At 58.5% G+C, this 56,590-nt stretch carries 54 protein-coding genes and 1 pseudogene (2 of these 55 cut by a window edge); 31 read left to right on the top strand and 24 right to left on the bottom strand.

Annotated features, from left to right (window positions below):
• The 12 genes and pseudogenes from ACG74X_RS12870 to trpS all read right to left on the bottom strand — a co-directional run.
• Positions 1-188, bottom strand: partial view of a TIGR02186 family protein gene (locus tag ACG74X_RS12870; protein WP_411235295.1) — the beginning only. Its footprint begins 571 nt before the window's first position; 188 of the gene's 759 nt are visible here — the first part of the coding sequence; its start codon is at positions 186-188; its stop codon lies off the left edge, out of view.
• Entirely contained in the window at positions 188-1,102 is a 915-nt protein-coding gene (locus ACG74X_RS12865) for a sulfite exporter TauE/SafE family protein (RefSeq protein ID WP_411235294.1), read from the bottom strand. Before ACG74X_RS12865 ends, ACG74X_RS12870 begins: the two co-directional genes overlap by 1 nt.
• 155 nt (positions 1,103-1,257) lie before the next feature.
• Complete coding sequence (locus tag ACG74X_RS12860; RefSeq protein WP_411235293.1) at positions 1,258-2,223, bottom strand: ABC transporter permease; 966 nt, start codon at positions 2,221-2,223, stop codon at positions 1,258-1,260.
• Complete coding sequence (locus tag ACG74X_RS12855) at positions 2,223-3,314, bottom strand: ABC transporter permease (protein WP_411235292.1); 1,092 nt, start codon at positions 3,312-3,314, stop codon at positions 2,223-2,225. The genes ACG74X_RS12860 and ACG74X_RS12855 overlap by 1 nt, the downstream gene beginning before the upstream one ends.
• Before the next feature lie 349 nt (positions 3,315-3,663).
• Positions 3,664-5,214: pseudogene (locus tag ACG74X_RS12850) on the bottom strand (ABC transporter ATP-binding protein); the annotation flags it as partial.
• A 92-nt stretch (positions 5,215-5,306) separates the two neighbouring features.
• A complete protein-coding gene (locus ACG74X_RS12845; RefSeq protein WP_411235291.1) occupies positions 5,307-6,311 on the bottom strand; it encodes a BMP family lipoprotein in 1,005 nt (334 codons plus the stop codon).
• 150 nt (positions 6,312-6,461) lie between these two features.
• Positions 6,462-6,875 (bottom strand): GNAT family N-acetyltransferase, encoded by a 414-nt coding sequence (locus ACG74X_RS12840; RefSeq protein WP_411235289.1) that lies wholly within the window; start codon positions 6,873-6,875, stop codon positions 6,462-6,464.
• Positions 6,872-7,447: a tRNA (adenosine(37)-N6)-threonylcarbamoyltransferase complex dimerization subunit type 1 TsaB gene (gene tsaB, locus ACG74X_RS12835; RefSeq protein WP_411235287.1), complete on the bottom strand. Its 576-nt coding sequence runs from the start codon at positions 7,445-7,447 to the stop codon at positions 6,872-6,874. Before tsaB ends, ACG74X_RS12840 begins: the two co-directional genes overlap by 4 nt.
• Positions 7,437-8,000 (bottom strand): NifU family protein, encoded by a 564-nt coding sequence (locus tag ACG74X_RS12830; RefSeq protein WP_411235285.1) that lies wholly within the window; start codon positions 7,998-8,000, stop codon positions 7,437-7,439. The genes tsaB and ACG74X_RS12830 overlap by 11 nt, the downstream gene beginning before the upstream one ends.
• 196 nt (positions 8,001-8,196) lie before the next feature.
• Positions 8,197-8,652 carry a universal stress protein gene (locus ACG74X_RS12825; protein ID WP_411235283.1) on the bottom strand — a complete coding sequence of 152 codons (456 nt, stop codon included), beginning with the start codon at positions 8,650-8,652 and terminating at the stop codon, positions 8,197-8,199.
• A 189-nt stretch (positions 8,653-8,841) separates the two neighbouring features.
• On the bottom strand, positions 8,842-9,702 hold the full coding sequence (locus ACG74X_RS12820; protein WP_411235282.1) for a branched-chain amino acid aminotransferase: 861 nt from the start codon (positions 9,700-9,702) through the stop codon (positions 8,842-8,844).
• A 187-nt stretch (positions 9,703-9,889) separates the two neighbouring features.
• A complete protein-coding gene (gene trpS / locus ACG74X_RS12815; protein ID WP_411235281.1) occupies positions 9,890-10,924 on the bottom strand; it encodes a tryptophan--tRNA ligase in 1,035 nt (344 codons plus the stop codon).
• A 78-nt stretch (positions 10,925-11,002) separates the two neighbouring features.
• Here trpS and ACG74X_RS12810 point away from each other — a divergent pair, with 78 nt between their 5' ends.
• A complete protein-coding gene (locus ACG74X_RS12810; protein WP_411235279.1) occupies positions 11,003-11,692 on the top strand; it encodes a rhomboid family intramembrane serine protease in 690 nt (229 codons plus the stop codon).
• Here ACG74X_RS12810 and murJ read toward each other — a convergent pair.
• Complete coding sequence (gene murJ / locus ACG74X_RS12805; RefSeq protein ID WP_411235277.1) at positions 11,689-13,236, bottom strand: murein biosynthesis integral membrane protein MurJ; 1,548 nt, start codon at positions 13,234-13,236, stop codon at positions 11,689-11,691. The two genes, ACG74X_RS12810 and murJ, sit on opposite strands and share 4 nt — an antisense overlap.
• 277 nt (positions 13,237-13,513) lie before the next feature.
• Here murJ and ACG74X_RS12800 point away from each other — a divergent pair, with 277 nt between their 5' ends.
• Positions 13,514-13,831, top strand: coding sequence for a type II toxin-antitoxin system Phd/YefM family antitoxin (locus ACG74X_RS12800; protein WP_411235276.1), 318 nt, complete (start codon positions 13,514-13,516; stop codon positions 13,829-13,831).
• Positions 13,832-13,842: 11 nt separating this feature from the next.
• Here ACG74X_RS12800 and ACG74X_RS12795 read toward each other — a convergent pair whose 3' ends face one another.
• Genes ACG74X_RS12795 through ACG74X_RS12785 form a run of 3 tightly spaced genes read right to left on the bottom strand, consistent with a single transcriptional unit; the run spans position 13,843 to position 19,705 of the window.
• A complete protein-coding gene (locus ACG74X_RS12795) occupies positions 13,843-15,732 on the bottom strand; it encodes a DUF4214 domain-containing protein (RefSeq protein WP_411235274.1) in 1,890 nt (629 codons plus the stop codon).
• 27 nt (positions 15,733-15,759) lie between these two features.
• A complete protein-coding gene (locus tag ACG74X_RS12790) occupies positions 15,760-18,567 on the bottom strand; it encodes a [protein-PII] uridylyltransferase (protein WP_411235272.1) in 2,808 nt (935 codons plus the stop codon).
• Positions 18,527-19,705, bottom strand: a complete 1,179-nt coding sequence (locus ACG74X_RS12785) for a penicillin-binding protein activator (RefSeq protein WP_411235270.1) — start codon at positions 19,703-19,705, stop codon at positions 18,527-18,529. The genes ACG74X_RS12790 and ACG74X_RS12785 overlap by 41 nt, the downstream gene beginning before the upstream one ends.
• An 87-nt stretch (positions 19,706-19,792) precedes the next feature.
• Between ACG74X_RS12785 and rsmI the strand changes: the two genes are divergently transcribed.
• The 3 genes from rsmI to gshB all read left to right on the top strand — a co-directional run bounded on the left by rsmI (position 19,793) and on the right by gshB (position 22,075).
• On the top strand, positions 19,793-20,650 hold the full coding sequence (gene rsmI / locus ACG74X_RS12780) for a 16S rRNA (cytidine(1402)-2'-O)-methyltransferase (RefSeq protein WP_411235268.1): 858 nt from the start codon (positions 19,793-19,795) through the stop codon (positions 20,648-20,650).
• Between the two features lie 38 nt (positions 20,651-20,688).
• Positions 20,689-21,075: a YraN family protein gene (locus ACG74X_RS12775; RefSeq protein WP_411235267.1), complete on the top strand. Its 387-nt coding sequence runs from the start codon at positions 20,689-20,691 to the stop codon at positions 21,073-21,075.
• A gap of 64 nt (positions 21,076-21,139) precedes the next feature.
• A complete protein-coding gene (gshB, locus tag ACG74X_RS12770; protein ID WP_411235266.1) occupies positions 21,140-22,075 on the top strand; it encodes a glutathione synthase in 936 nt (311 codons plus the stop codon).
• A gap of 16 nt (positions 22,076-22,091) precedes the next feature.
• Here the strand turns inward: gshB and ACG74X_RS12765 are convergent, their stop codons facing one another.
• Positions 22,092-23,600 (bottom strand): YifB family Mg chelatase-like AAA ATPase, encoded by a 1,509-nt coding sequence (locus ACG74X_RS12765; protein WP_411235628.1) that lies wholly within the window; start codon positions 23,598-23,600, stop codon positions 22,092-22,094.
• 133 nt (positions 23,601-23,733) lie between these two features.
• On the opposite strand from ACG74X_RS12765, the gene ACG74X_RS12760 reads away from it, so the two are divergent.
• From ACG74X_RS12760 to ACG74X_RS12730, 7 genes are all read left to right on the top strand, one after another.
• The gene (locus ACG74X_RS12760) at positions 23,734-24,099 is read left to right on the top strand and encodes a YbaN family protein (RefSeq protein WP_411235264.1); all 366 of its coding nucleotides are present in this window, start codon (positions 23,734-23,736) and stop codon (positions 24,097-24,099) included.
• A 203-nt stretch (positions 24,100-24,302) separates the two neighbouring features.
• Positions 24,303-25,181, top strand: coding sequence for an RNA polymerase factor sigma-32 (locus ACG74X_RS12755; RefSeq protein WP_411235263.1), 879 nt, complete (start codon positions 24,303-24,305; stop codon positions 25,179-25,181).
• Positions 25,178-25,960, top strand: a complete 783-nt coding sequence (locus tag ACG74X_RS12750) for a ChaN family lipoprotein (protein WP_411235261.1) — start codon at positions 25,178-25,180, stop codon at positions 25,958-25,960. The genes ACG74X_RS12755 and ACG74X_RS12750 overlap by 4 nt, the downstream gene beginning before the upstream one ends.
• Positions 25,961-26,019: 59 nt before the next feature.
• Complete coding sequence (gene coaBC / locus ACG74X_RS12745) at positions 26,020-27,213, top strand: bifunctional phosphopantothenoylcysteine decarboxylase/phosphopantothenate--cysteine ligase CoaBC (RefSeq protein WP_411235259.1); 1,194 nt, start codon at positions 26,020-26,022, stop codon at positions 27,211-27,213.
• Between the two features lie 65 nt (positions 27,214-27,278).
• Positions 27,279-27,722 (top strand): dUTP diphosphatase, encoded by a 444-nt coding sequence (dut, locus tag ACG74X_RS12740; RefSeq protein WP_411235626.1) that lies wholly within the window; start codon positions 27,279-27,281, stop codon positions 27,720-27,722.
• Positions 27,719-28,801, top strand: a complete 1,083-nt coding sequence (locus ACG74X_RS12735; protein ID WP_411235258.1) for a HesA/MoeB/ThiF family protein — start codon at positions 27,719-27,721, stop codon at positions 28,799-28,801. The genes dut and ACG74X_RS12735 overlap by 4 nt, the downstream gene beginning before the upstream one ends.
• Positions 28,798-30,810 (top strand): M3 family metallopeptidase, encoded by a 2,013-nt coding sequence (locus ACG74X_RS12730; protein ID WP_411235257.1) that lies wholly within the window; start codon positions 28,798-28,800, stop codon positions 30,808-30,810. Before ACG74X_RS12735 ends, ACG74X_RS12730 begins: the two co-directional genes overlap by 4 nt.
• Before the next feature lie 25 nt (positions 30,811-30,835).
• Here ACG74X_RS12730 and ACG74X_RS12725 read toward each other — a convergent pair whose 3' ends face one another.
• The gene (locus ACG74X_RS12725; protein WP_411235256.1) at positions 30,836-31,171 is read right to left on the bottom strand and encodes an ArsR/SmtB family transcription factor; all 336 of its coding nucleotides are present in this window, start codon (positions 31,169-31,171) and stop codon (positions 30,836-30,838) included.
• A gap of 200 nt (positions 31,172-31,371) precedes the next feature.
• Between ACG74X_RS12725 and ACG74X_RS12720 the strand changes: the two genes are divergently transcribed.
• The 5 genes from ACG74X_RS12720 to ACG74X_RS12700 all read left to right on the top strand — a co-directional run bounded on the left by ACG74X_RS12720 (position 31,372) and on the right by ACG74X_RS12700 (position 33,974).
• Positions 31,372-31,740 carry an AtpZ/AtpI family protein gene (locus ACG74X_RS12720; protein WP_411235254.1) on the top strand — a complete coding sequence of 123 codons (369 nt, stop codon included), beginning with the start codon at positions 31,372-31,374 and terminating at the stop codon, positions 31,738-31,740.
• On the top strand, positions 31,733-32,482 hold the full coding sequence (locus ACG74X_RS12715) for a F0F1 ATP synthase subunit A (RefSeq protein ID WP_411235253.1): 750 nt from the start codon (positions 31,733-31,735) through the stop codon (positions 32,480-32,482). Before ACG74X_RS12720 ends, ACG74X_RS12715 begins: the two co-directional genes overlap by 8 nt.
• Before the next feature lie 68 nt (positions 32,483-32,550).
• On the top strand, positions 32,551-32,775 hold the full coding sequence (locus tag ACG74X_RS12710) for a F0F1 ATP synthase subunit C (protein WP_072775827.1): 225 nt from the start codon (positions 32,551-32,553) through the stop codon (positions 32,773-32,775).
• A gap of 84 nt (positions 32,776-32,859) precedes the next feature.
• Positions 32,860-33,405 carry a F0F1 ATP synthase subunit B' gene (locus ACG74X_RS12705; protein ID WP_411235251.1) on the top strand — a complete coding sequence of 182 codons (546 nt, stop codon included), beginning with the start codon at positions 32,860-32,862 and terminating at the stop codon, positions 33,403-33,405.
• A gap of 5 nt (positions 33,406-33,410) precedes the next feature.
• A complete protein-coding gene (locus ACG74X_RS12700) occupies positions 33,411-33,974 on the top strand; it encodes a F0F1 ATP synthase subunit B (RefSeq protein ID WP_411235250.1) in 564 nt (187 codons plus the stop codon).
• Positions 33,975-34,087: 113 nt separating this feature from the next.
• On the opposite strand, the gene ACG74X_RS12695 is transcribed toward ACG74X_RS12700, so the two are convergent.
• The 3 genes from ACG74X_RS12695 to ACG74X_RS12685 all read right to left on the bottom strand — a co-directional run bounded on the left by ACG74X_RS12695 (position 34,088) and on the right by ACG74X_RS12685 (position 37,291).
• Entirely contained in the window at positions 34,088-34,753 is a 666-nt protein-coding gene (locus tag ACG74X_RS12695) for a YggS family pyridoxal phosphate-dependent enzyme (protein WP_411235249.1), read from the bottom strand.
• Positions 34,744-36,213, bottom strand: coding sequence for a tetratricopeptide repeat-containing sulfotransferase family protein (locus ACG74X_RS12690; RefSeq protein ID WP_411235248.1), 1,470 nt, complete (start codon positions 36,211-36,213; stop codon positions 34,744-34,746). The genes ACG74X_RS12695 and ACG74X_RS12690 overlap by 10 nt, the downstream gene beginning before the upstream one ends.
• A 94-nt stretch (positions 36,214-36,307) precedes the next feature.
• Positions 36,308-37,291 carry a porin gene (locus ACG74X_RS12685; RefSeq protein WP_411235247.1) on the bottom strand — a complete coding sequence of 328 codons (984 nt, stop codon included), beginning with the start codon at positions 37,289-37,291 and terminating at the stop codon, positions 36,308-36,310.
• Between the two features lie 281 nt (positions 37,292-37,572).
• Between ACG74X_RS12685 and ACG74X_RS12680 the strand changes: the two genes are divergently transcribed.
• Positions 37,573-38,076, top strand: coding sequence for a DUF3576 domain-containing protein (locus ACG74X_RS12680; protein ID WP_411235245.1), 504 nt, complete (start codon positions 37,573-37,575; stop codon positions 38,074-38,076).
• Between the two features lie 58 nt (positions 38,077-38,134).
• On the opposite strand, the gene ACG74X_RS12675 is transcribed toward ACG74X_RS12680, so the two are convergent.
• Entirely contained in the window at positions 38,135-39,397 is a 1,263-nt protein-coding gene (locus ACG74X_RS12675; protein ID WP_411235625.1) for a glycosyltransferase family 4 protein, read from the bottom strand.
• Between the two features lie 166 nt (positions 39,398-39,563).
• Here ACG74X_RS12675 and leuS point away from each other — a divergent pair, with 166 nt between their 5' ends.
• From leuS to ACG74X_RS12655, 4 genes are all read left to right on the top strand, one after another.
• Positions 39,564-42,146: a leucine--tRNA ligase gene (gene leuS, locus ACG74X_RS12670; RefSeq protein WP_411235244.1), complete on the top strand. Its 2,583-nt coding sequence runs from the start codon at positions 39,564-39,566 to the stop codon at positions 42,144-42,146.
• Positions 42,133-42,627 carry an LPS assembly lipoprotein LptE gene (lptE, locus tag ACG74X_RS12665; RefSeq protein ID WP_411235243.1) on the top strand — a complete coding sequence of 165 codons (495 nt, stop codon included), beginning with the start codon at positions 42,133-42,135 and terminating at the stop codon, positions 42,625-42,627. Before leuS ends, lptE begins: the two co-directional genes overlap by 14 nt.
• Positions 42,624-43,649, top strand: coding sequence for a DNA polymerase III subunit delta (gene holA, locus ACG74X_RS12660; protein ID WP_411235242.1), 1,026 nt, complete (start codon positions 42,624-42,626; stop codon positions 43,647-43,649). Before lptE ends, holA begins: the two co-directional genes overlap by 4 nt.
• An 80-nt stretch (positions 43,650-43,729) precedes the next feature.
• Complete coding sequence (locus ACG74X_RS12655; protein WP_411235240.1) at positions 43,730-44,080, top strand: PRC-barrel domain-containing protein; 351 nt, start codon at positions 43,730-43,732, stop codon at positions 44,078-44,080.
• Positions 44,081-44,086: 6 nt separating this feature from the next.
• On the opposite strand, the gene ACG74X_RS12650 is transcribed toward ACG74X_RS12655, so the two are convergent.
• Together ACG74X_RS12650 and ACG74X_RS12645 are read right to left on the bottom strand one after the other, a co-directional pair.
• Positions 44,087-44,788: a response regulator transcription factor gene (locus ACG74X_RS12650; RefSeq protein ID WP_411235239.1), complete on the bottom strand. Its 702-nt coding sequence runs from the start codon at positions 44,786-44,788 to the stop codon at positions 44,087-44,089.
• Positions 44,785-46,683, bottom strand: coding sequence for a PAS-domain containing protein (locus tag ACG74X_RS12645; RefSeq protein WP_411235238.1), 1,899 nt, complete (start codon positions 46,681-46,683; stop codon positions 44,785-44,787). Before ACG74X_RS12645 ends, ACG74X_RS12650 begins: the two co-directional genes overlap by 4 nt.
• A 245-nt stretch (positions 46,684-46,928) precedes the next feature.
• On the opposite strand from ACG74X_RS12645, the gene ACG74X_RS12640 reads away from it, so the two are divergent.
• From ACG74X_RS12640 to ACG74X_RS12600, 9 genes are all read left to right on the top strand, one after another.
• Entirely contained in the window at positions 46,929-48,893 is a 1,965-nt protein-coding gene (locus ACG74X_RS12640; RefSeq protein WP_411235624.1) for an AMP-binding protein, read from the top strand.
• Positions 48,894-49,005: 112 nt separating this feature from the next.
• A complete protein-coding gene (locus ACG74X_RS12635) occupies positions 49,006-49,818 on the top strand; it encodes an ABC transporter ATP-binding protein (protein WP_411235237.1) in 813 nt (270 codons plus the stop codon).
• Positions 49,819-49,828: 10 nt separating this feature from the next.
• The gene (locus ACG74X_RS12630) at positions 49,829-50,782 is read left to right on the top strand and encodes a branched-chain amino acid ABC transporter permease (RefSeq protein ID WP_411235236.1); all 954 of its coding nucleotides are present in this window, start codon (positions 49,829-49,831) and stop codon (positions 50,780-50,782) included.
• Between the two features lie 79 nt (positions 50,783-50,861).
• The gene (locus ACG74X_RS12625) at positions 50,862-51,101 is read left to right on the top strand and encodes a hypothetical protein (RefSeq protein WP_411235235.1); all 240 of its coding nucleotides are present in this window, start codon (positions 50,862-50,864) and stop codon (positions 51,099-51,101) included.
• On the top strand, positions 51,101-52,330 hold the full coding sequence (locus ACG74X_RS12620; protein WP_411235234.1) for a branched-chain amino acid ABC transporter permease: 1,230 nt from the start codon (positions 51,101-51,103) through the stop codon (positions 52,328-52,330). The genes ACG74X_RS12625 and ACG74X_RS12620 overlap by 1 nt, the downstream gene beginning before the upstream one ends.
• A 63-nt stretch (positions 52,331-52,393) precedes the next feature.
• On the top strand, positions 52,394-53,692 hold the full coding sequence (locus tag ACG74X_RS12615) for an ABC transporter substrate-binding protein (protein ID WP_411235233.1): 1,299 nt from the start codon (positions 52,394-52,396) through the stop codon (positions 53,690-53,692).
• Between the two features lie 72 nt (positions 53,693-53,764).
• Complete coding sequence (locus tag ACG74X_RS12610; RefSeq protein ID WP_411235231.1) at positions 53,765-54,589, top strand: ABC transporter ATP-binding protein; 825 nt, start codon at positions 53,765-53,767, stop codon at positions 54,587-54,589.
• Positions 54,590-54,734: 145 nt separating this feature from the next.
• Entirely contained in the window at positions 54,735-55,934 is a 1,200-nt protein-coding gene (locus tag ACG74X_RS12605; protein WP_411235230.1) for a phenylacetate--CoA ligase family protein, read from the top strand.
• Positions 55,935-56,050: 116 nt separating this feature from the next.
• Positions 56,051-56,590 carry the beginning of a peptidoglycan-binding protein gene (locus tag ACG74X_RS12600; RefSeq protein ID WP_411235229.1) on the top strand. 1,122 nt of this gene lie beyond the right edge of the window, so only the first 540 of its 1,662 coding nucleotides appear in the window; the start codon lies at positions 56,051-56,053; its stop codon lies beyond the right edge, outside the window.

Here is a 56,590-nt window from a genome sequence, read left to right as displayed (position 1 = left end):
GTGACAATAACCTGCAGCGGTTCGTCGGTGGGGATCGGTTCCTCGCGTTTGATCGCGCCGTAGAGGATGATCTCTGATCCATCGAAATTGGTGGAGATGGCGACCTCGTCCTGACTGAGGCCGAGAATGACCTCTTCGGCTTTTAATGGGGCCGCAAGCAGGGACAGGATCAGGAGCAACCAGCGCATCAGTGGCTTCCCGCAACGCCGATAGAGAAAAGCTCGGACGGTTGGATGAGCAGGTCGAGCGCGAGTTTGCCGCAGACCGCAAGCACCATGAGAGCAAGCAGGATGCGCAATTGTTCGGCTTTGAGCTTGGCCCCGAGGACGGTGCCGAATTGCGCGCCAACGACGCCGCCGATCAGCAACAGAACCGCCAGCACCATATCGACGGTGTAGTTTGTGGTGGCGTGCAGCAAGGTGGTGAAGCCGGTGACGAAGATGATCTGGAACAGCGACGTGCCGACCACAACCTTGGTGGGCATGCCCAGCAGGTAGATCATTGCAGGCACCATGATGAAGCCGCCGCCGACACCCATAATCGCGGCAAGAATGCCGACAAGAACACCGACGATCAGCGGTGGAATAACCGAGATATAAAGCCCCGATGTGCGAAAACGCATCTTGAAGGGCAGGCCGTGAATCCAGTTGTGTTTCTTGCGCGCGGGCGGTTTGCCAGACTTGGTCTTGCGGATCGCATTCAGGCTTTCGACAAACATCAAGCTGCCGATGATGCCCAGAAACAGCACGTAGCATAGCTTGACCAGCAGATCGACCTGACCGAGGCTTTTGAGATAGTTGAAAACCCCGACCCCCAGAGCGGCCCCGACAAGGCCGCCGATCAGCAGAACGGTGCCCATTTTCAGATCGACGGTTTTGCGCCTGAGATGAGCCAGCACGCCCGAGAAGGACGACGCGACGATCTGGTTCGCTTCGGTGGCGACGGCCACGGCGGGGGGAATCCCGATGAAGAACAGCAGCGGTGTCATCAAAAAGCCGCCGCCAACCCCGAACATGCCCGACAACACACCAACAGCGCCGCCCAGTCCCAACAGGAGGAAGGCGTTGACGGAGACCTCGGCAATGGGGAGGTAGATCATCATATTTGTCCTTAGCCCCAACTCTGGCCCCGTTTCAAGGTGTGCGGTGCCGCAGATGCAAAAAGCCTGTCTGTTTCCGGGTGATCCGGTTCAGTTTCTGACGGGCACGGCAACGCGGGGGCTTTTGCCCCCGGCTGATATTCGAAAAAATGCGGTCTTTAGCGCTCTTTCACGTAAGGCTCTCCACCGGCGCGGGGAGGAATGGCCTTGCCGACAAAACCCGCCAGGATCACGACGGTCAGGATGTATGGCAGCGCATCCATGAACTGAACCGGCACGGTGAACGCGCCCAGATCAATGTTTTGATACCGCAGCGCAACGGCCTGCAAGAGACCGAACAGCAGGCAGGCGTAGAGGGCATACCAGGGTCGCCATTTCGCAAAGATCAGGGCGGCAAGTGCGATAAAGCCCCGACCCGCTGTCATGTCTTTGACAAACCCCGCTTGCAAGGCTGTCGCCAGATAGGCCCCGGCGAGTCCGCAGAGCACGCCGCAGATGCCAACGGCGATAAAGCGCAAGCCGATGACCGAAATGCCAGCCGTGTCCACCGCTTCGGGTGCTTCGCCCACAGCACGCAGGCGCAGGCCAAAGCGGGTGCGGTAGAGCAACCACCATGTCAGTGGGACCATGGCGAAGGCAAGGTATACAAGGATCGAGTGTCCCGAGATCAGCTCTGCGTAGATCGGACCCAGGATCGGCACCACGGCCAACGCGTCTGCACCGGGCAGGATGATCGGTTCAAATCGTCCGCTGCCGATCAGTGAGGGCGTGCGTCCGCCCTGGCTGAACCAGTCTTGCGCGATAAGCACGGTCAGACCGGCTGCGAGAAAGTTGATTGCGACGCCGGAAATAAGCTGGTTGCCGCGAAACGTGATCGAGGCAAGCCCATGCACCAGGCTAAGCGCCATAGAGGCCAGAATACCGGCCCCAAGACCCATCCAGACATCGCCGGTGATGGAGGCGATTGCGGCTGAAAAGAAGGCCGCCGCCAGCATTTTGCCTTCGAGACCGATGTCAAAAATCCCGGCACGTTCGGAAAACAGACCCGCGAGGCACGCCAGCAGGAGCGGGGTGGCCAGCCGGATGGTGCTGTCGAGCACTTGCAGAAGTGTCATGAAATCCATCAGTTGCTCCTCCGCCGGGCAAGGAACAGCTTTTCAAGCGGCATGCGCACCATGTTGTCCAGCGCGCCGGTAAAGAGGATGACCAGCGCCTGAATAACCACGATCAACTCGCGCGGGATGTTTGTCCAAAGGGCAAGTTCCGCACCGCCCTGATAGAGAAATCCGAAAAGCAGCGCCGCCAGAAGAACGCCGAGCGGATGGGAACGACCCATCAGGGCGACGGCAATTCCGATAAAACCCGCCCCTTCGGTGGCGTTCATGACAAGGCGTTCCGCCTCTCCCATCGTGGTGTTGAGCGCCATCATCCCGGCCAATCCGCCCGAGATGAGCATCGCCACGACGGTGATTTTTACCGGGCTGATGCCGGCATATTTGGCGGCTGACTCAGAATGACCAAAGGCGCGGAGTTCATATCCGAGCTTGGTGCGCCAGATCAGAAGCCACACAACAAGACACATAAACAGCGCCAGGAAAAAGGTGACATTGGCGGGCGCGCCTCTGAACATCGGGTCTGCCGCGGTTGAGAACATGTCCTGAAAGGTGGGCAGATGCGTAGGTTCTGGGAATTTGGCGGTGGCCGGGTCCATTGCGCCCTGCGGGCGCAGGATGTTGACCAGCACATAATTCAGCAATGCGGCGGCGATGAAGTTGAACATGATCGTGGTGATCACGATATGGCTGCCGCGCTTGGCTTGCAGATACGCTGGGATCAGCGCCCAAAGCGCGCCGAACAGGGCCGCGGACACAGTTGCGCCAACCAGCGCCACATACCAGTTGGGCCAGGGGATATAGAGACAGGCCAGCGCCACACCCAAGCCGCCGATCATGGCCTGACCCTCTCCGCCGATGTTGAACAGGCGCGCGTGGAAAGCGACGGCAACGGCAAGGCCGGTGAAGATGAAGTTGGTCGCGTAATAGAGCGTATAGCCCCAGCCGGAGGACCGCATCAGCGCGCCGTCGACCATCAGCTTGAACGCCGCGATCGGGTCTTCGCCGATGCCAATGATGACAAGCGCGGACAGGATGGCCGCCAGCAGCAAAGAGATCAGGGGCACAAGGACCGCATCGGCCCAGGCAGGCATCTTATCCATCTTTGTCGGTCTCCTGAGGGTCTTTCCTGGCAGGCGCACCCGTTGTGATGGCAGCGCCGCCTTGCGGGATCGTGGCGCTAAAGCCGCCGATGCTCATGTTTTCATCGGGGCCTGTTTCGATGCTGACGGGTTTGACGCCGGTGTCGATATTGATCGTGGGCGGGGCCTCTTCCGGTGCGGTGCTGACGTCATTTTTGACAGCCTCGGTCGGGTCGGTGGCGGGTGGTTCCGGCGCGACCTGTGCTGTGTCGTCGGCAGGCGTTTCACCGTTCTGCGATGTGTCGGTTTCGGGCGCTGTTGCGTCACCAACGGCTGTATCGGGGGCCGACTCCGGGGAAAGCTGGGACGTATCGGTGATGCCCGCCATCAAAAGGCCCAGCTCTTTCTCGTTGGTCTCGGACGGCAGGCGTTCACCCATGATCTGACCGTCGAACATCACCGCGATGCGGTCCGACAGGGCAAAGATTTCGTCAAGTTCAACAGATACCAACAGAATGGCCTTGCCCTCTTCGCGCAGGCGAATGATTTGCTGGTGGATGAACTCGATCGCGCCGATATCGACGCCGCGCGTCGGTTGCCCGATCAGCAGGATGTCGGGGTTGCGTTCAATTTCGCGGGCCAGAACGATCTTTTGCTGGTTGCCGCCGGAAAAGTTGCGCGCGGCCAGCTTTGGATTGGGGGGCCGCACGTCAAAGCGGTCCATCTTGGCGGCGGCTTCGGCCCGGATGGCGGCGTTGTTCATCATCGGTCCACTGGTGTCGCGGTGATAGCCGAAAACGGTGTTTTCCCACGCGGTATACGGCATGATCAGCCCTTCGCGGTGGCGGTCTTCGGGGACATGCCCGATGCCATGCGCGCGGCGCGACTGGCCGTCAGCATGTGCGCCGCTCAGGGCGATTTCCGCGCCTTTGACGCGCACGGTGCCAGTGCCATCGGCATAGCCGCCCAGCACTTCGAGCAATTCGGATTGACCATTGCCCGCCACCCCCGCGATGCCCAGAATTTCACCAGCGTGGACGGCCAGCGAAATGCCCTTGAGCCGCTCTACGCCTTTGTCGTCGGTGAGCCGCAGGTCATCGATTTCCAGAACGGGCGCACCTGGCTTGGCGTCGCCCTTATCGACCTGAAGCAGCACTTTACGACCCACCATCATTTCCGCCAGCCGTTCCGGGCTGGTTTCAGAGGTTTTGACCGTCGCCGTCATCTCGCCACGCCGCATCACCGACACAGTGTCGGTGGCATCCATGATTTCGCGCAGTTTGTGGGTGATCAGGATGATCGTTTTTCCTTCAGAGCGCAGATTGTCGAGAATGCGAAACAGGTGATCCGCCTCGGCCGGGGTCAAAACGCCGGTTGGTTCGTCAAGGATCAGAATGTCGGCCTGACGGTACAGCGCCTTGAGGATTTCGACACGCTGCTGGTGACCGACGCTGAGGTTTTCGATCAGCGCGTCGGGATCGACATTGAGTTCATATTCCTCGGCCAGTTGTTTGAGCACGCCGCGCGCCTTGTTCAGCGACGGGCGGAGCAGGGGGCCGTCTTCGGCCCCAAGGATGACGTTTTCAAGCACGGTAAAGTTCTGCACCAGCTTGAAATGCTGGAAGACCATACCGATGCCCGCCTTGATTGCGGCCTGACTGTCGGGGATTTCGGTTTTTTGGCCATTGATGAAAATGTCACCGCTGTCGGCTTTGTAAAAGCCGTAGAGGATCGACATCAGGGTCGATTTGCCGGCACCGTTTTCGCCGATAATGCCATGGATCGTGCCGGGTTTGACGCTGATCGAGATGTTCTTGTTGGCCTGAACAGGACCGAAGGCCTTGGAAATGCCTTTGAGTTCGATGGCCGGTATGACCGGTGTCAGGTCAATCGCGGGTTCGGGCGCAACATCGGTGGTCATGGACTATCCCTGTCATCCTGTTCGGGTCTTGTGCCCGATATACGTCAGAGCGGCCGTTGCCCGCCGCTCCTTTTCTTTATGCTGCTGCCGGATCAGAAATTGATCACGGGGCAGCTGTCGTTGGCGTAATAGCTCACGACGTCGATGTCACCGTTGATGATTTTCTGACGTGCGTCTTCGACCGCTGCCATCATCTCGTCCGTTACAAGAGACGCGTTGTTTTCATCCATCGCAACACCAACGCCGTTATCTTCAAGGCCCAGAACGACGCTTCCGCCCGTTTCAAGATCGGTTCCGACCAACATTGCGTTATAGACGGCAACATCGACCCGCTTGAGCATGGAGGTCAGCACCTTGCCCGGATGCAAATGGTTTTGATTGCTGTCGACACCGATTGACAGGATGTTTTCGTCTGCAGCTGTTTGCAAAACGCCAACACCCGTTCCACCGGCGGCCGCATAGATGACATCCGCGCCCTGACTGATCTGCGCCTTGGCAAGTTCAGAGCCTTTCACCGGATCATTCCACGCCGCTGGTGTTGTGCCGGTCATGTTGGCGATCACGGTGATGTCGGGATCGACCGCTTTAACACCCTGCGCATAGCCGCACCCGAAATGGCGGATCAACGGCACGTCCATGCCGCCGATAAAGCCGACAGTGTTACTTTCGGTGGCCATCGCAGCCATCATCCCCACAAGAAAAGAGCCCTGATGTTCCTGAAACGCGATCATCTGAACGTTTTCGGGGATCTCGGGCAGGAATCCGTCGATATTGACGAATTTCGTGTCCGGATAGTCGGGCGCAACCTCTTCGATCGAAGAGGCGATGGCGAAGCCGGTTGTCACGATCGGATTGGCCCCGGATTCGGCAAAGCGGCGCAACGCCTGTTCGCGCTGGGCTTCTGACTGAATTTCGATTTCCAGATACGAGCCACCGGTTTCCTCGGCCCAGCGCTCGGCACCATTGAACGCGGCTTCGTTGAAGGATTTGTCGAACTTTCCGCCCAGATCATAGATCAGCGCAGGTTCCGCTGTGGCAATGCCGGCGGTCAGAGCCAGCGCGGCGGCGGCACCGTAAAGTTTCGTCATAAGGGTCATTTTGCAGCTCCCGGGTGTTGGACTGCGACGGCTTGATTGCGTCGCTTGACTAGATCATGTGACCAGATGCAGTTAACGGTCACGCAGACAGAAGGGTCAACCGCTTTTTGCCTATATGCCTTGTGACGTTGGCGCATCTTTGGCCATCGGTCAGGCGACGGGGCGCGACAGCAGCAAGGCGTCGTCTTTCGTGCCATCCCGCAGCGTATAGTAAGCTTTGCGCAGACCGACCTGAGCGAATCCCCGAGCGGCATAAAACGCGCGGGCGGCATCGTTTGATGTGGCGACCTCAAGGAAAATCCGATCACAGCCAGATCGCGCCGCCAGATTAAGAGCGTCGGACAAAAGCGCTGTCGCGATCCCGGATCGTTGGGCATCTGGGTCGACCGCAAACGCCAGAATTTCAGCATCGCCCGCCAGAACCTGCACCAGGACAGCCCCGTTTGGACGTGCGATCAGTGTGACGTGAGGGGACGCACAGGTTTGTGCGATATCGGCGTCCGACCATGGCCGCATGTCCACGTAAGCCCGATCCATGATGCGGGCGAAAGTGGCGGGTGTCATGGCAGGATCACCGGAGCCGTATCACGCGATGGCGCGGCGTCGGCGGGTTTTATGTAAAGCGGTTTGGGGCGCGCGAATGCTGTTGCGTCTGCGGCGGCGGCGCAGCGTGCGATGGCGATGATCAGGCTGTCTTGGCTTTCGGCAAATACGGGATCACGCACATCCGCGACTGCGCATAGGTCCGGGGTTTCGCCCGGTCGCTGCACATACAGCATGTCGCGTGGGGCAGGGACCGCCGCCGTTGCCTGCGGGTGCATGGCGTGGATGGCGTCAAGAGAAGAGACGCCGATTGCGGGAATACCTAACCCCAACGCAAGACCGCGGGCTGTCGACACAGAGATGCGAATGCCGGTGAAATTGCCCGGGCCGATCCCGACGCCGATACGTGTCAGGTCGGACCAGGATTTATCATGCTGTGACAGGATGTCTTCGAGCATCGGCACCAGACGTTCCGCCTGACCTTTGGCGGTGGGCTCTACCGTGCAGTGCAGGATGTCTGTGTCAGACAGCAAAGCGGCTGCGCAATGCGCAGCCGATGTGTCAAACGCCAGAACAAGGTCGTCAGACGGCAACCGGGCGCACCTCGGTCACTTCGGGAATGTAGTGGCGCAGCAGGTTCTCGATTCCCATCTTGAGCGTCAGGGTCGAGGATGGGCATCCTGCGCAGGCTCCCTGCATGTGCAGATAGACCACGCCACGGTCAAAGCCGTGGAAGGTGATGTCGCCACCATCCTGCGCCACTGCGGGGCGCACGCGGCTGTCAAGCAACTCTTTGATCTGGCCCACAATCTCGCCATCTTCGCCGGTATGTTCCGCATGGCCGGACGGGGCTTGCGCATCGCCGGACATGACCGGATCGCCGGACTGGAAATGCTCCATGATCGCGCCCAGGATTGACGGTTTCATGTGGTCCCAATCTTGCGCGTCCTCTTTGGTGACGGTCACAAAGTCATGCCCAAAGAACACGCCTTTGACGCCCTCTATCCCGAACAGGCGAGACGCAAGAGGTGACGCCGACGCGCCTTCGGAGGACGGGAAATCAGCGGTGCCCATCTCAAGCACGGTCTGACCCGGCAGAAACTTGAGCGTCGCCGGATTTGGCGTGGATTCAGTTTGGATAAACATGGAGCACCTCCTGATGAGCAATATATATGCGGTGCCAAGACGCCAGCGTCAAGGTTTAGAACGGTTCTAATTTTGGCGCGCGGTGTCTTTGAGGCAGGCACGCATACACCGCGCAGCGCTGCGATCGTGGTTTGGACCGTTGGCCCGGACACAGGGGCCCGTCATACTTCGCAGTTTATGCCATCCGTTGCTTCACTCAGGTGATGGCTTCCAACCGCTCCTTGGACAATTCGCCGGGCACAATGGTGATCGGGATCGGCAAGCTTCCTGCGTTTTTGGTCAGTTGGGTGACAAGCGGGCCGGGGCCTTTTTTGTCGGTGTTTGCACCCAGAACCAGCACGCCGATTTCGGGGTCTTCCTGCACCTGTGCGATGATTTCCTTAACCGCCTCGCCCTCTCGAATGATGAGTTCGGGATCGACGCTTTGTTTGTCGCGCATCCATTTGGCGAAGACTTCGAAATGCGCGTGTATACGTTCGCGGGCTTCTTCGCGCATCACCTCTCCGACGCCGATCCAGTGATTGAATTCATCGGACGGAATAATCGACAGAATGGCCACGCCCCCTCCGGTATGGGATGCCCGCATTGCGGCAAACCGCATGGCGTTCAGGCATTCTCGGCTGTCGTCCAGCACCACTAGAAACTTACGCATCAAATCGTCTCCCTGGCGCGGATCATGACGTAGGATCAGACCCCGCGCAATAGTGGTTGCGGTGTTGGTCCGGCGGTCGAAAAGAGGCGATTGCCGCAAGAAACGAGCCCATATCGGACCGTGAACCAAAGACAGACACGGGTGTCACGTTGCCCATCCTGACGCGAGCGGGCGCAAAAGAACCGGCGGTCATGCAGATTTGGCCCAGTCCCAATACATGTCGCGGACGCGGCGGGTGACGGGGCCAATTTGATAGGAGGCGTTCTCGAACCCGGTCACCGGGGTGACCTTGTGCAAATTACCAGACAGGAACACTTCGTCGGCTGTTTCAAAATCTTGAAAAGTCAGCACCGTTTCATGCACCGGTGTGCCATCGGCGCGCAGGTTTGTGATGTGCCGGGCACGGGTGATCCCGGCCAGGAATGTCCCGTTTGCGATGGGTGTGAAAACCTCTCCGTCTTTTACCATAAAAACGTTGGAGGTGGCGCTTTCCGCGACATTGCCCATCGCATCGGTGACCAGCGCATTCTGAAAGCCACGAGCGCGGATTTCAGCCAGCATGCGGGCATTGTTGGGATAAAGACATCCGGCTTTGGCGTTTACCACGGCATCTTCCAGGATCGGACGCCGGAACCGGGTTTTGCCCAATGTGGCGCTGGCTGTGTCAGGGGCGAGGGGGATTTCCTCAAGACAGATCGCGAACCCGGTTTTGTCGGCCTTTGGCACGATAGCGCTTTGGTCCCCGTCAATGGCCCAGTACATCGGACGGATGTAAACTGCGGCGTCTTTGGGATACCTGCTCAGGCCCTCCCAGACGATCTGCACCATATCTTCTGCACTGACGGTAGGCGTGACCATCAACGCTTTGGCGGATCGGTTAACGCGTTCACAATGCGCCAGAAGATCGGGGGCGACCCCGTGAACATATCGGGCACCGTCGAACACGCCACTGCCCAGCCACGCACCGTGATCCGCCGCATTCATGATCGCGATGTCACCATCGTGCCAGATACCGTTGAAATAGGTGCGGATGTTTGTTCCTGTGGCCATTTATGCCTCCCGTTTCTGGGATAACGTTAGGTGCGGTCGGACAAGAGGTCCAGAGCGCGGAGTATGTTAGGAAACGAAACCGCGGGGCCGTAAACCGTAGAATTTTCTGGAGGCGGTCAAGAAACTTCGTACGAAGTTTCTTTCACCTACCCATTAATTTTTGGTGTCGACCTAACTGAAAATGACGTCAGGCCGACACCATGCCGACAATGTCGTACGTTTTCTTGAGGATCGGTGTCGCGATCTGTCGCGCACGCCCTGCTCCTTTGGCGAGGATTGCATCAATCTCGTCAGGGCTTTGCATCAGGCGGGCCATTTCGGAGGATATCGGGGCCAGCTTTTCAACCGCCAGCTCTGACAGCATCGGCTTGAAGTCAGAGAACTGCTTGCCGCCGACCTCCGAGAGAACCGCTTCCACCGTCTGGTCAGACAGGGCGGCAAAGATGTTGACCAGATTTCGTGCCTCGGGCCGGTCTTCCAACCCTTCGGCTTCGGATGGCAGGGCATCTGGATCGGTTTTGGCCTTGCGGATCTTCTGCGCAATCGTGTCGGCATCATCGGTCATGTTGATGCGGCTGGCATCGGAGGCATCAGACTTGGACATCTTTTTTGCCCCATCACGCAAGGACATGACCCGTGTTGCCGCGCCTTCGATCACCGGTTCCGTGATCGGGAAGAAGTCGGTGCCGAAATCATGGTTGAACTTGGTCGCGATGTCGCGGGTCAGCTCAAGATGCTGTTTCTGGTCGTCTCCCACAGGCACATGCGTCGCATGATACAACAGGATGTCCGCCGCCATCAGCGCCGGGTAGGCAAACAGGCCCAGCGATGCGTTTTCCTGATTTTTACCGGCCTTGTCTTTCCATTGCGTCATGCGCTTCATCCAGCCGACGCGCGCGACGCAGTTGAAAACCCACGCCAGCTGTGCGTGTTCCGCCACCTGTGACTGATTGAAAAGAATGGATTTATCCGGATCAATGCCGCTGGCGATATAGCCTGCGGCCAATTCGCGGGTTTGGTGGCGCAGCGCATCGGGGTCTTGCCAGACGGTGATCGCATGCAGATCGACCATACAGTAAAGGGTCTCGTATCCTTGGCCCTGCATTTCGACGAAGCGTTTCATGGCACCAAGGTAATTGCCGAGCGTCAGCCCGCCAGAGGGCTGGATCCCCGAGAACACCCGGGGCGTGAAAGCGGGAGAGGTTTGGACCCCCTCGGACATGGCAAAACTCCATCTGGCAAATATTGTCTGTGTGGCTTACCCATGACCCAAACTGCCGTCAAGCAAGGGCCATGTGCCGTGACTCATCCCCATAACGAACCGCCGCTCAACCCGTTGCCTCCCGTGGTGATCGCCTTGTTTCTGGTGATTGTCGGTATAGAGGCTGCGGTGACGCTTGGCGCACGCGGAATTGTCGGTGATGCAAGCGCGGTCGGCTGGCGGATCGGGCTGCTGGAGCGCTATGCGTTCTCGTCCGAGATTTTTGCCTGGATGCAAGACACTGGCCGGTGGCCGCCCGAGCATGTGGCGCGCATGATCACCTATCCGTTTGTGCATGCGAGCTTTACCCATGCGCTGTTTGCAGGTGTGATGCTCTTGGCGCTGGGAAAGATGGTCGGAGAAGCGATGGGCAGCCTGTCTGTTGTTGTGATCTTCTTTGTCTCAGCCGCAGGAGGGTCCGTGATCTATGCCGTTCTCATCGGCAATCCCACGCCCTTAATCGGAGCGTTTCCAGCGGTTTACGGTTTGATCGGTGGGTTTACCTATTTGCTGTGGCTGCGTCTGGGACAACTTGGGGAAAGCCAGGTTCGGGCGTTTTCTCTTATCGGGTTTTTGTTGGGGCTGCAGTTGTTGTTCGGGCTGTTGTTCGGGGCCAATGCGGAGTGGGTGGCGGATCTTTCCGGTTTTGCCATCGGCTTTGTGATCTCGGTGGTTCTGGTGCCCGGCGGCTGGGCCAAACTTGTCGACCGCTTGCGCCAGAGAGATTAAGCGCCGCTGCGGCGGAACGCGCTTTTGAGTTCCCGCAGGGAAAACGCGCCAAGGATTTGCCCGGCGATTGCATAGGTGATCACGCCAGTGCCGATCAGACCAGCGAGGGCAAGAAAGCGGATACCCGCAAGCGACAGCATCCGTCCAAGCAAAAGCGAGGTTAACCATAAGACCGCGCCCATCACAATCGAGGCCAGACAGACCCGCCAGATGCGGCGTCGGAACTGGCTGTCGAACCGGGCCACATCGCCCAGTTTGCGACCGCCCACGCCCAGCAGGAAAACCATTGTCCAGCCTGCAACGGTGGTGGCGATCGCCGGGGCCATCCAGCCAATGAAAGGCGATAGCCCAATCGCCAGAAGCGCGTTTACGACCATTGCCCAAACTGCATATCTAAAAGGCGATTTGGTGTCTTCACGGGCGAAAAACAGCGGTTGCAGAACCTTTTGAAGCACAAAGGCGGGAAGGCCGAGCCCATAGATCGCAACGGCGGCGGCAATAGCCGCGCTGTCATCAGCACCGGTGGCCCCGCGTTCGAACAGGACCGATACCAAGGGCAGCGGAATCACAATAAGGGCAACAGCCGCAGGAATGGTTAACGCAAGCGATAATTCGCCCGCGCGTGAAAAGGCGTGTTTGGCCCCAGAGTCGTCCCCGGCGCTGAGGCGCCGTGACAGATCGGGAAGCAGAACAATTCCGACAGCGATGCCAACCACACCAAGCGGCAATTGATACAGACGATCCGCCGCATAGAGCCACCCCACAGCCTTGTCGAAATGGGACGCAACTTGTTGGCCTACAAGCAAATTTATCTGCATCACGCCGCCTGCGAGAGCGGCAGGAATGGCCACCACGACAAGACGCTTCATTTCGGGCGTCCAGCGCGGTTTTGAAGGGCGCAAACGAATCCCGGCGCGGTCTGCCGCGATCCAGACAAGAGCCAGCTGCGCAAGGCCTGCAAGCGGCACGGACCAGATCAGCCATAAAATTATTTCACCCCCCACATATGCCCCTGTTGCCATGGATAAACATACGAAAATATTCAGAAAAACCGGAGCAGCAGCGGCTGCAGCGAACCTGCCGGCGGCATTCAGGACACCGGAAAACAGGGCTGTTAACGAAATCAGAAAGATATACGGGAAAACTATGCGTCCATAATCGACGGTCAGATCGAATCTGTCGTCCCCGACAAACCCTCCCGCTGTGGCCCAAACCAATGCGGGCATGAATATCATGGCTAGAGCGCTGAGCACCAGAAGGACAAATGCCAGCCCGCTGAGCGCCTGCATGGCAAATTCTTGGGGATTGTCGCCCGATTCCAAGCGCTTGGAGAACATAGGAACAAAGGACGCATTGAATGCACCTTCGGCAAAGAAACGGCGGAACATATTGGGCAGGCGGAAGGCGGCGACGAAGGCGTCCATGACCGGGCCGGGACCGATAAACGCCAAAATCATCACTTCGCGCAGAACCCCCAGAACGCGGCTCATCAGGGTCCAGAACCCGACGGTGAGGACACCGGATATGAGGCGAATGGGTTTCATCGGGCTCCTTGCATGTGTGCATTGGCGTAGAGCAGAAATCATCCCGCGAAAAGGGGCTGATGTACGGCTGCGGCGTACGTTTCGGACGGTCCAACCGGGAGAACGGGGGCAAAAACTGCGGTTTGGCAAGTATGTGCGCAGTTTGGACTAAGAGTGTCCGATTTGTACGGGTGAACCGTACGCTGGTGCGGATCGACACTTTTGGCGAGCGCCGCCTTTACGGGATTTTAGGATTTGGCTGCGATTGTACTTTGACGCGTCTTCATAAAGGAACGCCATGTATATCTATAACTCATCCCCTTTGGAGGATATCAGCACGGATCTGTTGCGCAGTAATCTGCGCCGCATTCTTGATGAGGTGAATTTCCGCGAGACACGGTATGCGATTCTCAGGCGGGGGCGGCCTGTGGCGGGGTTGGTCCCGATCACCGAAGCGCGCGCTTTGGTCGAGGCCACGCGGCCGGATCGCCGATATCGCGATGTGCATTTGCGACAGCAGGCAAGGGACGAGGAGCGGTTGCGCAGGGCGTTGTCTGGGCGCGACCCGTTCAGCGATACTGAGACGCCGAAAGGGTCACTGCGAAATGAGTATTAAGCCGTTTCCCGTCAGGCCATCGCAGAGAAGGGATCATCAATGACGCCGACAACCGGTAAAAGAAGATCTGTCGATCCGGCCTGTGCGTCGGCCAAGGCATCATCGGCCAGGTCAAGTGCGGTGATCACACTTGGAACGGTGCCATCGAATGCGTCCATAACGTCACGCGCATCGGCGACATCGCTTTGCCCCTGAATCACAGCATAGTAAAGGCCGATATCGGTTTTGGTTTCGATGTAGGACACATCAGAGGGGGCCCCGGTTGTTGCGCGCGCGCCATCGAGAAACTCTACGATGAAGCCGGATTGGGTGACATTTCCTGCATCCAACTCACCATTCCAGAAAGTGAACCCTGCGTCGTCGGCATCGCGTCCGAAAACAATGCTATAGACCGCCCGTACAAAATCAGCGTTGGACATGCCGTCATACAACGATCTTGTTTCGACCTGATCGAAGAAAAGATCGGCAATCTCGGTCATCGTGAAACCGTTTTTCTGAAACGCAGTGGCCCAGAAGGAAAGTCCGAGCGCGTCTGGTGCCCGGTTGAAATAAGCGATGTAGAGTTCAGTCAGGGTTGTCAGATCCGCGGCGCTGATTTGGCCGATCCCGTCATGGCGATCGAGTTCGAATTCGATCCCATCACGGGTTTCAATGATCTCGACGTCGAGCAAAGCGGTGCTGCCAGCGGGGGTGCTGCGGTCGGTCAGGGTACTGACAGGCCCGTTAAACGTGACGGTGCTTTGGCCTTCGGTGATATCAGAGAAGACCACCCTGTCCGTTCCATTACCGCCAGCAATGCTATCGTCGCCGAAGTTTTGGGCAAAAACGGTATCGTCGCCATCAAAGAGCCGGATCAATTGGTCGCCGGGGCCGTCTGTGACCCTGTCGGCGTTGTCTGTGGCGCGCAGGATTGTGCGCAGGGGTGTTCCGGTGATGTCGAACGTTTCAGTGGCACCAAACCCGTCATCCGCCACAATTCCCCTGTCAAAATCAAGATCGAGCCCGGAAGAGGCGTTGTTGAACAGAAAATCCAGTATAGGGATCGCGCCATCGGCTTCGATATCAAAGCTGTCAGACCCCGGCCCGCCAATAAGAGAGATCACCTGGTTGGGGGCAAGTCGAACGGTGTAATTGTCGTTCCCGTCTGTGCCCTCAAGCCCGAGGTAGACAGAAAGCGCGTCGCTGACATTCTGCAGCGTGTCGGTAAAGCCAGGGCCATCGACACGGCCGGTATTGGCCACACCGTCGATGTCGAAATCCACAAATGCAGAGATAGGGTCGTAATCGAGGATATAGCCGCCCCCGTCCGATCCGTTGGGGATGTTGAAAATGATGACGTCATCCCCCTGGCTGGCCACGATCCGGTCGCCGTTATCTGTGCTGTCGCCACTGTTGATGGTGTCATTGCCGGACGTGCCCGCAAGGCTATCGTCAAAGCGCGAACCGACGACCGAGATCGGTTGCGTCAGCAAAGGGAGAAAGGCATCCCAGGCAACTTCTTGATCATACCCGGAGAGACCATCGCTGGCGTCGAGTGTGATGACGTCGGAGCTGTTGAACAAAGCGGCAAGTCCGGTGAAATCCGCGTTGTCTGCGATGTCAAACAGGGCCGTTTGAAAGGCGGCTGCGCTCCAGTTTATGTCTGTGAGCGTGGCTTGTCGGATGTTGAGGCCGTTAAATTCGAGGGAGGTGATTTCACCAGATATCAATGAACCGAACGCATCAGTTGCAAAGCCGAGCCCGCGTATCGTGATAAACACGTCTGCCTGTGTAAAAACCGTGTGGGTCAGAACAATTTCGGTTGGAGATACGGACGTCGTCTCGACGCTGAGAACACCGTCGAGATCGAAAAAGGATTGTTCGAGAAACGAGGGGTTTGTGCCTGTATAGGTAAACAGCATTGATGGCTCCTGAACCTGGAAGAAGGGTTATTCTTTGGCGCGTTCTGCGCCATCGCTGATCGCTTTGCGCAGTTTCATTTCAAGCGCCTTTTGTTTGTTTTCTGAATGGAATTTCAGGCCGAACATGTCTTTGACGTAAAACGTGTCAACCACCTGCTCTCCGTAGGTCGCGATGACAGCGGAGGCGATGTAGACATTGGCATTTGCCAAGGTGCGCGTCAGGTCGAACAAAAGGCCGGGCCGGTCGCGGGTGTCGACTTCGATGATGGTGTAAATTTCCGATCCATCATTGTCGAATGTGATCGAGGTCGGGACACGGAAGGCGCGTTCGCGTTTCTTGAGCTTGTCGCGGGGTTTCATGGCGTCGCCTGTTACCACTTCGCCGCGCAGGGTTTTGGAGATCATCTGGCGCAGTCTGGGAATGCGGGTGTCCGCGTAAGGGGACCCGTCGCCATCCTGAATCCAGAACGCGGCCGTTGCGAACCCGTCTTTTGACGTGAACGTGCGTGCATCGACAACATTGGCCCCGACCAATGCCACAGCCCCCGCAAGGCGGGAAAAAATGCCGGGATGGTCCGCCAGCGCGAAACACACGCGGGTGGCGTCGCGGTCTTCGTCTGGGTGGATGTCGATCTTGATTTCGTCGTCGTTAATGTCGCGCAGCAATTCGGCAAAGACCTTGTGCGCGGTCAGATGCAGGCCTTGCCAATAGGGCGGATAGTGCCGGGCCGTTTCGATGCGCAGCGATTTTGCATCCCAATCGGCAAGCTCGGCCCGGAGGGCTTTTTTGGCCTCTGCGCCGCGATTTTCGCGATTGAGCGCTTCCATGCCATCTTCGAGGGCGCGGCGGGTTTGGCGATAAAGCGCGCGGATCAGGACCGCTTTCCAGTTGTTCCAGGTGTCCGGGCCAACGCCGCGAATGTCGCAGACGGTCAGCACACATAGCAGATCAAGGCGGTCCCTGGTTTGCACGGCTTTGGCAAAATCCCGCACGGTGCGCGGATCGGCAATATCGCGTTTTTGCGCGGTATCGGACATCAGAAGATGATAGCGTACCAGCCATTCGACGGTGGCGACCTCTTGTTTGCTCAGCCCTAGGCGCAGAGCGACTTTGCGGGCGATTTTGGCCCCCAGAACGGAATGGTCTTCATCGCGCCCCTTGCCGATGTCGTGCAACAGCAGCGCGACGTACAGCACCTTGCGATTGACGCCGTCCTTAAGGATGGTGCTGGCCACGGGCAGGTCTTCTTCGAGATTGCCGTGTTCGATCTCACTCAGGTGCCAGATGCATTGGATCGTGTGCTCGTCAACGGTGTAGTGATGGTACATGTTGAACTGCATCATCGCGACGATGGGTTCAAATTCGGGGATAAAGGCGGACAATACGCCAAGTTCGTTCATCCGGCGCAGCGCGCGTTCCGGATTGCCGTGTTTCAGCAGAAGGTCCAGAAAGATGCGCCGGGCTTCTTTTTTGGTGCGCATGTCTGCGTCGATCAGGTGCAGGTTGGCGCTGATCAGGCGCATGGCGTCGGCGTGGATCAGCAAGCCGGTGCGCAACGCTTCCTCGAAGACGCGCAGCATATTCATGTTGTCGGCGAGGAAGGCTTTTTCGTCGGCAATGGCAAGACGGTTGTTGACCACCTCGTAGCCGGCTCTGATTTTCGGAGCACGTTTGAGCAGCCGCAGCAGAAGGGGCGGTTGTTTTTGCTGCGATGCTTCCAATGAGGTCAGAAAAATGCGTGTCAGATCGCCGACTGACGTGGCGTGGCGGAAGAAATCCTGCATGAACCATTCAACGGCGCGGCGTCCACCCTTGTCGCTATAGCCCATGCGGCTCGCCACCTCGACCTGCATGTCAAATGTCAGTTGTTCGGTTGCGCGGCGCGCAGCCAGATGCAGGTGGCAACGGACCGCCCAGAGGAAGTTTTCGGCTTTCACGAAGGTCTGATATTCCTCGGGGCGGAAAACGCCGGTGCGCACCAGTTCTTCGATGTCATCTGTGCGGTGGATATATTTCGCGATCCAGTACAGCGATTGCAGATCGCGCAGGCCCCCCTTGCCCTCTTTGACATTGGGTTCGACCATATAGCGTTGGCCCTGTTTGATGTGACGGGCGTCGCGTTCGGCCAGTTTTGCGTCGATGAATTCGCCTTCACTGCCGTGGAACAGGTTCGTCCAGAGCTGCATGTCGAGTTCTTGGGCGAGGGGGGCGTAGCCGGTGACAAACCTGTGTTCCAGCATAGCGGTGCGGATGGTGAAATCTTCGGCCCCGAGCCGCAGGCAGTCGTTGACGGTGCGGGCAGAATGGCCAACTTTGAGTTTCAGATCCCACAGGATGTAGAGCATGGATTCAATCACGCTCTCGGCCCAGGCGGTGATCTTGTAGGGCGACAGGAACAGCAGATCGACATCCGAGAACGGGGCCATGGCCCCACGCCCGTAGCCGCCAACAGCCAGGACTGCGATGCGTTCGCCTTCGGTCGGGTTGGGATTGCGGTGCAGGCGCAAGGTGACGATTTCCCATGTCAGCGTGACCAGTTGGTCGGTCAGCCAAGTGTAGCCGTTGATGACCGGCAAGGCATTCAAGGGTGCCGCGTCGAGCCGGGCCGCGACGGCGGCGCGGCCGTCTGCCTGGGCTTTTTTCAGAACATCAACTGTTGCGGCGCGGACACTGCGTTCATCGAATGCATCGCCAACAGCCTCCCACATCGCATCCCGGACGGCTGCGACGTTCATGATGTCTGCGTTCAGGTCGTCTGCAAGAGCGTCCTGAACGGAAATGGCGGAGGTTGGATCAGAAGCCTGCGCCGCCGAAGCCGGATGGGGCTGGGTCAAGGATAGTCACCTGATTGTTGCGCACGGTTGCGACCGCCAGGCCGCGTTCATTGGTCCCGTCGGGGCGTAGGCGGAACACGCCATTGGCCCCCTGGAAGCCGGAGTTCTGGGTCAGCGCTCGCGTGCCGAGCGCATCCGAGCGGCCCTGTTGCACCAAGGCCCCGACGGCGGCAATGCCATCAAAGGCAAGCCCGGCCAGAGGGTGTGGTGCTGCGCCGTATTGAGCGCGATACCGGCTTTCAAAGGCGGTCGTCGCGCCCGGATCGCTTAGTGTGAAATAGCCGCCCTGGGCACCGGGCATGGACAGGATCTGGGTCGGGACGTCCCACCGGGCCAGGCCCATATATTGGGTTGTTGCGGGGCTGAGCCCTGCCTCTGGCAACAGCTGCAGGAACATCGGCAATGCACCGGCTGCGGTGGATGTCAGAAACACCGAATCCGCGCCGTTTGACTGAACGCTGTCGCGGATTCGGGGCACGGCTGCATTGACGCTTTCTTGCGAGAAGGCAAAGGATTCGACGGCTGCAACACGGACGCCGTTCTGTGCCGCCGCTGCTTGAATGGCGGCTTTGCCGAATTCCCCTTCGAGATTTTGCGGATGCACGATAACAACCGAGTTTTTGCCCTGCCGCGCGGCATAGCCCAAAAGCCGGTTTGCCGTGTTGCGGAAGGTGGGGCCCAGGATAAAAACATTTCCGCCCGCGATGCTTGGGTTGTTGGAGAAGCTCATCACGTTGACGCCATTGTCGGCAACCGCAACGCCCGCAGCGTTGGAGGCTTCGCCATAGAGCGGTCCGAGGATGATTTTCGCGCCTTCGGCCACGGCCCGTTCGGCCTGGGTTGCGGCCTGTTGGGCATTGCCGGCGGTGTCATAGACACGCAGGTCGATCTGAACACCGTCCAGCGATGCCAGGGCCAGGCGTGCCGCGTTTTCCATGCTGCTGGCCACGGCCCCCGCGCTGCTGTCGGAGCGCGGGACCAGAAGCGCCACAGGTACAGGAGACGCGGTGTCAACCCGCGGGCCGCCTCCGCCGGCGGTGGTCATCATAACCGGATCACAGGCGGCCAGGCCGATAAACGCGGCCACGGCAATGGCTTTGCGCATCAGCTTGCGGGTGGGGGACAAAACAGCCAACATAAAAACACTCCCTGATCGCGTGACGTTGGATTGCACGCGTATTTTGGTTGTGCGGGATCATAGACGACGCGAAAGGCGGGTCCAGACATGAATTGGCAGACACGCGATATCGCGCCGGGATTGTACCTCGTGGCGACCCCGTTGGGGAATGCACGCGACATCACGCTGCGTGGTCTGGACCTGTTGGCAGGCGCAAATGTGCTGGCCGCCGAGGACACCCGGTCGCTGCGGCGGTTGATGGATATTCACGGTATCCCTGTCGCCGATCGGCCGTTGATTGCCTATCATGACCACAACGGAGATCGCGCCCGGCCCCGGCTTTTGGCCGCATTGGACGCCGGTCAGTCTGTTGTTTACGCATCAGAAGCTGGAACGCCGCTGATTTCCGATCCGGGATTTGATCTGATGCGCGCGGCGCTTGAGGCGGGGTATGCCTGCACCACGGCACCGGGGGCCACGGCGGCGGTTGCGGCGCTGACCTTGTCGGGATTGCCGTCGGATCGCTTTATGTTTGCGGGGTTTTTGCCGAACAGTTCGGGCAAGCGAAAGAAAATACTGGCCGAATGCGCTGACGTTCCGGCGACACTGATTTTCTATGAATCCCCCAAACGGCTTGGGGCCATGCTGCGCGATGCCGCCGAGGTTCTGGGCGCAGACCGTGCAGCCGTGGTATGCCGCGAGCTGACCAAGAAGTTCGAGGAACGCCGCGCAGGATCTTTGGCGGAGTTATCAGAGGTTTACCTGAACCAAACACCGAAAGGCGAGATCGTGGTGGTGATCGATCGCGGTGCCGGTCGAGTGATGGATCAAGACAGTCTGGACGCCGCGCTGACCGACGCGTTGACGCGGATGTCGGTCAAGGATGCCGCAAGCGATATCGCACGCCGTTTTGGCGTGCCACGGCGAGACGCGTATCAAAGGGCGATGGCGTTGGGAAAAAATTAGGTGAATTGTTTTAGGGTGATTCTGATTGGAGGTGGATTGTGCCATTTGATTTTCAGAATGATCCTGGTAACGGGGCCCGGACCAACTATCTTGCCGGGCTGAGCGCGGAAAAAACGGTTGAAGACCTGTATTGCCGACGCGGGGCGCGGCTCCGTGATGCGCGCTGGCGGGGGCGATGCGGGGAGATTGACCTTATCTTTTCCGAAGGTGACACCATCGTCTTTGTAGAGGTCAAGAAAAGCCGCACCCACGCGCGCGCTGCCGAACGGGTGTCGCCGCGCCAGATGGCGCGGATTTTGCGCAGTGCCGAAGATTATCTTGGGTCTTGTCCGAACGGATTGCTCAGCGATGCCCGTCTTGATGTGGCGCTGGTGGATGCCAGCGGTGTTGTCGACATCATTGAGAACGCCAATATGGCCGCATAGGACGCGCGCTTGCACCCTGCTTGGCATTGGGCCATTACGAGGGCGGTTTTTGCAGGGGAAAGACATGAAAATCGCGTTTCAGATGGACCCGATCCAATCGGTCGATATCAATGCGGACAGCAGTTTTCGACTGGCTGAAGAAGCGCAGGCGCGGGGGCATGATCTTTTCTTTTATAGCCCCGACAAGCTGGCTTATGACGAAGGGAAAATCCTGGCATTGGGGCACAGTTTTACCGTGCGGCGCGTTCAGGGGGATCATGCGGTGCTTGGGCCAGAAACCCAGGTCGATTTGTCCGATTTCGATGTTGTCTGGCTGCGTCAGGACCCGCCATTTGACATGAATTATATCACGTCGACGCATTTGCTGGATCGGTTGGCGGGGCAGGCGCTGGTTGTGAATGATCCGTTCTGGGTGCGCAATTACCCTGAAAAGCTGTTGGTGCTGGATTTTCCGGATCTGACGCCGCCGACAATGATCGCGCGGGATCTGGAGACGATCAAGTCGTTTAAGGCCCGGCATCAGGACATCATCCTCAAACCGCTTTACGGCAATGGCGGGGCGGGGGTGTTTCGGTTGGATGTCAATGACCGCAACCTGACATCGCTGCACGAGCTGTTCACCGGCTTTTCGCGAGAGCCGCTGATTGCGCAAAAGTTTCTGCCGGATGTGTCCGATGGTGATAAACGTATCATCCTGGTGGATGGCACCCCGGTTGGGGCCATCAACCGCGTGCCAGCCAAGGGCGAGACGCGGTCCAACATGCATGTTGGCGGACGGCCCGAGAAGATCGGATTGTCTGAACGTGATCTGGAAATCTGTGCGCGGATTGGGCCATTGCTGAAGGAAAAGGGACAGATTTTTGTCGGAATCGACGTGATCGGCGATTACCTGACCGAAATCAATGTGACCTCGCCCACCGGTATTCAAGAGCTGGAACGTTTTGACGATGTCAATATCGCTGAAAAGATCTGGGAGGCGATCGAGGGTAGGTTGGGCTGAGCGGGAGGTCGTGCTGTCAGGCGGTCTGTGGCAGGCGGTAACTGAGCGCTTCGGCGATATGATCCCGGGTGACGGTGGTGGTTTCGTCAAGATCGGCAATGGTGCGCGCCACCCGCAGAACGCGGTGATAGCCGCGGGCTGAAAGGCCGAAACGGTCGGCTGCGTTGGTCAGCAAGGCGCGCGCGGCATCGTCAAGCGCGGTTGAGGTGTCAAGCAGATCACCCTGTAGATCGGCATTGTGCGACATGTTCGGGGCGTTTGCGAAGCGGTCGATTTGAACGGCGCGGGCTGTGGCGACGCGGGCTGCAATTTCGGCAGAGGAGGCCCCGGAGCGAGGCCGGTCCAGATCGCGGAAGGCGACGGGCGGGACATCGACACGCAGGTCGAACCGGTCAATCAGAGGGCCAGAGATGCGGCCCATGTAATCTTCGCCGCAGTGTGGCGCGCGCGAACAGGCGCGGGCGGCATCCGACAGGAAGCCGCATTTGCACGGATTGGCGGCGGCCACCAACATGAACCGGCAGGGATAGGTGACATGGGCATTGGCGCGGGCGACCATGACCTCTCCGGTTTCGATGGGTTGGCGCAGGGTTTCCAGAACAGCACGGGGGAATTCGGGAAATTCGTCCATGAAGAGCACGCCGTTATGGGCAAGGCTGATTTCGCCGGGTTTGGCGCTGCGCCCGCCGCCGACGATGGCCGCCATGGAGGCGGTGTGATGGGGTTCGCGAAACGGGCGTTGGCGGGAAATTCCGCCCGCTTCGATCAGGCCTGAAAGCGAGTGGACCATGGAGGTTTCCAGCGCCTCGGCCGGTGTGAGCGGTGGCAGAATGCCGGGCAGACGCGCGGCGAGCATGGATTTTCCGGACCCGGGCGTGCCGACCATCAGGACGTGATGACGCCCGGCGGCGGCAATTTCCAGGGCGCGTTTTGCCCGTTCCTGGCCTTTCACATCGGACATATCGGTTGTGACGGGCGGCAGGGTCACCTCGCCTGGATCGCAGGGGTGCAAGGGGGTGCGGCCGCTCATGTGCTGGATCACATTCATCAGGCCGCCGGCACCGAACACCTGACATCCGCCCACCCAGGCGGCTTCTGCACCGGATGCGCTGGGGCAGACCAATGCGCGGTTTTCCTCGGCGGCGGCCATGGCGGAGGGCAGCGCGCCGATCACCGGAATCAGCGCCCCGTCAAGCGACAGCTCTCCGAGGGCGACGGTCTGGGCAACCATGTCCTTTGGTATGATGTCGAGTTCCGCCAACAGGGCGAGCGCTATGGGCAGGTCGAAATGGGAGCCTTCTTTGGGCAGGTCGGCGGGCGACAGGTTGATGGTGATGCGTTTTGAGGGCAAAGCGATGTGCAGCGTTGACAACGCGCCGCGGACCCGGTCGCGGGATTCAGAGACCGCTTTGTCAGGCAGGCCGACAATGGAAAATGCGGGCATGCCCGGCGTGACCGCGCATTGCACCTCGACCATGCGGGCCTCGACGCCTTCGAAAGCTACTGTATAGGCATGCGCGACCATGGCGTCCGGGCCCTCCTGACGCTGCAAGGTGTGCCAATCATGGTTGCAATATGGTTAACGGCATGGATCATCTTTGCAGTGACTTTTGAGCCTTTCAGTCCATATATGGCGCACGGGGCTGGCTGTGGATGACATGATGATACGATCAATCTGGACTGTTTTTGGTGCGGTGTCGCTGGCGTTTGCAGCACTTGGGGTGGTTTTGCCGGTCTTGCCGACGACGCCTTTGGTCATTCTTGCCGCGTTCTGTTTCACCCGCGGATCGCCGCGTTTGGCGGCGATGTTGGAAAATCACCCTGTTTTTGGCCCGATCCTGTCGGATTGGCGGGCGAGCGGGGCGATTGCGACCCGGTTCAAGGTGATTGCCGTGGGCATGATGGCCGCTGCGTTTGCGGTCAGCGTTGTGGCGGGAGTGCCGCCTTTTGTGCTGGCGGTTCAGGCTGTGTGCATGCTGGGTGCTGGCGCGTATGTTGTGACGCGCCCGGGGCGTCAGGTCTGAGAGCGGCACGTATGAAATACAGCGTTGGATATTTTATTTCGAAACAGCGCCAGGCTGAATGGTATTGTGATCCCGTCCATCCCCCATGCGCATGATTTTGCCGTATTGATCAGACACATTAAAATTTCTTCGTGACTTTTTTGATCCGGTCCTAGGGGTGCCTCGTAAGAACATATGAGGGATCAGATAAACGGGTGAGGACCATGGCACTGGATGCATTTAACGACCAAACCTTATCACGGCGCGCGATGAAGGCCGAATTGCTGGACGCCGAGACAGAGTTGAAACTGGCCTATGCGTGGCGGGATGAGCGCGATGAAGAGGCGTTGCATCGTCTGATCACGGCCTACATGCGGTTGGCGATTTCCATGGCGTCGAAGTTCAAACGCTATGGCGCGCCGATGAACGACCTGATCCAGGAAGCGGGATTGGGTTTGATGAAAGCCGCTGACAAGTTTGATCCGGATCGCGGCGTGCGATTTTCGACCTATGCGGTCTGGTGGATCAAGGCGTCGATCCAGGATTATGTGATGCGCAACTGGTCTATTGTGCGCACCGGGTCGACCTCTTCGCAGAAATCCCTGTTTTTCAATATGCGCCGGGTTCAGGCGCGTTTGGAGCGGGAAGCGGCTGCAGAGGGCAAGACGCTGGAAGGACATGAGATGCGCCGGTTGATCTCGGAAGAGATCGGGGTGCCGTTGCATGACGTGGAGATGATGGAAGGCCGGTTGTCCGGGTCTGATTATTCACTGAATGCGACGCAATCGACCGAGGATGAGGGCCGCGAGTGGATTGATGCGCTGGAAGACGATTCCGCACAGGCCGAAGAGACGGTTGAGGAAGATCTGGATCTGGCGCAGTTGCGGCAGTGGCTGACCATGGCGATGAACCAGTTGAACGAGCGTGAGCGTTTTATCGTGCGCGAACGCAAGCTGCGGGAAGATTCGCGGACGCTGGAGAGCCTTGGTAATGAGCTGGGCCTGTCGAAAGAACGTGTGCGTCAGCTTGAGGCCGCGGCGTTTCAGAAAATTCGGAAATCGCTTGAGACTCAGAGCCCCGAGGTGCACAACCTCCTCGTATGAAGCACATATTGATATTTTTGGCATGCGCCCCCACAGCTTTGGCTGCCGGGGGCGTTTTTGATGGGGCTGACGTGGTGTTCCTTGGAGAGTTGCACGACAATCCCGGGCATCATGCGCGCCAGGCAACCTATGTCGCCGAGATGGAGCCGACTGCGTTGGTGTTTGAAATGCTGACACAGGCGCAGGCGGATTTGGTGACGCCAGAGGTGATCGCCGATGAGGCTGCATTGGAAGACCTGTTGGACTGGAACGAAAGCGGCTGGCCGGATTTTTCGATGTATTATCCGATCTTTGCGGCAGCGCCGGATGCTGCGGTCTATGGTGCGGCGGTGCCAAGAGATGCCGCGCGGGCGGCCATGCAAAACGGTGTGATCTCGGGATTTCGCGGAGATGCGGCGCTTTACGGGCTGTCGACAGCTTTGCCCGAGGCAGAGCAGGACACGCGCGAAGCTTTGCAATTTGCCGCACATTGCGATGCCATACCGGAAGAGATGCTGCCCGTGATGGTGGATATCCAACGATTGCGGGATGCAGAACTGGCCTATTCCGCTTTGACCGCGCTTGAACAATATGGCGCGCCGGTTGCGGTGATCACCGGCAACGGACATGCGCGCCGGGATTGGGGTGCGCCGGTTTATGTCACCGCGGCTGCACCGGATGTTGAGATCGTATCATTGGGCCAGGGTGAAACGGGTGTAGGTGAGCCGGACGGCGTTTTTGATCATGTCGAGATATCGCCCGCTGCAGAACGTGGTGATCCCTGCGACGCGTTCCGCTGATTGAGTTTTACCTGTCAGCCTCGTAACACATGCGCAGGCAACCAGTTGGAACCAGACTTATGCTGAGCGGCAAGCGTGTATTACTGATCATCGGCGGCGGGATCGCGGCGTATAAATGCCTTGATCTGATCCGGCGGCTGAAAGAGCGTGGCGCGGCGGTGACGCCGGTCATGACGCGGGCTGCGGGCGAGTTTGTCACGGCTTTGTCGGTGTCAGCTTTGGCGGGTGAAAAAGTGTATTCTGATCTTTTTGATCTGACGGACGAGGCCGAGATGGGCCATATTCAGCTGTCTCGGGTGGCGGATCTGGTTCTTGTGGCCCCGGCAACAGCGGATTTGATGGCAAAGATGGCCACGGGCCAAGCGGGGGATCTGGCGACGACGCTGCTGCTGGCCACGGACACGCCCGTCATGATCGCCCCGGCGATGAATGTGCGCATGTGGGATCATCCCGCAACACAGCGCAATCTGGGTGTTTTGCGCCAGGATGGCGTGACTGTTGTCGGGCCAAATGAGGGTGACATGGCCTGTGGCGAATTTGGCCCTGGCCGGATGGCTGAGCCGCTGGAGATTGTTGCGGCGGTGGACGCATTGCTGACTGTGGGACCTTTGGCAGGCAAGCGCATAGTGGTCACCTCGGGGCCGACACATGAGCCGATTGATCCGGTGCGCTATATCGCGAACCGGTCTTCGGGGGCGCAAGGTACGGCCATTGCGGCCGCGTTGCAGGCGCTGGGTGCCGAGGTGGTGTTTGTGACCGGTCCGGCAGAGGTGTCGCCGCCTGACGGCGTCGAGGTGGTACCAGTGGAAACGGCAGTTCAGATGCGCGATGCGGTGCGCGCGGCCTTGCCTGCGGATGCGGCGGTTTTTGCGGCGGCGGTTGCCGATTGGAGGGTTGTGGGCGCGTCAGACAGCAAAATCAAAAAGATCGCGGGCGCGTTGCCGACGCTGTCGTTCGAGGAAAACCCGGATATCCTGGCCGAGATTTCCCAGATGTCAGACGGCCGCCCCGGTCTGGTTGTCGGGTTTGCCGCAGAGACCGATGACGTGATTGCCAACGCCACCGCCAAGCGGGCGCGCAAGCACTGTGACTGGATTGTGGCCAATGATGTATCGCCCGCAACCGGCATCATGGGGGGCGATGAGAATGCGGTGACCCTGATCTCTGACGCGGGGGTCGAGGACTGGCCGCGGATGGGCAAAGACGCTGTGGCGCAGCAGCTGGCGGCGCGCATTGCCGACAGACTGGTCTGACGGCCCTGTCGGGCCATTTTGCATATTTATCAAAAGAAGAAGGGCAGGACGTGGTCGCGATTGAGATGACGTGGGACGACGGGGCGGATATGTCTTTGGGGGAGCCTGTCTATGCCAGTGCAGGGGCCGCCGGGGCGGATCTTCGGGCCAATTTCAGAGATCGGGGATCAGTGGTTCTGGCGTCTTTGGAGCGGGTGCTGATCCCGACGGGGTTGCGGATCGCAGTTCCGCAGGGGTTTGAGGTGCAGATCCGGCCAAGGTCCGGGCTGGCGTTGAAACATGGGATCATCGTACCCAACAGCCCCGGCACCATCGACAGCGATTATCGGGGAGTGCTGGGGGTGATAGTGATGAATGCCGGGTCAGAGGCGTTTGAGATCAGGCATGGGGACCGGATTGCGCAGATGGTGGTGGCCCCGGTTGTGCAGGCCGACTTTCATTTCGTCGAGCGCTTGCCTGAGACCGCGCGGGGGCAAGGCGGATTTGGATCGACGGGGGTGGCGTCATGATCGTGGTGTTTGCAATGGCCTTCGCCTTGTGGGGGCTGGGGGCAATTTTGCGTATTCCCCGCAAGGGGCGGCTTTATATGGTCGGTCTTTTGTATATCGGTGTGCTGTTCATCCAGATTGCGCTGCCGATGGGGCATCCGCTGCGGCTTGCCACCGGGGAAAGCGCGATGCTTTGGATCATGATCGGTGTTTTTGCCGCGATTGTGGTGCTGTACGGGCAAGTGATCCGGGTGCTGAAAGGGCGGGCGGAGATCAAGGAGCAGGCCGAGGCCGTGCCGGTGGCGCGATCGGCATCGTTTTCGCCAGCGGAGCTTGAGCGCTATGCACGACATATTGTGTTGCGAGAGATCGGGGGGCCTGGGCAAAAGGCGTTGCGGGATGCCAAGGTTCTGGTGATCGGAGCAGGCGGGCTGGGGGCACCGGCGTTGCAGTATCTGGCGGCGGCTGGTGTGGGCACCATCGGGGTGATTGACGATGATGTGGTTGAAAACGCGAACCTGCAACGGCAGGTGATCCATCGCGACGCGGATATCGGGATGCCGAAGGTCTTTTCCGCCCAAAAGGCGATGATGGAACAGAACCCCTATGCCGATGTGCGCCCGTATCATCGCCGTCTGACTGATGTGGTCGCGGCGGATCTGATGGCCGAATATGATGTGATCCTGGATGGGACGGACAATTCCGAGACGCGCTATCTGGCCAATGAAACAGCTGTGACTGCGGGCAAGCCGTTGGTTTCAGGGGCCTTGTCGCAATGGGAAGGCCAGATTTCGGTCTTTGATCCGGCGACAGATGGTCCATGTTACCAATGTGTTTTCCCCCAGGCCGCTGCGCCGGGTTTGGCACCGTCCTGCGCCGAGGCGGGGGTGATCGGGCCGCTGCCGGGTGTGGTTGGGTCCATGATGGCGCTGGAAGCGATCAAGCTTTTGACAGGGGCGGGGCAAGCGCTGCGTGGGGAAATGCTGATTTATGACGCGCTTTGGGGCGAAACACGCAAGATCCGGTTGGTGCGACGCGGGGATTGCCCTGTGTGTGGCACCATATCCGGATCAGAGATCGAAACAGGAGTGAGTGCATGACAAATCCTTTGCTTGAAATCTGGGAGACGCCGTTCGAATTGCCTCCTTTTGACCGGATCGAGGATGCGCATTTTGCCCCTGCGATCGACGCCGCTATGGCGGAGGATCTGGCAGAGGTGGAAGCTTTGGTGGCGCAGCAGGACGCGCCGACATTTGCAAACACGGTGGAGGGTCTGATGCGTACGGGCGCACGGCTCGACCGGGTATTGGGGGTTTTTTACAACCTTGCCGGGGCGGATTCGAACCCGGCGCGGGAAGAGATCATGCGGGAGTTTTCGCCGAAGCTGGCGGCGCATTCGGCGGCCATCTATGGCAATTCTGCGCTTTTTGCGCGGATTGAGGCGGTATGGCAGGCGCGGGACGGGTTGGACCTGACGGACGAGCAGCAGCGCGTGCTGATGTTGACGCGGCGCGCGTTTGTGCGGGCCGGAGCGGCGCTGGAAGGCGATGATGCAGAACGGATGAAAGCCATCCAAGGCCGTTTGGCCACGCTTGGCACGCGGTTTGCCCAGAACCTATTGGCGGATGAACGGGATTGGCAACGGGCGCTTTCGGATGCCGAGCTTGAGGGATTGCCGCAGTTTTTGGTGGATGCTGCAAAGGCCGCCGGTAAAGAGCGCGGGGCGGCAGGGCCGGTGCTGACGCTGTCGCGGTCGGTGATCGTGCCGTTTTTGCAGTTTTGCCCGAACCGGTCCCTGCGTGAAGACGCCTGGCGCGCCTGGGTGGCACGAGGCGAGACCGGGGGAGAGACCGACAACCGGGCGATTGCGGCGGAAATCCTTGCGTTGCGACAGGAGCGCGCCCAGTTGTTGGGGTATGACGATTTTGCGAGCTACAAGCTTGAGACCGAAATGGCCAAGACGCCGGAGGCTGTTCGTGGTTTGTTAATGGATGTCTGGCAACCTGCAAAGGCACGGGCCGAAGCGGATGCGGCGGTGCTGGAAGACAGGATGCGCGACGATGGTGTCAACGGGCCCTTGCAGGCGTGGGACTGGCGGTATTATTCGGAAGCGCGGCGACGGGAGGAGTTTGCGCTCGATGAGGCAGAGTTAAAACCGTATTTGCAGCTGGATCGGATGATTGACGCTGCGTTTGATTGTGCCGGGCGGTTGTTTGGGCTGGCCTTCACACCGCTGGAGGTTCCGCTGTATCATGATGATTGTCGGGCCTGGGAGGTAACGCGCGGCGGCGAACATGTGGCGGTGTTCATCGGGGATTATTTCGCGCGGGCGTCGAAACGGTCCGGTGCATGGTGTTCGGCGTTCCGCTCACAGCGGAGGTTTCCGGATGTGCAGACACCCGTAGTGGTCAATGTGTGCAACTTTGCCAAGGGTGATCCGGCGTTGTTGTCTTATGATGATGCGCGCACCTTGTTTCATGAGTTCGGTCATGCGCTGCATCAGATGTTGTCAAATGTGACCTATGACATGATTTCCGGCACGTCGGTGGCGCGTGATTTTGTTGAATTGCCAAGCCAGCTTTATGAGCATTGGCTGGAGGTGCCAGAGGTGCTTCAAACCTTTGCGACACATGCCGAAACCGGCGAGTCGATGCCTCGGGATATGCTGGACAAGGTGTTGGCGGCGGCGACTTATGACATGGGGTTCCAGACGGTGGAATATGTGGCCTCGGCGTTGGTGGATCTGGCGTTTCACGAGGGCGAACCACCGGCGGACCCTATGGCAAAGCAGGCAGAGGTTCTGGCCGGGCTTGGGATGCCCGAGGCGATTGTCATGCGCCATGCGACGCCGCATTTTGCTCATGTGTTCACCGGGGACGGGTATTCGTCGGGATATTATTCCTACATGTGGTCGGAAGTGATGGATGCGGATGCGTTCGAGGCGTTTGAAGAGGCCGGTGGCGCGTTTGACCCAGAGATGGCGCAGAAACTGGAACGGTTCATCCTGTCGGCGGGTGGGTCTGAAGAAGCGGATGTGCTTTATACCAAGTTCCGTGGTCGTATGCCGGGAGTTGAGGCTTTGCTGAAGGGGCGCGGGTTGGCGGCCTGAGCGGGCAAACCCAAGGGCTGCGGATTTACCTTGAGTCCTGGGGGATATCTTCGGATTTGAGAAACCGTTCGAAGGCGTCCAGGTGGATGGCTTCGAATTGCCCAAAGGCCTGCATCCAGACACTGGCATCTTTGAGCGCGTCGGGTTCCAGTTTGCACCATTTCACCCGACCGCGTTTTTCCTGGCTGATCAGACCCGCATTGGCCAGGATCACCAGATGTTTCGAGATGGCAGCCAGCGACATCTCGAACGGTTGGGCGACATCGGTCACGGCCATGTCGTCTTCCAGCAGCATCGTCAGGATCTGACGGCGTGTCGGGTCGGCCAGCGCGGCAAAGACGGTGTCCAGTGTGGGTGCCATGCCATGCAGGTGCCGCAAGGAACGGGGAAACTCAACCAGAAAGTTGAATATCGCAAACCGGGCGAATGGGCCGGGTTTGCCTGTGCGACCGATTGGCGGCTTTCTTGGAGATGCTGATAAAATGTTATTTTACAATATCTTATGCCGAAGGTCCGTAAGGTCCGGCGTGGCTTGACTCGGCGGGGTCCAGATCATAGCACATGGCCAAAGTTCCAACCGAGGTGGAGCACGTGTCAGAAGGTGATCCGAAACAGCGACTGGCAGAGCTGGAAGCGCGGATTGCAGCGGCCAAAGGGGCCGAGGATGACCGTCCACATCAGGAGGAGCATTACTCCCAGGCGCAGCATGCGTGGCGGATGGTGATCGAGATGGTGTCCGGTCTTGGGATCGGATTTGGCATCGGATACGGGCTTGATGCGATCTTTGGAACGCAGCCCTTCTTGATGGTGCTGTTTACATTGCTGGGCTTTGCGGCAGGGGTCAACGTGATGATCCGCACCGCCAAAGAGCTCCAGGTGAAGAAACTGGCCGATCCGGCCGGAGAGGATAAAAGGGGCGACAATGGCTGACGAAGCAAAAGAAGGCGGTCTTGTATTCCACCCGATGGACCAGTTCATCGTAGAGCCGCTTTTCGGTGACGGCGCGGTGGGCATGTTTACCTTTACCAACGTCGCCTTGTGGCTGTTGCTGGCTGTGGCTTGTGTTGCGGCGCTTATGGTGCTGGGCACATCGAACCGGGCCACAGTGCCATCGCGGACGCAGTCGGTTGCCGAACTGGCCTATGGGTTTGTCTACAAGATGGTCGAAGATGTGACGGGCAAGGATGCGGTGAAGTACTTCCCGTATATCTTTACGCTGTTCATGTTCATCCTGTTTTCCAACTTCCTCGCGCTGATCCCGATGTCCTTTTCGCCGACATCGCATATCGCGGTGACGGCGATTCTGGGGTTTGGTGTGTTCTTTGCCGTCACGATCCTTGGATTTGTGAAGAACGGCGCGGGCTTTCTGGGCCTGTTCTGGGTGTCGAGCGCGCCGCTGGCCTTGCGTCCGATCCTGGCCGTGATCGAGGTGATTTCGTACTTTGTGCGTCCGGTCAGCCACTCTATTCGTCTGGCGGGCAACATCATGGCCGGTCACGCGGTTCTCAAGGTGTTTGCCGGCTTTGCCGCGATCACGGTTGTGGCACCGCTGTCGGTTCTGGGCATCGTTGCGATCTATGCGCTTGAAGTGCTGGTGTCCGCGATCCAGGCCTATGTCTTTACCATTTTGACCTGCGTGTATCTGAAAGATGCACTGCACCCGTCTCACTAACGTCTTGGGTGCGTGACACCGCGCACCCTACACATCTATTTCAACTTCCAATCGTAAGGAGAATTCACATGGAAGGCGATCTCGCACACATCGGCGCAGGCCTGGCAGCAATCGGTTCCGGCGCAGCCGCCATCGGGGTGGGTAATGTTGCAGGTAACTATCTTGCAGGCGCTCTGCGCAACCCGTCCGCTGCTGCATCGCAGACAGCAACGCTCTTCATCGGTATCGCGTTTGCAGAAGCGCTAGGGATCTTCGCGTTCCTCGTCTCGCTCTTGCTGATGTTCGCCGTCTAAGCTTCGGACCAAATCCTTACGCGCGGGCGGTGCTGCATTGATGCGGCCCGCCCGATGTAACGACACGTTCCGACGGAGGACGACATGGCAACCGAAACACCTGGTACAGCCAGCGCATGTGTAGGACCCGATGGCAGCGCCATTGGCATGCCGCAGCTTTGCGCCGACTGGATGCCAAACCAGATTTTCTGGCTTCTGATCGCGCTTGGCGCGATTTACTTTGTCTTGTCCCGTATCGCGCTGCCGCGCATTGCGACGGTTCTGGCGGAACGGCAAGGTACAATTACAAACGACCTCACGGCTGCTGAAGATCTAAAGCAGAAAGCGGTCGAGGCGGAAGAGGCCTATAACAAGGCACTGGCGGACGCGCGCACCGAAGCGCAGGCCATCATTGCCCGGAACAAGGCCGACTTGCAGGCGGAACTGGACAAGGCAATCGCCAAGGCGGATGCAGAAATTGCGGCCAAAGCCGCCGAGTCCGAGAAAGCCATTTCAGAGATCCGCGCGTCTGCGGTTGAAAGCGTGGAAGCGGTGGCAAAAGACACTGCGGGCAGTATTGTGGCCGCTTTGGGTGGGTCTGCCGATGACGCGACAGTCGCTGCGGCCGTCGACGCACGTATGAAAGGGTGAGCGCCATGCAACGTATGATGACCATTGCTGCAACCACCCTGATCGCCAGCCCGGCTTTGGCCGCTGGTGACAAGCCGTTCTTTTCGCTGGCCAATACGGACTTTGTGGTCTCCATTGGCTTTGTCCTTTTCATCGGAGTGTTGCTGTATTTCAAAGTGCCGCCGCTGGTGCTTGGCCTGTTGGACAAGCGCGCCGAAGGGATTCAGGCCGAATTGGATGAGGCCAAAGCGCTGCGCGAAGAGGCGCAGGCGTTGCTTGCCAGCTATGAACGGCAGCAGCGCGAGGTTCAGGACCAGGCGGATCGCATCATCGCCCATGCCAAGGAAGAGGCGGTTCTGGCCGGACAGCAGGCGTCAGAGGCGCTGGAGAAGTCCATTGCACGGCGTCTTGCCGCGGCAGAGGACCAGATTGCATCGGCGCAGGCCAGTGCGGTGAAAGAGGTGCGGGATCGTGCGATTGTTGTGGCGATCAAGGCGGCACAGGATGTCATTGCCAAGCAAATGACAGCCAGGGATGCGGCCAAAACGATTGACGACGCAATTGCGGAAGTCGGGCAAAAGCTTCATTAAGCGACGCCGCATAAGAGTTACGGAAAGCCCTGGCATGTGCCGGGGCTTTTTTGTTGGGGGCGTTGCCCCCGCGCCTTTGGCGCTCCCCCAAGGTATTTGGGGCAAGAGGAAAGTCAGGCGGAGGGCTGGGGCGGGACGCGTGCACCAAAGAGGGCCGATCCCACGCGGATATGGGTGGCCCCAAAGGCGATGGCCTGTTCGAAATCATCGCTCATTCCCATGGAGAGCTGGTCCAGACCGTTGCGTTGCGCCAGCTTGCGCAGCAGCGAGAAATGCAGGGAGGGCGTTTCATCGACCGGCGGGATGCACATCAGGCCATGTATCGGTAGATCCAGTGCGCGGCAGTCTTTGACAAAGCTGTCCGTGTCTGCAGGTGCGATGCCTGCTTTTTGCGGTTCTTCGCCGGTGTTGACCTGAATAAAAAGCGGCGGGCAGTGACCGGTTTCCTGTGCGAGACGGGCAAAGGTGTTTGCGAGTTTCGGCCGGTCCAATGTGTGAATGGCATCAAACAGATCGAACGCCTGACGGGCCTTGTTGGTTTGCAGCGGGCCGATCAGGTGCAGGTCGATGCCGTCATAGGCTTCGCGGAATGCGGGCCATTTGCCGGCAGCTTCCTGAACGCGGTTTTCGCCGAAACACCGCTGGCCCTCTTGCAGCACGGCATCGATCCGTTCGTTGGGCTGGACCTTGGACACAGCGATGAGGGTGATGCTGGTTGGGTCGCGGTCTGCATCCTGGGCTGCTTTGGTGATGCGTGCGGTGATGTCGGTCAGTCCCATGGTGTGTCTCCCCAGGCGTCAAAGAAGGGTTGCAGATCGGTTTCATAGCGCCGCCAGGCTTGGGCCGAGCTTTGATAGATCGGCTGGCGGACCTGGTGCAGGCTGAGTGTTTTGACCGTGCCGTCTGCTTTATGGAAGTCGAGGCACTGGTCCTGCCAGTCAAGACCGGCGGCTGTGATCAGGCTGCGTGAGCCTTCAACCGGATTCTGGACGAGGTCTTCGTATCGGATTTCGACAAAGCGATCCGGCAGTGTGGCGCGCCAATGGGAGACGATCTGTCGGAACTGTTTGATGACATCTGCAATTGCAGCAAGGTCATTGGCATAGCGATGCGTGCCGCCGGTAAAGTGGTTCTTGTAGATCGACACGGCAATGTCGCGGGGGTCGCGATGGACGATGATGAAACGGGCGTTTGGCAATGTGCTGTGCAGCACTTTGTAGATCAGAAACGCCATGATGGATTTGTCGGTGAGATAGGGCGTGTTGGCTGTATTGGCGGTTGCGTAGGCGCGGTGCAATTGGGATGTGAACGCCTGAAATTTGGACGCTGGTGCCTTTGCCAGTTCGGTCATATCCGCACCGGAGCCGAATGTGCTGTAGGCGGCACGCAGGGCTGCGGCGATTTCACCGCCTGCGAGGACGTCGGAATGGCTGGCGATGATCTGTTCCACCAAGGTCGTGCCAGAGCGGGGCAGGCCGGTGACAAAAATCAGCCCCGGTTCAGAAGGGGCAGCCTCGGCCATGGGTGAGAGATCTTTTTGCGCGTCCACAACTGCGGTCCATTCGGCCACGCGGGCCGTTGCGTTGTCGGGCCAGAGGGCTGCCTGTGCCTTATTGGCGCGGTGCAGATGCGGGAACACCTTGTCATGGTGCTTGGTGTCTTCCATGGCTTTGGCGAGGGCGAAATTGATATGCAGTTTGCCCTGTGGTGACAGTTTTGGATGTTTGGCCAGCCGCCGCATCGCCCCGATCAGCGGATCGTTCGGTTTGAAGCGGATGGTGGCGGCGAACATGCGATACAGTTCGGCGTCATTGGGGTGCTTTTTCAGCAATTTGCGGAACAGTTTTTCCGAGGCGTCGAAATTGCCGATTTGCTGGAGGTAGAGCGCCTTGTCCGCCTGTGGACGGACGCTTGCGGGGTCCAATGCGATTTTTGCGGTCATCAGTTCGATAACCCGGTCCGAGGTTCCGGCGCTGGTATGTGCCTTGATCGCCTCATCGATGATCGCGGGTTCGGTGGGGCGGAGGGTATATGCTTTGTCGATTAAGCGGCACCAGGCCTGTGCGTCGCCCAGTTGGGCTGCGAGCTGGGCGCGTTTGTAGGGAAATTCCGGAGCTGTCGGCACTTTGAGGATCAGGGCGTCTAGGATTGCGGCGGCTTCGCGATGTCGCCCGGCCTGGGCCAGGTGCAGTGCGCGTTGATAGTCTGCCTTGATCTGCTGTGCTGCGCCGAGGGTCATGTCTGCCTCTTTTGGAGACTTGCTACTTTGATGCCGTACAAAAGAAAAGAGCGGACACAAGGCCCGCTCTTTCGTCGTGTATAAGCTTATGAGCTTAGAAGGACATTTTCACGCCGAGCGAGAATGTGTCTTCGTAGTCCAGGCCGTCGATGTCGATGTCGCCGCCACCGTAGCCGAGCTGTGCTTCGAGACCGCCACCGAGGTCGTAGTTGGCTGTGATACCAAAGCCGCTCGAGTCAGGTGCGAAATCGTCGTCGAGGTCAAACTCACCGTAGTTCACGCCAAGTGTCAGGGCGTTCATGGTGTAGCCGAGGCCGATTGCATAGTGGCTTGCGTCGTCAGCACCATTGCTGCTGTCGTCGGACCAGTGAGTGTAGTTCACGATGGCCTGAATGCCATTGGCGAACGTGGTTGCCGCGCTCAGACCGATACGCGTGTCATACAGAGCAGCAGCTTCATCAACCTGCTGGTAGCCAAGGCCAAGACCCAGGTTCAGACCCGCCAGGTCCATGTCGTAGGATACACCCAGAGCGAACGCTGTGTCGAAGTCTGTGTCGTTCCGGTCGGGGGCCACGGACAACGAGCCGGTGAATGCGTCGAACGAATAGTCAACGCGGATTTCCTGACCGCCATAGGCTTCGTCCAGCTCGGAGTTGCCGCTATAGCCGGGGTGAACTGTGTGGTCGTCGTTCAGCGCGTCGCCGATGGCTGTTTCTGTCAGACGTGCGTCAAACGCGGAGTCTGTGTCGCCAACTGTCAGGCGCATCGGGCCGTATGCCAAGAAAATGGTTGCATCGGGCAAACGGGCCGCGTCGTTCATGTCGTCGTCTGTTGTGACTTCGTCCAGATCAACGGTTGCACCGAAGGACAGACCGCCGTCGGTTTCGCCTGTCATTGCGAATGTCACGTTAACGTCGGAGAAGACGCGAACTTTGCTGGGATCGCCGCTTGCGCCATCGCCGGAATTGTTTTCGTTTTCGAAGATACCCAGCTCGGCAGAGCCGGTGATTGTGACGTCGGCTGCTGCGATGCCAGCAGTTGCAACCAGCGCGGTGGAAGCGAGAAGAAGAGTTTTCATATTTTCCCTCATATGTACGTAAGGCCGGATCGTTCCAGATGGGCCGGTTAAACGCAGTCTCTATGCTCCTCGCATGGGGTTGTTTGCAAGCGATGCAGATCACTGGTTCAGAACTTGGCGATCTGTGATGCTGTTTTGCCACAAGATTGGGGACGCGGTTTCGGCCTTAAAGAACACAGCGTTATCGCCCTGCAACAAGTTCGGCTTGTCGTGATTGGGATGGGCTTGTATGCAAAGCATAAGCAAACACTGGGCTAACAGGCAATCGAGGGCAGTTTCCTATGGACCTTACACGTTTCAGGACAGGATTAGGCTTGGCCCTTGTCGGCGTATTCGTCTCTGGCTGCGGAATCTTCGGAGGAGAGAGGGACACGCCGGTGGAAACACAGTCTGCGTCCGAGATCGTCGACGATATCATCTACGAGGATGAGAGCCGGCCGCAATCGACTTTGTTCGACTTTTTCCGCAATCGCAATGATGCGGGGCAGGTTGGTGCGGTTAACAAATACATCTGGAACGCGTCGCTTGAGACACTTGATTTTCTGCCTGTGCAATCGGTTGACCCCTTTACCGGCGTGATCACCACGGGATTCGGCACTCCTCCGGGTGGGGGGCGCGCCTATCGGGCGACGATTCTTGTAAACGACCCGGCGCTGGATGCGCGATCCTTGAACCTTGCCTTGATGACGCGGTCTGGACCGGCCAGTGCCGCCACCGTTCGTGCGGTCGAGGATGCCATTCTGACGCGGGCCCGTCAGTTGCGACAGCAGGACAGCCGGTTCTGATCGGGCGATTGCCCGGTCGCCTTGATGGTTTGATGTGATGTAGGCCCGACTATGCGGGTCAATCCTGTGGATTGCGGATGGGATGCACGTTGGCGAGGTCGTCCACCCATTTCAGCTGCCGTGGCAGGCAAATGCGTTTGAGATCATACCGTTCGCGGACGAATCGCCGTGCGTTTGCCCCCAGAAGATCGCGCCGTTCCGGAGCGTCCAGCAGCGCATAAACCGATTCCACTAGCGCGGCTTGATCAAAGAAATCCACCATCAGGCCGGTTTGCCCATCGGTGATCGCTTCGCGGACCGGTGCCGTGTCAGAGGCGACGATGGCACATTCTGCGCTCATTGCTTCAAGCAGGGACCATGACAGGACGAACGGGTAGGTCAGGTAGACATGCACGGTGCTGACCTGCAGCAGCGACAGGAATGTCGGATAGGGCACCCGCCCCAGGAAATGTACGCGGGCCCAGTCTGTGTCTGGGATTCGCGGGCGCACCTCGTTGAGGTAAATGTCTTTCCAGCTTGTCCCGTCGGGCGGTTTTGAGCCGTAGCTTGTCTCGTCCCCGCCAAGCAGCACCACCTGCGCCTGCGGGCGTTGCTGCAACAGCTCTGGCAGGGCGCGCATAAAGACGTGATATCCGCGATAGGGTTCCAGATTGCGGTTCACAAAGGTGATCACCTCGTTCGTAGGTGACATGACCCGACCATTGGGCAAAGCAAGCCGCGCTGCCGGATCTGGGCGAACGGTGTCTGTGTCGATGCCATCATGGCTGATGGTGATCCGTTTCTGATAATGGTCGGGATAGGTGCTTGCCTGAAACCGAGTCGGGCTGAGACCCGCATCCATGACTTCTTCGTGCAAGCGGTTGTTGATGTTCTTCATCCGCAGACGCAACGGATCGCGGTGCGGTGTCGGGCTGGGAAATTCGGGGTCAAACGCTGTCTCGTCCCTGCCAGAGCGGTGATACAGTTCGCAATAAAGCCCCAAACGCGCATTAGGCCACACATCTTTCAGAAACAGGCTTTCGCCCCACCCGTGATGGGCCAGGATGACATCGGGGGTAAAGCCCTTGTCGCGTAGGACGCGGGCGGCGTCGAAACAGCTGGTGCCGCGCAGGATTTTGGTTTCCAGATCAATCAGCCAGGGATGGATGCCACGGGTGCTGCCGCCGGTGACGGTGTAGGGCAATATAGTGATGCCGCGCCATTTTGTTGGTTCCTTGACCTTGCGGGTCAGCACCACCACCCGATCGCCGCGTTGCGCCAGGGCCGGGCCGAGATGTTTGAACTGGCCGGGGAAATTTTGGTGAATCAACAGGATGTTCATACAAGACCGTTCCATCAACACGCGCCTTGATATGCCCGCAAACGCGGTGCTTCACAACGGGTCGGCGGATCAGAGACGCAAACTGAGACCGCTTGCGGGTCTGGACCATCGCGGGGCATCGGCCTATCACGCGATTTGAACCGCACGAGTATCAAGGACCCGCCCCATGTCGCGTTACGAGCCCTCTGTCATTGAGCCGAAATGGCAGGCCACCTGGGAAGAGCACCAGACGTTCCGCGCTGTGCGCTCGGATGACAAGCCGAAATATTACGTGCTTGAGATGTTCCCCTATCCTTCGGGGCGCATCCATATCGGGCATGTGCGCAACTACACGATGGGCGATGTGATCGCGCGGTATAAGCTGGCGACTGGGCATAACGTGCTGCATCCGATGGGGTTTGATGCGTTCGGGATGCCTGCGGAAAACGCCGCGATGGCGTCGGGCGGGCATCCGAAGGATTGGACCTATTCCAACATCGACACGATGGTCAGCCAGATGAAGCCTTTGGGGTTCGGTCTGGACTGGAGCCGGATGTTTGCGACCTGTGATCCCGAGTATTACGGGCAGCAGCAAGCGCTGTTTCTGGATTTCCTTGAGGCCGGGCTGGTTTATCGCAAGAATGCGGTGGTGAATTGGGACCCGGTCGATATGACCGTGCTGGCCAATGAACAGGTGATCGACGGCAAAGGCTGGAGATCCGGTGCCGAGGTGGAACGGCGCGAGCTGACGCAATGGTTCTTCAAGATCAGTGATTTCAGCGAGGAATTGCTGGACGCGCTGGACGACCTCGACGACTGGCCGGCCAAGGTCAAGCTGATGCAAGCCAACTGGATCGGCAAATCGCGGGGGCTTCAGTTTGCGTTCTCGACCATTGATGGCCCTGACGGGCATGACCGGATCGAAGTGTATACAACCCGTCCCGATACGCTGATGGGGGCGTCCTTTGTGGGCATTTCGCCGGATCATCCGCTTGCCAAGCAACTTGAAAAAGACAACGCGGACCTGGCGGCGTTCAACGCAGAATGCCGCAAAGGCGGAACCACGGCCGAGGCGTTGGAAAAGGCCGAAAAGAAGGGCTTTGATACGGGGCTGCGCGTGCGGCATCCGTTTGACACGGCTTGGGAATTGCCGGTCTATGTCGCCAACTTCATCCTGATGGATTACGGCACCGGCGCGATTTTTGGCTGTCCGGCGCATGACCAGCGCGATCTGGATTTTGCGCGCAAATACGATCTGCCGGTGGTGTCCACCTATGCGCCTGCCAAGGATGAGGGCATCGCCATGCCCGAAGACGGCGGTGACGCGTTTGTGCCGCCCAAGACCGAGCCCGTGATCTATGTGCGCGGCTTTGCCGGCGAGACCGAGCAGACGGGCGACGCGGCCATCGACGCCGCCATTGACTTTTGCGAGGCAAACGGGATTGGCCACGGCGTGACCAAGTATCGCCTGCGCGATTGGGGTCTGAGCCGTCAGCGCTATTGGGGCTGCCCGATCCCGGTGGTGCATTGTGACGCCTGCGGTGTGGTGCCTGAAAAGGCAGAGAATCTGCCGATTGAATTGCCCTATGACGAGGACGGTGCGGCGATTGATTTCTCGGTTCCCGGCAATCCGCTGGATCGTCACCCAAGCTGGCGCAACGTGCCGTGCCCGTCCTGTGGCAAGCCCGCGCAGCGCGAGACGGACACGATGGACACGTTTGTCGATTCGTCGTGGTACTTTGCACGCTTCACCGCGCCTCGGGCTGAAACACCGACGAATCTGGAGGATGCCGCCTACTGGATGAACGTCGATCAATATATCGGCGGGATCGAACACGCGATTCTGCACCTGCTTTATTCGCGGTTCTTTGCGCGCGCGATGCATATCACCGGGCATCTGCCGAAAACTGCGATAGAGCCGTTTGATGCGCTCTTCACGCAAGGGATGGTGACGCACGCGATTTACAAGACGACTGGCGCGGATGGGCGGCCTGTTTACCATTATCCCGAAGATGTGGAGCTGCGCGATGGCAAGGCGTTCCTGAAAGATGGCACCGAGGTTCAGATCATTCCTTCGGCCAAAATGTCGAAGTCGAAGAACAACGTGGTCGATCCGGTTGCCATCATTCAGCAATATGGTGCCGATACGGCGCGGTGGTTTGTGCTGTCCGATTCGCCCCCCGAGCGGGATGTGGAATGGACGGCCTCTGGGGCAGAAGCCGCATCCAAGCATTTGAACCGCGTGTACCGCATCGCGGCAGAGCTGGCCGAGGCAAATGAACCGTCAAATGCCGAGGATACCGCGTTGCTGCGCGAGATGCACAAGGCGATCCATGACGTGACGGTTGGGGTCGAAAGCTTTGGCTTTAATGCCTCGATTGCAAAGCTTTACGCCTTTACCAATGTGCTGGCCAAATCCAAAGCCGGGTCTGATGCAAAGCGTCAGGCGGCCAGGGTTCTGGCGCAGTTGATGTCGCCCATGACGCCGCATTTGTCCGAAGAGATCTGGTCGTTGCTTGGGGGCGAGGGGCTTGTGGCGAACGCGGCCTGGCCGGTTGCCGACGAGGCCATGCTGGTGGAAGATACCGTAACGATGCCCATTCAGGTGAATGGCAAACGCCGGGACGAGATCACCGTTGCGAAAGACCTTGATAAGGCCGAGGTTGAAAAGCTGGCGCTGGCGACCGATGGTGTGCTGCGCGCTCTTGATGGGGCTGCCCCGAAAAAGGTGATCGTTGTGCCGGGTCGGATCGTGAATGTTGTGGCATAGAAGACGGGCAATCTTTGGACTGATTGGGCTTTTTGCCGGGTCGGCCTGCGGGTTTACGCCTGTCTATGGGCCGGATGGCCCGGCTTTTGCCTTACAGGGCAATCTGCGGGTGTCTGCGCCGGATCGGCGGGACGGATTCCTGATTTCGCAGCGTTTGGAAGACCGGTTCGGGCGCAATGATGCGGGACGCTATGTTCTTTCGGTCACAACAGAAATCCGGCGGCAGGGGTTGGCGACATCGGTGGAAGGCACAACCAACCGCTTTCGGCTGACCGGTTTCGTGACTTACACGCTGCGCGACACCGAAACAGACAAGGTTGTCCGCGAGGGCCGCGAGACGAATTTTACCGGTTTTTCCGCGACCGGTTCGACCGTTGCCACTTTGGCGGCGGAACGTGATGCGGCGGCGCGGTTGATGGTTATTCTGGCAGACCAGGTGGTGGATCGGCTGATCCTGACTGCGTCGGATTTGCCGGGATGAAGCTTTCTCCGCGCGAGGCGTCCGGATATTTCACCAAGCCCGATGCAGGCAAGCTTGGCATCTTGATCTATGGCGAAGATGCGATGCGGGTTGCACTGAAGCGGCAGGAATTGATCGCGGCGCTAATCGGGCCTGACGGGGAAGGCGAAATGCGTCTGACGCGCATTCCGGCCGCAGAGTTGCGCAAAGAGCCCGCGCTTTTGGGCGATGCGATCAAGGCGGTCGGGTTTTTTCCCGGACCTCGCGTCGCTTTTGTTGAAGATGCGAATGACACCGTGTCCAAGATCATCGCGGGCGCGGTCGAGGATTGGCAGCCGGGGGATGCGCAGATTGTTGTGACCGGTGGGCAGTTGCCAGCCAAATCGCAGCTCCGCAAACTGTTCGAGGGGCATCCCAACGCCTATGCGGCGGCCTTATACAATGACCCGCCATCGCGGGCCGAGATCGAGGCAGAGCTGACACGCGCGGGTCTGGCACGGCCTGACGGCGCGGCGATGGAAATGCTGACCGTGCTGTCGCGCGAGATTGACCCCGGCGATTTCAGGCAAACGCTTGAGAAAGTGGCGCTGTATAAACTGGGCGACGATGCGCCGTTGACCCCGGATGAGGTAACGCTGTGTGCGCCGGGATCGACCGAGGCGGATCTGGACGATGTGTTGAACATCGTGGCTGAGGGGCGCACGGGCGAGATTGGGCCAGTGATGTCACGTCTTGGCGCACAGGGCACGACGGCGGTCACGCTGCTCATTATGGCGACACGACATTTCAGGGCGTTGCACAGTGCCGCGTCCGACCCCGGCGGGGTGGGGGCCGGAATGGGACGGCTGCGTCCGCCCGTGTTTGGCCCCCGCCGCGACCGGATGGCTCGGCAGGCGTCGGGATGGGGGATGCACCGGTTGGAACAGGCGTTGCAGATGTTGCTTGAAACCGATCTGTCGCTGCGCTCTGCCGGGCAACACGGACCGGCGCTTGCCATTGTCGAGCGGTCCTTTATCCGCCTTGCGATGCTGGGGCGGCGGTAGTTCTGGACGAATGGGTTTTGTGGGGGAACCTCCGCCACACCATTGGAGTTTGCTCTTTGAAACTTGCAATGGAGGCTATGATGACACGTTGGATATGTTTGGCAGCGCTGGCCTGTGCCATGCCGGTGTACGCGCAAGACGCCGAAGAGGGCTCTGCCGGGCCAGTAGAGACACGCGATGGCACATTTATGCAAAGCGCAGATGATATTGATGTGCGCAACACCAATGGCGATGTGATCGGAGAGATTGAAGAAATCCTGATCGACAGCAACGGCCAGCCTGCCGGTTTTCTGATCGAGATGGGCGGGTTTTTAGACCTTGCGGATACCGAGGTTGCCGTACCGCTTGATGCGCTGACCTGGGATGGCGCGGAATATGTGAGCAAGATGACCGAAGAGCAGCTTCAGAATCTGGCTCCGTTTGACGAGTAAGGCTGATCAGGACCAGCTGACATCGGTCAGGAAAATATAGCCCGCGCCATAGATCGTTTTGATCAGGCGCGGGTTTTTCGGATCTTCGCGCAGCTTGGTGCGCAACCGCGAGATGCGCACGTCCATTGCGCGATCAAAACTTTCGCCCGCTGCCCCGCCCAGTGAATTTTGCATGAATTCCCGCGTGATCAGGCGATTGGGGCTGTCAAGAAACAGGCGCAGCACCTCGCCCTCGGCATGGGAAAACGGCGTTTCCGCGCCGCTTTCGTCTTCCAGCGAATAGCGGTCGAAATGCGCGGTCCACCCATTGAAGCGGGCGGTTTGGTGGGGTGTTGCCGGTGCGTTGCGGGTGCGCAGCCGGGCGCGAACGCGGGCCACGACCTCGGCGGGATCGAAGGGTTTGATGATGTAATCATCGGCCCCCAGCTCCAGGCCGGTGATTTTATCCTGCACCTGCGCGCGGCCTGAGATGATGATCACGGTCGCGCCTTGTTCCAGGGCCAGACGATGCACAAGGCTGAGGCCGTCGCGGTCTGGCAGGCCCAGATCCACTAGGCACACATCCGGTGTGGTGCGGCGCAAGGCGGCTTCGAATTCGGCAGCACGAGCATAGGCTTTTGTGTCGAATCCCGCGTCCTGCAAGGCCTCTGACAACATGGCACGGATCGCGGGTTCGTCGTCGAGGATGGTGATCAATGGTTTGTTCATATCTCTGCGGTTTTATGGCCAAGAAACATCGCAAGCTGTGCTTCGGTGAAGGGTTTTGAAAGGAGGGATGTTATGCGTCTTGCGTGACTGTATCGGGGATCTGAGGATGGCAGGGATGTCATGAGGTAGACTGGTTTGTCGGGCAGGGCATCGACCAGCGCCGTGCCAAGTTTTTCCCCTTCGAGCGAGATGTCAGACAGCACAAAAGCAATGTCGGGCACGCCTTGCGCCAGCGCGTAGGCCTCATCAACAGAGGTGGCTTCGATGACGCTGTGACCAAGGCTGGTTAGCATATTGCGAATCGTCATGCGCAGATCGGCGTTGTCTTCCACAAGGAGGACAAGATCGTTGACGGCATGCCGTGCCGCAGGACGGAACGGCAAACGCAAGGTCACGCATGCGCCAGTTGCGGTGTTTGCAAGCTTGAGCTGACCACCGGCAAGTTTGGCCATGTCATACACCATCGACAGGCCCAGCCCCGAGCCTTTGTCGCCTTTCGTGGTAAAAAAGGGATCAAGAGCATGGTTCAGCGCGTCACCCGAGAAGCCCGGTCCGGTATCGGCGACGGTAAAGTCGATCCAGGTGTTTTGTAGCTGGCTGGCGATCAGGGTGATAGTGCCATTGTCTGGGCATGCATCCCGGGCATTCAGGATCAGGTTCAGAAGGCTGTCTTGCAATTGGCCAGGGTCCAGCAGCGCAGGGGAAGTCACATGGTTTTCAACCACAAGGGTCATACTGTCGGGGATCGACGGCGATGACAGCGTGCGCAAATCGCTAAGAAAGGTATCAAGATCAAGGGGTTCCGGTTGCCATGCGCGATGCGCGGTGATGTCGGCTATGCGATTAAGAAGATCACCGCCGCGCCGCGCGGCCTGAAGCGTTGCTGTGATCAAAGGATCGGCGTTCGGGGGCAAGCCCATACGCGCCAGTTTCGACTGCATGCCAAGAATGATGGTGAGCAGGTTGGAAAAATCATGCGCAAGCCCGGATGTCAGCTGCGCGGCCATCTCGCGGCGGCGCGTTTGTTGCAGGGCCGCCCGCGCTTGTGTTTCTTCGGTGACATCCATCGACAGGATATAAACACCGTTTTCGCGTTCGTCGGGGGTAAAGGCGACACGGATTCGACGGGAGCTGTGGGTGTCGGTGAATTCAAAAGTCGAAGGATCACCGGCCAGCGCCATTTGCAGGTTCGGCAGCACACGGGAATAGGCGTCTGTGCCCAAAGCCTCAGAGATATGGAGCCCTTCGATCCGCGAGGGGCGGCCCGGGATGACCGATGACAGCTTGCGATTCGAAAAGCTATAGCGCCCGGCGCTATCGACATGGGCGATATGGGCCGGCATCATTTCAGTGGTCAGCCGGGTATGCGCCTCCATGTCGGTGAGTTCGCGCTGGGCTTCCTCCAACGCCGATACGGTTGCGGCAAGTTCGCGATTTGTGGTTGCCAGTTCCTCGGAACGGGCCAGTACCTCTTCGGAAAGGAGTTCTGACCGCGTGCGCAGAAGTTGTTCTTGGGATTTGGTTTCGGTGATATCGGTGTAGACTGTAACCCAACCGCCTTGCGGCAGCGGTGCGCCTTCGACGCTGATCATGCGATTGTTGGCGCGGCGGCGTTCCATGTAATGCGGCTGGAACGCACGAGCCTGATCGACACGCGTTTCGACAAAACTGTCAATGTCGTCGACCTGCCCATATTCGCCTTGTTCAACAAGATGCAAAAGGGTTTCGGCGAAATCCGCGCCGGGTTTGGTCAGATGCGCAGGCAATGCAAACATCTCGGCAAAACGGGTGTTGCAGGCGGCAAGTTTGAGATCGCTGTCATAGATCGACAAGGCCTGTCCGATTAGGTTCAGGCCAGCCTGAACAAGGGCCTCTGTCTGTACCCGGTCAGCCATGACATCCGATCCAAGCCTGCGCGTTTTTCATTTTGGCACCTCCTGGTCTTGGCCAAGACTTTACGGTTTGGCGTCACGGCCACAAGTCAAACGGATGGGAGAGCTGTTACAATTCGTTGGAATTGAGAAAACTTCAGGAAAAAGTTGACCGTCACCCTTTGCCTTGTCCAATCTCAAGACAGAATCGCAAAATAAGGCGATCTGTTCGGAAAGCCCGGACAATGGGAGGAAACGATTTGGCACATTTGACCGAGGGCGCAGAGGGCCTGCGTTCGGTTCCGGCGCTTTTGGCGCGCAACGCTGCGCAGCTTGGCAATTCGCCTGCCTATCGCGAAAAAGAATACGGCATCTGGCAAAGCTGGACCTGGTCGGAAACCGCCCAAGAAATCGAGGCATTGGCCCTGGGGCTGTTGAACCTTGGGGTCGCAGAGGGCGATTTCATCGCGGTTATCGGACGCAACCGCCCGTATTTCTATTGGTCGATGGTCGCGGCGCAATCGATTGGCGCGATCCCGGTGCCGCTTTATCAGGATGCGGTCGCGGAGGAGATGAAATACGTACTGGACCACTGCGGTGCCCGGTTCGCCATTGTCAGTGACCAAGAGCAGGTCGACAAGATCATCGAGATCCAGGACGATCTGCATCAATTCGAGCATATGATCTACCTCGATCCACGCGGCCTGCGGAAATACGATCATACCCGTTTGCACGAGTTCTCTCATGTTCAGAACCAGGGCCGTGCTGCTTATGATGAATTTATAAAAGAGCTTTCGTCGCGCCGCGCCAAGCTGGATTATGACAGCACATGTGTGATGTTGTACACGTCGGGCACGACGGGCAAACCCAAGGGGGTTGTGCTGTCCAATCGCAATATCATCGAAACGGCGAAGGCTTCCTCTGAATTTGACCATCTCAAAGCGGATGACGAAGTTTTAGCATATCTGCCAATGGCTTGGGTCGGTGATTTTATCTTTTCAATTGGGCAGGCCTATTGGTCGGGGTTCTGCGTCAATTGCCCGGAAAGCCCGGAGACGATGATGACCGACCTGCGCGAGATTGCCCCGTCATATTATTTTGCGCCGCCGCGGGTGTTCGAAACACAGCTGACGCAAATCATGATCCGGATGGAGGATTCGGGAACCTTCAAAAAGAAGACATTTGACTACTTTATGGAACACGCGCGCAAGGTCGGGCCTGCCATTCTGGATGGGCATTCTGTTGGCGCGTTTGATCGGCTGAAATACCGGCTTGGCGAAATCATGGTGTACGGACCGTTGAAAAACGCGCTGGGATTTTCGAATGTGCGTGTGGGCTACACTGCGGGTGAAGCGATTGGGCCGGAGATTTTCGATTTCTACCGGGCGCTTGGGATCAACCTGAAACAGCTTTATGGCCAAACCGAAGCGTCGGTCTTTATCACTCAGCAGCCCGATGGAGAGGTGCGGTCGGATACGGTTGGTGTGCCGTCGCCGGGTGTGGAAATTCGCATCGAAGAAAATGGCGAAGTGTTTTACCGGTCGCCCGGCGTTTTTGTCGAATATTACAAGAACGCCGAATCAACGGCAGATACGAAGGATCCGGAAGGCTGGGTTGCGACGGGCGATGCCGGGTTTATCGAGGAATCGACAGGGCATCTTCGGATTATCGACCGCGCGAAGGATGTGGGCGCGATGGCCGATGGAGCGATGTTTGCGCCGAAATATGTTGAAAACAAGCTGAAATTCTATCCGAATATTCTTGAAGCGGTGGTGTTCGGCGCGGGTCGCGACCGCTGTACGGCATTTATCAACATTGATCTTGCCGCGGTAGGAAACTGGGCAGAACGCAACAACATTGCCTATGCGTCCTATCAGGAGTTGGCTGGACACCAGCAGGTGCTCGATACGATCCAAGGCCATATCGAAGAGGTGAACGCCTCGGTCGCGCAGGACGAGATGTTGTCGGGGTGCCAGGTGCATCGTTTTCTTGTGTTGCACAAGGAACTGGACGCCGATGACGGGGAGTTGACGCGCACCCGCAAAGTGCGGCGCAAGATTATCGGTGAAAAGTTCGAGGATCTTGTAACCGCGCTCTATGATGGCTCGCCCTCGGTCTACACCGAAACGGAGGTGACCTACGAGGATGGGCGTAAGGGCAAGATCAAAGCAACTTTGGAAATTCGGGATGCCAAAGTGGTTCCGGTGATCCCGCAGAAGATAGCGGCGGAATGATGGGTATGTGGCACAGTTTTTTCTGGGTGGGCCCAAGAATCTTCGTACGAAGATTCTTAGAACGTCCTAATAAATTATGGATATCGCGGAGATTTGTCAGGGGAGATGTCTGATGAAAGACACCGAAGGATACGTCACCGCAGATGGTCGCCAGATTGGCGGCACCCTGATGGAGATGAAAAACATCACCCTGCGGTTTGGCGGTGTTGTGGCCATTCAGGACATTTCGTTCGATATCCATGAGGGCGAGGTGCGCGCCATTATCGGACCAAACGGGGCTGGAAAATCCTCCATGCTGAATGTGATTTCCGGCTTTTACACACCGTCCGAAGGCGAGGTGTGGTATCAAGGGGCAAAGCGTCCGCCGATGAAGCCGTTTGAAGTGGCCCGCCAGGGCGTGGCGCGGACGTTTCAGAACATCGCCCTGTTCGAAGGTATGACGGTTCTGGACAACGTGATGACGGGCCGGTTGACGCATATGACCGCCGGCTTGGCATCACAGGCGCTGTGGTGGGGCAAGGCCCGAGACGAGGAAATGGAAAACCGCGAAAAAGTCGAGCGGGTTATTGATTTTCTTGAAATCCAGAGCATCCGCAAAACGCCGGTTGGGCGTTTGCCTTATGGGCTCAAGAAGCGGGTCGAGCTTGCCCGTGCCCTGGCTGCAGAGCCGTCGCTTTTGTTGCTGGACGAGCCGATGGCTGGGATGAATGTCGAGGAAAAAGAGGACATGAGCCGCTTTATTCTGGATGTGAACGATGAATTCGGCACCACGATCTGCCTGATCGAGCACGATATGGGGGTTGTCATGGATCTGTCGGATCGTGTGGTTGTGATGGATTACGGCAAAAAGATTGGCGATGGCACACCTGATGAGGTGCGCAACAATGAAGATGTGATTGCCGCCTATCTTGGCGTTGCGCATTGAGGGGGCAGGCATGCTAAACGAAATATTCATCGCGCCGTTTGTAGACATGTTCACGGCACCGGACTTTCTGATGCAGGTGCTTTGGGAAGGGTTGGTATCGGGTATTCTGTACGCGCTGATCGCCTTGGGCTTTGTTCTGATCTTCCGGTCCAGCCGGATTTTCAACTTTGCGCAGGGCATTATGGTGGTGTTCGCGGCTTTGACGCTTGTCGGGCTGTATTCCATGGGGGTGCCTGCGTGGATCAGCGTCGGGTTGACGCTTGCTGTGATGTTTGTGCTTGCCGTCACGATCGAGCGCGTGGTCTTGCGACCGCTTGTCGGACAGCCGGACATCATTCTGTTCATGGCAACAATTGGCATAACATTGTTTCTGATCGGCTTGGGCGAGACCATTTTTGGCGGCGAAAACAAGGTCATGATCACCGAAGAGCTGGGAATTCCAACGGGTGACACGGTGCTTGAGCCGTTTGGTGGCCTGCTGATCCTGCAACATCTGGACATAACGGTTGTGATTGTCGCCACGTTGCTGGTGTTGGCGCTGTTGGCGTTTCTCAATTACACCCAGATGGGCCGTGCGATCCGGGCGCTGGGGGATGATCACCAGGCGGCTTTGTCGGTTGGCATCTCGTTGCAAACTATCTGGGTTCTGGTGTGGTTCATCGCGGGCATTATTGCGCTTGTGACCGGGATCGCCTGGGGCGCGCGGGCGGGTGTCAGTTTTGCGCTTGAGGTGATTGCCTACAAGGCGCTTCCGGTTCTGATGCTGGGCGGGCTGGAATCGATCACCGGTGCGATTGTCGGCGGGTTGATGATCGGCATTCTTGAAAAACTCTTCGAAATTTACTGGGGCCAGCCGCTTTTGGGCGGCAATACGGAAACGTGGTTTGCCTTTGTCCTGGCGTTGATTGTTTTGCTTTTCCGTCCGCAAGGATTGTTTGGAGAGCGCATCATCGAAAGGGTCTAGCGCAGCGCGGGGCGCGCTGTGAAACAAACAGGATCGCGGAACGATTTTCGCTTTACGAACAGACCGAAAGACAGGTGACATGCCGAAACTGATTGCATTTCTAAACGTAGTGGCCTGGTCCGGATTTTGGGCCTTTGGCTATCTGGCGCTGACCAGCGGGACAGAGGCCGGCAGTCAGACCGTTGTTGCAATCCTGCTGGCTGCGGCTGGCGGAGCAGCGGGGCTTTGGGCGTATTTCTGGCTTATCCAACATTCCGAGGCGACCGGCTATGCCAAGCCGCGCAATCGCGCCGTACTGCCGGAAGAGGAGGCAACCTGATGTTGTATCGCACGGCCGGTCAATTCAAGACGAGTTATGTCCGCGATCAAGCCTTGTTTCCTGTGCGACAGGACGCGCTGCTTTTGGGGATTGTGCTGGTTTTCGCCTGGGTGATTTTTCCGCTGACCGCATCTGAATTCACCTTTCAGACGCTTCTCATTCCGATCCTGATCTATGCGTTGGCCGCGATGGGTTTGAACATCCTCACGGGGTTTGCCGGACAGCTTTCGCTGGGGACCGGAGCGTTTATGGGTGTCGGGGCCTATGCGTGCTACAAGATGGTGACGCTCATGCCAGAGCTGAACCCGATTATTGCCATTCTGTTATCGGGGTTCTTCAGCGCGGGGATCGGGGTTGCTTTTGGCATCCCGAGCCTTCGGATCAAGGGGTTTTATCTGGCGATTGCCACACTTGCCGCTCAGTTCTTTTTGGTCTGGCTGTTTGAAAAATGGTCATGGCTTTACAATTACAACGCCTCAGGCGCGATACAGGTGCCCAACCTTGAAATGTTCGGTATCTTTGTGTCCGGCCCCCAGGCGGCATCGGTCACCGAATATTACATCGTCTTGTTCATCGTGACGCTTTTGACGGTCCTGTGTATCAATCTGACCCGTGGCAATCTGGGCCGGACGTGGAAAGCGACGCGCGATATGGACATCGCGGCAGAGCTGATTGGCATCAATCTGATGAAATCCAAGCTAACGGCTTTTGCGGTGTCATCCTATGTGGTGGGCGTGGCCGGTGCGCTTTATGTGTTTATGTGGAAGGGGGCCGCCGAGCCGAATGTGTTCGATATCCCGCTGTCGTTTCAGGTCTTGTTTATTGCGATTATTGGTGGGCTTGGGTCGATCATGGGCAATTATCTGGGGGCCATTCTGATTGTTGGTCTGCCGGTGCTGCTGAATGTGGTTGCAGGCACACAGGTGTTCCAGATGTCCTGGGGCACGTCGGCGCTTTTGATCCTTTTGATCGCAGCGGCCACCTTTCTGTTCTGGGTCGCGCGCAACATGTGGGGCGTTGGGGCCGCGATCGGATTTGGGGCGGTGACGCTGATCTATGGCTATGCGCAGCTTCAGGGGTTCCGGATCGATTCTGCGTTGATTGAACATATCAACGTGATGATTGTCGGCGCGCTGATCATCTTTTTCCTGATCATCGAACCGCACGGGTTGAACCAGTTGTGGCGATTGATCCGGGAAAAGCTCATTATCTGGCCCTTCCCGCACTGAGACGGGACAGGCCCAAGACCAGGAAACACCAAGAAAAACGAAAGTTCCAATGGGAGGACAACCATGAAACATTTTACCAAACTGGCCGCCGCTGCTGCGCTTGGCACAGTGATGGGCACGGCAGCCATTGCCGAAAGCCTGTATTTGCCGAACCTGGCCTACCGCACCGGGCCGTTTGCGGCGACAGGTATTCCGTTGATGAATGGTCAGGCGGATTACATGACGCTGTTGAACCAGCGTGACGGTGGCATTGGCGGTGTGCCGATTGATTTTGAGGAATGCGAAACCGGATATTCCACGGAAAAAGGTGTGGAATGTTATGAAAAAACCAAGGGCAAGGCGATTGTGACCCAGCCTTGGTCAACCGGCATCACCCTGCAGGTTCTGCCCAAGGCGAATGTGGACGAGATCCCAATTCTCGCCTCGGGCTATGGTTTTTCTCCAATGGCGGACGGCAAGGTGTTTCAGTGGGCGTTCAACATGCCTGCCGGGTACTGGGATGCTGCGGATATGATCATCCAGTATCTGGAATCCGAAGGCTCGCTTGACGGCAAGAAAATTGCATTCCTGCATCTTGACCACCCGTTCGGCAAAGAGCCGCTTCCGGTGTTGCAAATGCATTCCGAAAGCAAAGGTTTCGAATTGCTGCCAATCCCGGTTGGTCTGAAAGAGATGCAGAACCAGTCCGCGCAGTGGCTTCAGATCCGTCGCGAGCGTCCGGACTATGTGGTCATGTGGGGCTGGGGCGCGATGAACGCCGGGGCCATCACCGAAGCGGTCAAGACCAAGTTCCCGATGGACAACATGCTGGGCGTCTGGTGGGCCGGTCATGACGCTGATCTGCGTCTGGTTGGAGAAGAGGGCAAAGGCTACAAGTCGATTTCCTGGTCATTCCCGAACCCGGATGCACCGCTGATGCAGGAGATCAAGGAAACCGTCTTTGACGCCGGGCTAAGCCAGTCCAACGAACAAGAGATGCAGGGCGTTTTCTATGGTCGTGGTCTGGTTATGTCGATGATCCTGTCCGAAGCGATCAGAGGTGCGCAAGAGCACTTTGGTGAGGCCAATATTGATGCCACGCAGCTGCGGTGGGGGCTTGAGAACATCAACCTGACCGAAGAGCGTATCGCAGAGCTGGGTATGGACGGCATGGTGCCGCCGTTCTCGACCTCATGTGCCAATCATACCGGTCATTCCGGCGGGTGGATGCTTGAGTGGGATGGCTCCAAGTTTGTCAAGGCATCCGATCTGTTGACGGCAAATGTTGAGGGCTATGCGGATCTGATTGCCTCTGCTGCTGCGGATTACGCGACGGCGAATGCGCCCTGGGCGATGAACGAAGAGTGCTCGGCCACAAACTAGGCGGGCAAGACCCCGGCGGTTTCCCAAGACGCCGCCGGGGGCATTTGCATATTTTTGAAAAGAAGAAGAGCCATGCTGGACGCCGGACGCACCGATGAGACGCTTCTTGAAGTGAACAACATCGAAGTGATTTACAATCACGTCATCCTTGTTCTGAAAGGCGTAAGCCTGACGGTCAGAAAAGGCGGGATTACGGCCCTTTTGGGGGGCAATGGTGCTGGCAAGACCACGACGTTGAAGGCGATTTCCAACCTGCTGCATTCCGAACGCGGAGAGGTCACGAAGGGGTCGATCCTTTATCAGGGCGAAACGGTGCAGGGGCTTGATCCGGCGTCATTGGTCAAGCGGGGCGTCATTCAGGTGATGGAAGGGCGGCATTGCTTTGAGCACCTGACCGTTGAGGAGAACCTGTTGACCGGAGCCTACACCCGCAAAGATGGCAAAGCCGCCATCGAGCAGGATCTTGAGATGGTCTACACCTATTTCCCGCGTCTGAAAGAACGGCGCAGATCGCAGGCCGGGTATACGTCGGGCGGCGAGCAGCAAATGACAGCCATCGGTCGCGCGCTCATGTCGCGGCCTCAGACCGTATTGCTGGATGAGCCGTCCATGGGATTGGCCCCGCAATTGGTCGAGCAGATTTTCGAGATTGTGAAATCGGTGAATGAAAACGAGGGCGTCAGTTTTCTGTTGGCCGAACAGAACACCAATGTGGCGCTACGCTATGCGCATGAGGGATATATCCTGGAAAATGGTCGCGTCGTGATGGACGGACCTGCTGCAGAGTTGCGCGAAAATCCGGATGTGAAAGAGTTTTACCTTGGGATGTCGGATGAAGGCCGCAAATCGTTTCGCGATGTCCGCAGCTATCGCCGCCGCAAAAGATGGCTTGCATGAGCACAGCTTTAGCGATGGCGGTCATTTGGCCGGGCCACCCGTTCCCCTGTGAACGGCCCGATTTGAACACACGCGCAGACGGCACATGGCGTGATGTGGCAAGATCCCGGCCCTGTGCCGCACAAGGACGCACAAGGACAATGAGATGAGCCAGTATTTCGACGAGTTGGAAACACGCAGCGAGGATGAACGTCTGGCGGCGCAAAACGCCGCTTTCGTGCAACAGGTGTCGCGCGTTATGGCGGTTGAGGGATCTGTTTTGGGGGGCTGTTCGCCGGTGACATCGCTGGAGGACATCACAAGATTGCCGGTGTTGCGCAAATCCCAGCTGGTGACCTGGCAGAAAGAAGCCCCGCCATTCGGGGGTGTGCCGGTTGGCAACATGGCCCATGTGTTTCAATCACCCGGCCCGATTTATGAACCCGGCGGTGTGAGCCATGACTGGTGGCGCATGGGGCGCTTTCTGCATGCCTGTGGCATCGGGTCGGATGACATCGTGCAGAACTGTTTTGGCTATCACCTGACCCCTGCGGGGATGATTTTTGAGAATGGCGCGCGGGCCGTCGGGGCGGCGGTTTTGCCTGCCGGTACCGGCCAGACAGAGCTTCAGGCGCAGGCGGCGCATGACATTGGCATCACGGCGTATGCCGGAACGCCGGACTATCTTAAGATCATATTGGAAAAGGCCGATGAACTGGCATTGCCGCTAAAGATCAGCAAGGCGGCTGTCGGGGGAGGGGCGCTGTTTCCCTCATTGCGACAGTATTATGTGGATCGCGGTATTTCCTGTCGTCAGTGTTACGCCACCGCGGATCTGGGCAACATCGCCTATGAGAGCGAGGCCGAGGACGGTTTGATCCTGGATGAGGGGGTGATTGTCGAGATCGTGACACCGGGCACGGGTGATCCGGTGCCCGAAGGCGAGGTCGGCGAAGTTGTGGTGACCACCTTGAACCCGGATTATCCGCTGATTCGCTTTGCCACCGGCGATCTGAGTGCCATTCTGCCGGGCCAGTCGTCCTGCGGGCGGACCAATGCCCGGATCAAGGGCTGGATGGGGCGGGCCGATCAAACGACCAAGATCAAGGGTATGTTTGTGCGTCCTGAACAGGTGGCCGCCCTGGTCGCACGTCATGACGAGATCGAGCGCGCGCGTGTCGTGGCCAGCCGCGACGGCGAAGTCGACGTGATGACGGTTCGGATCGAGACGGCCGCACAGGATAGTGCGTCATTCGAGGCAAGCGTTGCAGAGACGCTGAAGCTGAAGGGGCGGGTCGAGCTGGTGCCGCCCGGGGCGTTGCCGCGCGATGGGCTGGTTATAGAGGATGCGCGAAGCTATGACTGACCGCCTCTGGCGGGAGCCTGTCTGGATTTGAAGAAAAAGCCCGGTATTTCCTTTTGGATATTGGATAACGATCCTGTTTCATGCGGTACTGTGTCGACCAGATAGAGGACCATAGAATGAAACGACTGCTATTCTCGGCGGCTTTGATGATCGGTTTGAGCGCCCCCGCCTGGGCGGCCTCCAGCGCTGTTCTGGTCATTGGCAATGGGGACGAACGGGTTTTGCAGCGTCAGACCGGGAGCCGTGATCTTGGCATATTACAGGACAGGTTCAGCGACGCTGATATGCGGGTCAGTACGGTTGCCGGGGCGGATCTGCGCGAGATGCGCAGCGCGTTTTCGGAGTTTGCGCGTGATCTGACTGTGCAGACCCAAGACGTGGTTATCGTTTTGACAGGGCGGTTCGTGTCGACTGTTGCCGGGACATATCTTTTGCCGAACGGCACGCGGGGGGACGTAAGCCTGATGCAGGTGCTGAACGACGGCTTTCCCGTGGATGCGATCTATGCGGTGGCTGCGCAATTCCCCGGTCGGGCGTTGATCGTTTTGGGGGCGTCGGAGGGCCGGGGTGATCTGGCCGATGGGCTGTCGGATACGGTGCCGGAGGCAGGTATCCCGCAGGGTGTGACGGTTGCGACTGGCGATCAGCGCGCGGCG

The sequence above is a fragment of the Marivita sp. S0852 genome (assembly GCF_046591575.1).
Taxonomy (GTDB): Bacteria; Pseudomonadota; Alphaproteobacteria; order Rhodobacterales; family Rhodobacteraceae; genus Marivita.
Note: the sequence above shows the minus strand (reverse complement) of the source record. Positions and strands in the feature narration are given on the sequence as shown.

Bases quoted from the DNA above. Each gene is read 5' to 3' on its own strand.
- ACG74X_RS12615 (WP_411235233.1), top strand. From the start codon at position 52,394: ATGAAACATTTTACCAAACTGGCCGCCGCTGCTGCGCTTGGCACAGTG.
- coaBC (WP_411235259.1), top strand. From the start codon at position 26,020: ATGCTGAGCGGCAAGCGTGTATTACTGATCATCGGCGGCGGGATCGCG.
- rsmI (WP_411235268.1), top strand. From the start codon at position 19,793: ATGAATTGGCAGACACGCGATATCGCGCCGGGATTGTACCTCGTGGCG.
- ACG74X_RS12620 (WP_411235234.1), top strand. From the start codon at position 51,101: ATGTTGTATCGCACGGCCGGTCAATTCAAGACGAGTTATGTCCGCGAT.
- gshB (WP_411235266.1), top strand. From the start codon at position 21,140: ATGAAAATCGCGTTTCAGATGGACCCGATCCAATCGGTCGATATCAAT.
- ACG74X_RS12715 (WP_411235253.1), top strand. From the start codon at position 31,733: ATGGCTGACGAAGCAAAAGAAGGCGGTCTTGTATTCCACCCGATGGAC.
- ACG74X_RS12645 (WP_411235238.1), bottom strand. From the start codon at position 46,683: ATGGCTGACCGGGTACAGACAGAGGCCCTTGTTCAGGCTGGCCTGAAC.
- ACG74X_RS12650 (WP_411235239.1), bottom strand. From the start codon at position 44,788: ATGAACAAACCATTGATCACCATCCTCGACGACGAACCCGCGATCCGT.
- ACG74X_RS12855 (WP_411235292.1), bottom strand. From the start codon at position 3,314: ATGGATAAGATGCCTGCCTGGGCCGATGCGGTCCTTGTGCCCCTGATC.
- ACG74X_RS12705 (WP_411235251.1), top strand. From the start codon at position 32,860: ATGGCAACCGAAACACCTGGTACAGCCAGCGCATGTGTAGGACCCGAT.
- ACG74X_RS12685 (WP_411235247.1), bottom strand. From the start codon at position 37,291: ATGAAAACTCTTCTTCTCGCTTCCACCGCGCTGGTTGCAACTGCTGGC.
- ACG74X_RS12635 (WP_411235237.1), top strand. From the start codon at position 49,006: ATGAAAGACACCGAAGGATACGTCACCGCAGATGGTCGCCAGATTGGC.
- ACG74X_RS12610 (WP_411235231.1), top strand. From the start codon at position 53,765: ATGCTGGACGCCGGACGCACCGATGAGACGCTTCTTGAAGTGAACAAC.
- ACG74X_RS12755 (WP_411235263.1), top strand. From the start codon at position 24,303: ATGGCACTGGATGCATTTAACGACCAAACCTTATCACGGCGCGCGATG.
- ACG74X_RS12700 (WP_411235250.1), top strand. From the start codon at position 33,411: ATGCAACGTATGATGACCATTGCTGCAACCACCCTGATCGCCAGCCCG.
- ACG74X_RS12680 (WP_411235245.1), top strand. From the start codon at position 37,573: ATGGACCTTACACGTTTCAGGACAGGATTAGGCTTGGCCCTTGTCGGC.
- ACG74X_RS12750 (WP_411235261.1), top strand. From the start codon at position 25,178: ATGAAGCACATATTGATATTTTTGGCATGCGCCCCCACAGCTTTGGCT.
- dut (WP_411235626.1), top strand. From the start codon at position 27,279: ATGACGTGGGACGACGGGGCGGATATGTCTTTGGGGGAGCCTGTCTAT.
- ACG74X_RS12605 (WP_411235230.1), top strand. From the start codon at position 54,735: ATGAGCCAGTATTTCGACGAGTTGGAAACACGCAGCGAGGATGAACGT.
- murJ (WP_411235277.1), bottom strand. From the start codon at position 13,236: ATGAAACCCATTCGCCTCATATCCGGTGTCCTCACCGTCGGGTTCTGG.
- lptE (WP_411235243.1), top strand. From the start codon at position 42,133: ATGTTGTGGCATAGAAGACGGGCAATCTTTGGACTGATTGGGCTTTTT.
- ACG74X_RS12655 (WP_411235240.1), top strand. From the start codon at position 43,730: ATGACACGTTGGATATGTTTGGCAGCGCTGGCCTGTGCCATGCCGGTG.
- ACG74X_RS12630 (WP_411235236.1), top strand. From the start codon at position 49,829: ATGCTAAACGAAATATTCATCGCGCCGTTTGTAGACATGTTCACGGCA.
- ACG74X_RS12785 (WP_411235270.1), bottom strand. From the start codon at position 19,705: ATGTTGGCTGTTTTGTCCCCCACCCGCAAGCTGATGCGCAAAGCCATT.
- ACG74X_RS12625 (WP_411235235.1), top strand. From the start codon at position 50,862: ATGCCGAAACTGATTGCATTTCTAAACGTAGTGGCCTGGTCCGGATTT.
- ACG74X_RS12830 (WP_411235285.1), bottom strand. From the start codon at position 8,000: ATGTTTATCCAAACTGAATCCACGCCAAATCCGGCGACGCTCAAGTTT.
- ACG74X_RS12730 (WP_411235257.1), top strand. From the start codon at position 28,798: ATGACAAATCCTTTGCTTGAAATCTGGGAGACGCCGTTCGAATTGCCT.
- ACG74X_RS12800 (WP_411235276.1), top strand. From the start codon at position 13,514: ATGTATATCTATAACTCATCCCCTTTGGAGGATATCAGCACGGATCTG.
- ACG74X_RS12695 (WP_411235249.1), bottom strand. From the start codon at position 34,753: ATGGGACTGACCGACATCACCGCACGCATCACCAAAGCAGCCCAGGAT.
- ACG74X_RS12865 (WP_411235294.1), bottom strand. From the start codon at position 1,102: ATGATGATCTACCTCCCCATTGCCGAGGTCTCCGTCAACGCCTTCCTC.
- ACG74X_RS12710 (WP_072775827.1), top strand. From the start codon at position 32,551: ATGGAAGGCGATCTCGCACACATCGGCGCAGGCCTGGCAGCAATCGGT.
- ACG74X_RS12675 (WP_411235625.1), bottom strand. From the start codon at position 39,397: ATGAACATCCTGTTGATTCACCAAAATTTCCCCGGCCAGTTCAAACAT.
- ACG74X_RS12725 (WP_411235256.1), bottom strand. From the start codon at position 31,171: ATGGCACCCACACTGGACACCGTCTTTGCCGCGCTGGCCGACCCGACA.
- ACG74X_RS12760 (WP_411235264.1), top strand. From the start codon at position 23,734: ATGATGATACGATCAATCTGGACTGTTTTTGGTGCGGTGTCGCTGGCG.
- holA (WP_411235242.1), top strand. From the start codon at position 42,624: ATGAAGCTTTCTCCGCGCGAGGCGTCCGGATATTTCACCAAGCCCGAT.
- ACG74X_RS12825 (WP_411235283.1), bottom strand. From the start codon at position 8,652: ATGCGTAAGTTTCTAGTGGTGCTGGACGACAGCCGAGAATGCCTGAAC.
- ACG74X_RS12840 (WP_411235289.1), bottom strand. From the start codon at position 6,875: ATGACACCCGCCACTTTCGCCCGCATCATGGATCGGGCTTACGTGGAC.
- trpS (WP_411235281.1), bottom strand. From the start codon at position 10,924: ATGTCCGAGGGGGTCCAAACCTCTCCCGCTTTCACGCCCCGGGTGTTC.
- ACG74X_RS12795 (WP_411235274.1), bottom strand. From the start codon at position 15,732: ATGCTGTTTACCTATACAGGCACAAACCCCTCGTTTCTCGAACAATCC.
- ACG74X_RS12765 (WP_411235628.1), bottom strand. From the start codon at position 23,600: ATGGTCGCGCATGCCTATACAGTAGCTTTCGAAGGCGTCGAGGCCCGC.
- ACG74X_RS12690 (WP_411235248.1), bottom strand. From the start codon at position 36,213: ATGACCCTCGGCGCAGCACAGCAGATCAAGGCAGACTATCAACGCGCA.
- ACG74X_RS12735 (WP_411235258.1), top strand. From the start codon at position 27,719: ATGATCGTGGTGTTTGCAATGGCCTTCGCCTTGTGGGGGCTGGGGGCA.
- ACG74X_RS12720 (WP_411235254.1), top strand. From the start codon at position 31,372: ATGGCCAAAGTTCCAACCGAGGTGGAGCACGTGTCAGAAGGTGATCCG.
- leuS (WP_411235244.1), top strand. From the start codon at position 39,564: ATGTCGCGTTACGAGCCCTCTGTCATTGAGCCGAAATGGCAGGCCACC.
- ACG74X_RS12845 (WP_411235291.1), bottom strand. From the start codon at position 6,311: ATGACCCTTATGACGAAACTTTACGGTGCCGCCGCCGCGCTGGCTCTG.
- ACG74X_RS12820 (WP_411235282.1), bottom strand. From the start codon at position 9,702: ATGGCCACAGGAACAAACATCCGCACCTATTTCAACGGTATCTGGCAC.
- ACG74X_RS12860 (WP_411235293.1), bottom strand. From the start codon at position 2,223: ATGGATTTCATGACACTTCTGCAAGTGCTCGACAGCACCATCCGGCTG.